General features: G+C 40.8%; 46 protein-coding genes and 6 tRNA genes (1 of these 52 cut by a window edge). 29 read left to right on the forward strand and 23 right to left on the reverse strand.

Features of this window, described 5'->3' with window-relative positions:
- Positions 1-409 carry the beginning of a sodium:solute symporter family transporter gene (locus PSH54_RS06875; protein WP_273605764.1) on the reverse strand. 1202 nt of this gene lie to the left of the window's left edge, so only the first 409 of its 1611 coding nucleotides appear in the window; its start codon is at positions 407-409; its stop codon lies beyond the left edge, outside the window.
- Positions 410-647: 238 nt separating this feature from the next.
- Between PSH54_RS06875 and PSH54_RS06880 the strand changes: the two genes are divergently transcribed.
- Positions 648-1661 (forward strand): ester cyclase, encoded by a 1014-nt coding sequence (locus PSH54_RS06880; protein WP_055255210.1) that lies wholly within the window; start codon positions 648-650, stop codon positions 1659-1661.
- Positions 1662-1716: 55 nt separating this feature from the next.
- Here PSH54_RS06880 and PSH54_RS06885 read toward each other — a convergent pair whose 3' ends face one another.
- From PSH54_RS06885 to hisD, 5 genes are read right to left on the reverse strand one after another with little or no spacing between them, the layout of a single operon-like run.
- Positions 1717-2739: an ester cyclase gene (locus tag PSH54_RS06885; protein ID WP_273605765.1), complete on the reverse strand. Its 1023-nt coding sequence runs from the start codon at positions 2737-2739 to the stop codon at positions 1717-1719.
- A complete protein-coding gene (locus PSH54_RS06890; RefSeq protein WP_273605766.1) occupies positions 2726-3505 on the reverse strand; it encodes an HpcH/HpaI aldolase family protein in 780 nt (259 codons plus the stop codon). Before PSH54_RS06890 ends, PSH54_RS06885 begins: the two co-directional genes overlap by 14 nt.
- Positions 3502-4203 carry an alpha/beta fold hydrolase gene (locus PSH54_RS06895; RefSeq protein WP_273605767.1) on the reverse strand — a complete coding sequence of 234 codons (702 nt, stop codon included), beginning with the start codon at positions 4201-4203 and terminating at the stop codon, positions 3502-3504. The genes PSH54_RS06890 and PSH54_RS06895 overlap by 4 nt, the downstream gene beginning before the upstream one ends.
- 14 nt (positions 4204-4217) lie before the next feature.
- On the reverse strand, positions 4218-5225 hold the full coding sequence (locus PSH54_RS06900) for a LacI family DNA-binding transcriptional regulator (RefSeq protein ID WP_029772146.1): 1008 nt from the start codon (positions 5223-5225) through the stop codon (positions 4218-4220).
- The gene (gene hisD / locus PSH54_RS06905; RefSeq protein ID WP_024033719.1) at positions 5226-6500 is read right to left on the reverse strand and encodes a histidinol dehydrogenase; all 1275 of its coding nucleotides are present in this window, start codon (positions 6498-6500) and stop codon (positions 5226-5228) included.
- A 129-nt stretch (positions 6501-6629) separates the two neighbouring features.
- On the opposite strand from hisD, the gene PSH54_RS06910 reads away from it, so the two are divergent.
- Together PSH54_RS06910 and PSH54_RS06915 are read left to right on the forward strand one after the other, a co-directional pair.
- A complete protein-coding gene (locus PSH54_RS06910; RefSeq protein ID WP_024033718.1) occupies positions 6630-7370 on the forward strand; it encodes an SDR family NAD(P)-dependent oxidoreductase in 741 nt (246 codons plus the stop codon).
- An 18-nt stretch (positions 7371-7388) separates the two neighbouring features.
- Positions 7389-8387: a cupin domain-containing protein gene (locus PSH54_RS06915; RefSeq protein ID WP_273605768.1), complete on the forward strand. Its 999-nt coding sequence runs from the start codon at positions 7389-7391 to the stop codon at positions 8385-8387.
- Between the two features lie 20 nt (positions 8388-8407).
- Here PSH54_RS06915 and PSH54_RS06920 read toward each other — a convergent pair whose 3' ends face one another.
- Complete coding sequence (locus tag PSH54_RS06920; RefSeq protein ID WP_273605769.1) at positions 8408-9301, reverse strand: DMT family transporter; 894 nt, start codon at positions 9299-9301, stop codon at positions 8408-8410.
- Between the two features lie 105 nt (positions 9302-9406).
- Here PSH54_RS06920 and PSH54_RS06925 point away from each other — a divergent pair, with 105 nt between their 5' ends.
- On the forward strand, positions 9407-9931 hold the full coding sequence (locus PSH54_RS06925; RefSeq protein WP_121637237.1) for a sel1 repeat family protein: 525 nt from the start codon (positions 9407-9409) through the stop codon (positions 9929-9931).
- Between the two features lie 2 nt (positions 9932-9933).
- Here PSH54_RS06925 and rsmS read toward each other — a convergent pair whose 3' ends face one another.
- Genes rsmS through dinG form a run of 6 tightly spaced genes read right to left on the reverse strand, consistent with a single transcriptional unit; the run spans position 9934 to position 14757 of the window.
- Positions 9934-10086, reverse strand: coding sequence for a pleiotropic regulatory protein RsmS (gene rsmS, locus PSH54_RS06930; RefSeq protein WP_024033713.1), 153 nt, complete (start codon positions 10084-10086; stop codon positions 9934-9936).
- Positions 10070-10351 carry a late competence development ComFB family protein gene (locus PSH54_RS06935; protein ID WP_004585951.1) on the reverse strand — a complete coding sequence of 94 codons (282 nt, stop codon included), beginning with the start codon at positions 10349-10351 and terminating at the stop codon, positions 10070-10072. Before PSH54_RS06935 ends, rsmS begins: the two co-directional genes overlap by 17 nt.
- A gap of 49 nt (positions 10352-10400) precedes the next feature.
- Complete coding sequence (locus tag PSH54_RS06940; RefSeq protein ID WP_273605770.1) at positions 10401-11297, reverse strand: histone deacetylase family protein; 897 nt, start codon at positions 11295-11297, stop codon at positions 10401-10403.
- A complete protein-coding gene (locus PSH54_RS06945) occupies positions 11297-11905 on the reverse strand; it encodes a primosomal replication protein (protein ID WP_004585953.1) in 609 nt (202 codons plus the stop codon). Before PSH54_RS06945 ends, PSH54_RS06940 begins: the two co-directional genes overlap by 1 nt.
- The gene (locus PSH54_RS06950; protein ID WP_024033710.1) at positions 11906-12682 is read right to left on the reverse strand and encodes a TSUP family transporter; all 777 of its coding nucleotides are present in this window, start codon (positions 12680-12682) and stop codon (positions 11906-11908) included.
- Complete coding sequence (gene dinG / locus PSH54_RS06955) at positions 12682-14757, reverse strand: ATP-dependent DNA helicase DinG (RefSeq protein ID WP_248531080.1); 2076 nt, start codon at positions 14755-14757, stop codon at positions 12682-12684. The genes PSH54_RS06950 and dinG overlap by 1 nt, the downstream gene beginning before the upstream one ends.
- A gap of 232 nt (positions 14758-14989) precedes the next feature.
- Between dinG and PSH54_RS06960 the strand changes: the two genes are divergently transcribed.
- The 8 genes from PSH54_RS06960 to PSH54_RS06995 all read left to right on the forward strand — a co-directional run bounded on the left by PSH54_RS06960 (position 14990) and on the right by PSH54_RS06995 (position 29024).
- A complete protein-coding gene (locus tag PSH54_RS06960) occupies positions 14990-17332 on the forward strand; it encodes a DNA polymerase II (protein WP_273605771.1) in 2343 nt (780 codons plus the stop codon).
- 245 nt (positions 17333-17577) lie between these two features.
- Entirely contained in the window at positions 17578-20199 is a 2622-nt protein-coding gene (locus PSH54_RS06965; RefSeq protein WP_064386740.1) for a TonB-dependent receptor domain-containing protein, read from the forward strand.
- A 67-nt stretch (positions 20200-20266) separates the two neighbouring features.
- Complete coding sequence (locus tag PSH54_RS06970) at positions 20267-21136, forward strand: class I SAM-dependent methyltransferase (RefSeq protein WP_273605772.1); 870 nt, start codon at positions 20267-20269, stop codon at positions 21134-21136.
- A 455-nt stretch (positions 21137-21591) separates the two neighbouring features.
- Entirely contained in the window at positions 21592-24429 is a 2838-nt protein-coding gene (locus PSH54_RS06975) for a TonB-dependent receptor (RefSeq protein WP_273605773.1), read from the forward strand.
- A gap of 60 nt (positions 24430-24489) precedes the next feature.
- Positions 24490-26313 (forward strand): putative 2OG-Fe(II) oxygenase, encoded by a 1824-nt coding sequence (locus PSH54_RS06980; RefSeq protein ID WP_273605774.1) that lies wholly within the window; start codon positions 24490-24492, stop codon positions 26311-26313.
- Between the two features lie 14 nt (positions 26314-26327).
- Positions 26328-26558 carry a hypothetical protein gene (locus PSH54_RS06985; protein ID WP_138684595.1) on the forward strand — a complete coding sequence of 77 codons (231 nt, stop codon included), beginning with the start codon at positions 26328-26330 and terminating at the stop codon, positions 26556-26558.
- A 233-nt stretch (positions 26559-26791) separates the two neighbouring features.
- Positions 26792-27094 carry an H-NS histone family protein gene (locus PSH54_RS06990; protein WP_004585960.1) on the forward strand — a complete coding sequence of 101 codons (303 nt, stop codon included), beginning with the start codon at positions 26792-26794 and terminating at the stop codon, positions 27092-27094.
- A 178-nt stretch (positions 27095-27272) separates the two neighbouring features.
- The gene (locus tag PSH54_RS06995; protein WP_273605775.1) at positions 27273-29024 is read left to right on the forward strand and encodes a DEAD/DEAH box helicase; all 1752 of its coding nucleotides are present in this window, start codon (positions 27273-27275) and stop codon (positions 29022-29024) included.
- Between the two features lie 16 nt (positions 29025-29040).
- On the opposite strand, the gene PSH54_RS07000 is transcribed toward PSH54_RS06995, so the two are convergent.
- A complete protein-coding gene (locus tag PSH54_RS07000; protein ID WP_024033700.1) occupies positions 29041-29376 on the reverse strand; it encodes a ribonuclease E inhibitor RraB in 336 nt (111 codons plus the stop codon).
- Between the two features lie 237 nt (positions 29377-29613).
- Here PSH54_RS07000 and PSH54_RS07005 point away from each other — a divergent pair, with 237 nt between their 5' ends.
- Genes PSH54_RS07005 through PSH54_RS07015 form a run of 3 tightly spaced genes read left to right on the forward strand, consistent with a single transcriptional unit; the run spans position 29614 to position 35902 of the window.
- On the forward strand, positions 29614-31317 hold the full coding sequence (locus PSH54_RS07005; RefSeq protein ID WP_443197768.1) for an autotransporter assembly complex protein TamA: 1704 nt from the start codon (positions 29614-29616) through the stop codon (positions 31315-31317).
- Positions 31317-35000, forward strand: a complete 3684-nt coding sequence (gene tamB, locus PSH54_RS07010; protein ID WP_273605777.1) for an autotransporter assembly complex protein TamB — start codon at positions 31317-31319, stop codon at positions 34998-35000. Before PSH54_RS07005 ends, tamB begins: the two co-directional genes overlap by 1 nt.
- A 20-nt stretch (positions 35001-35020) precedes the next feature.
- Positions 35021-35902 carry a peptidylprolyl isomerase gene (locus tag PSH54_RS07015; RefSeq protein WP_273605778.1) on the forward strand — a complete coding sequence of 294 codons (882 nt, stop codon included), beginning with the start codon at positions 35021-35023 and terminating at the stop codon, positions 35900-35902.
- Positions 35903-35967: 65 nt separating this feature from the next.
- Here the strand turns inward: PSH54_RS07015 and queF are convergent, their stop codons facing one another.
- The gene (gene queF / locus PSH54_RS07020; protein ID WP_055255227.1) at positions 35968-36813 is read right to left on the reverse strand and encodes an NADPH-dependent 7-cyano-7-deazaguanine reductase QueF; all 846 of its coding nucleotides are present in this window, start codon (positions 36811-36813) and stop codon (positions 35968-35970) included.
- Positions 36814-36872: 59 nt separating this feature from the next.
- On the opposite strand from queF, the gene syd reads away from it, so the two are divergent.
- On the forward strand, positions 36873-37412 hold the full coding sequence (gene syd / locus PSH54_RS07025) for a SecY-interacting protein (RefSeq protein ID WP_138579822.1): 540 nt from the start codon (positions 36873-36875) through the stop codon (positions 37410-37412).
- Between the two features lie 226 nt (positions 37413-37638).
- On the opposite strand, the gene PSH54_RS07030 is transcribed toward syd, so the two are convergent.
- The 3 genes from PSH54_RS07030 to PSH54_RS07040 all read right to left on the reverse strand — a co-directional run bounded on the left by PSH54_RS07030 (position 37639) and on the right by PSH54_RS07040 (position 39199).
- Positions 37639-38412, reverse strand: coding sequence for a Zn-ribbon-containing protein (locus PSH54_RS07030; protein ID WP_004585968.1), 774 nt, complete (start codon positions 38410-38412; stop codon positions 37639-37641).
- A 13-nt stretch (positions 38413-38425) separates the two neighbouring features.
- Positions 38426-38689 (reverse strand): hypothetical protein, encoded by a 264-nt coding sequence (locus tag PSH54_RS07035; RefSeq protein WP_004585969.1) that lies wholly within the window; start codon positions 38687-38689, stop codon positions 38426-38428.
- 270 nt (positions 38690-38959) lie between these two features.
- Positions 38960-39199 (reverse strand): DUF2789 domain-containing protein, encoded by a 240-nt coding sequence (locus PSH54_RS07040; protein WP_004585970.1) that lies wholly within the window; start codon positions 39197-39199, stop codon positions 38960-38962.
- A gap of 211 nt (positions 39200-39410) precedes the next feature.
- On the opposite strand from PSH54_RS07040, the gene PSH54_RS07045 reads away from it, so the two are divergent.
- The gene (locus PSH54_RS07045; RefSeq protein ID WP_273605782.1) at positions 39411-40055 is read left to right on the forward strand and encodes a GNAT family N-acetyltransferase; all 645 of its coding nucleotides are present in this window, start codon (positions 39411-39413) and stop codon (positions 40053-40055) included.
- A gap of 741 nt (positions 40056-40796) precedes the next feature.
- On the opposite strand, the gene PSH54_RS07050 is transcribed toward PSH54_RS07045, so the two are convergent.
- Together PSH54_RS07050 and PSH54_RS07055 are read right to left on the reverse strand one after the other, a co-directional pair.
- Positions 40797-41096, reverse strand: coding sequence for a DUF3301 domain-containing protein (locus PSH54_RS07050; protein WP_004585972.1), 300 nt, complete (start codon positions 41094-41096; stop codon positions 40797-40799).
- Positions 41096-42124, reverse strand: coding sequence for a DUF3549 family protein (locus tag PSH54_RS07055; RefSeq protein ID WP_004585973.1), 1029 nt, complete (start codon positions 42122-42124; stop codon positions 41096-41098). The genes PSH54_RS07050 and PSH54_RS07055 overlap by 1 nt, the downstream gene beginning before the upstream one ends.
- 105 nt (positions 42125-42229) lie before the next feature.
- Here PSH54_RS07055 and PSH54_RS07060 point away from each other — a divergent pair, with 105 nt between their 5' ends.
- Genes PSH54_RS07060 through PSH54_RS07070 form a run of 3 tightly spaced genes read left to right on the forward strand, consistent with a single transcriptional unit; the run spans position 42230 to position 43756 of the window.
- The gene (locus PSH54_RS07060; protein ID WP_273605784.1) at positions 42230-42550 is read left to right on the forward strand and encodes a YqcC family protein; all 321 of its coding nucleotides are present in this window, start codon (positions 42230-42232) and stop codon (positions 42548-42550) included.
- Positions 42543-43307, forward strand: a complete 765-nt coding sequence (gene truC, locus PSH54_RS07065) for a tRNA pseudouridine(65) synthase TruC (RefSeq protein WP_273605786.1) — start codon at positions 42543-42545, stop codon at positions 43305-43307. The genes PSH54_RS07060 and truC overlap by 8 nt, the downstream gene beginning before the upstream one ends.
- Positions 43307-43756, forward strand: a complete 450-nt coding sequence (locus tag PSH54_RS07070; protein ID WP_024033689.1) for a flavodoxin — start codon at positions 43307-43309, stop codon at positions 43754-43756. The genes truC and PSH54_RS07070 overlap by 1 nt, the downstream gene beginning before the upstream one ends.
- A 273-nt stretch (positions 43757-44029) precedes the next feature.
- Here the strand turns inward: PSH54_RS07070 and PSH54_RS07075 are convergent, their stop codons facing one another.
- On the reverse strand, positions 44030-45607 hold the full coding sequence (locus PSH54_RS07075; RefSeq protein ID WP_096041966.1) for a lytic transglycosylase: 1578 nt from the start codon (positions 45605-45607) through the stop codon (positions 44030-44032).
- A 184-nt stretch (positions 45608-45791) separates the two neighbouring features.
- Positions 45792-46565 carry a hydroxyacylglutathione hydrolase gene (gloB, locus tag PSH54_RS07080; protein ID WP_273605788.1) on the reverse strand — a complete coding sequence of 258 codons (774 nt, stop codon included), beginning with the start codon at positions 46563-46565 and terminating at the stop codon, positions 45792-45794.
- A gap of 53 nt (positions 46566-46618) precedes the next feature.
- On the opposite strand from gloB, the gene PSH54_RS07085 reads away from it, so the two are divergent.
- On the forward strand, positions 46619-47395 hold the full coding sequence (locus PSH54_RS07085; RefSeq protein ID WP_004585979.1) for a class I SAM-dependent methyltransferase: 777 nt from the start codon (positions 46619-46621) through the stop codon (positions 47393-47395).
- A gap of 78 nt (positions 47396-47473) precedes the next feature.
- On the opposite strand, the gene rnhA is transcribed toward PSH54_RS07085, so the two are convergent.
- Positions 47474-47938 carry a ribonuclease HI gene (gene rnhA / locus PSH54_RS07090; protein WP_004585980.1) on the reverse strand — a complete coding sequence of 155 codons (465 nt, stop codon included), beginning with the start codon at positions 47936-47938 and terminating at the stop codon, positions 47474-47476.
- 68 nt (positions 47939-48006) lie between these two features.
- Here rnhA and dnaQ point away from each other — a divergent pair, with 68 nt between their 5' ends.
- From dnaQ to PSH54_RS07130, 8 genes are all read left to right on the forward strand, one after another.
- Positions 48007-48720, forward strand: a complete 714-nt coding sequence (gene dnaQ, locus PSH54_RS07095) for a DNA polymerase III subunit epsilon (protein WP_138579816.1) — start codon at positions 48007-48009, stop codon at positions 48718-48720.
- Between the two features lie 8 nt (positions 48721-48728).
- Positions 48729-50099, forward strand: a complete 1371-nt coding sequence (locus PSH54_RS07100; RefSeq protein WP_273605790.1) for a TIGR03503 family protein — start codon at positions 48729-48731, stop codon at positions 50097-50099.
- A 98-nt stretch (positions 50100-50197) separates the two neighbouring features.
- Positions 50198-50274: transfer RNA gene (locus PSH54_RS07105), tRNA-Asp, on the forward strand.
- Positions 50275-50301: 27 nt separating this feature from the next.
- A tRNA-Asp gene (locus PSH54_RS07110) sits at positions 50302-50378 on the forward strand.
- 41 nt (positions 50379-50419) lie between these two features.
- A tRNA-Asp gene (locus PSH54_RS07115) sits at positions 50420-50496 on the forward strand.
- Between the two features lie 31 nt (positions 50497-50527).
- A tRNA-Asp gene (locus PSH54_RS07120) sits at positions 50528-50604 on the forward strand.
- Positions 50605-50641: 37 nt separating this feature from the next.
- A tRNA-Asp gene (locus tag PSH54_RS07125) sits at positions 50642-50718 on the forward strand.
- A 37-nt stretch (positions 50719-50755) separates the two neighbouring features.
- Positions 50756-50832: transfer RNA gene (locus tag PSH54_RS07130), tRNA-Asp, on the forward strand.
- Positions 50833-50930 lie beyond the last annotated feature (98 nt).

Genomic DNA, 50930 nt, shown 5'->3' on the forward strand with positions numbered 1-50930 from the left:
CTGCGGCTGAACCCATAGTTTGCGATATTAACCAAATAGTAGAGATAAGTAAGCGGGCCTTTTTACCAAAGCGGCGCTCTTGGTATTCGTAAATAGAGGCCACACCCGCGTTGTAAAAAAACGGAAAAAACAAACACACCACCGCCACAATAACCAGTGGGTAGTTAAGGTGTATGGCAATAACCGAGAGCCCCTCTTTGTAAGACCACGCTGGCGCACCTAAAAAGGTGAGTGCACTTACATAAGTAGCAACAACCGATATACCAATAGCCCACCAAGGTGTTGTTTTTCGACCTATGTAAAAGTCGTTAGCACTACTGATCTTTTTACTAATTACAAACCCAAGTATTAGGTTGGCAATTATGTACCCGATGAGAATGCTCCAATTCAACAATCCAAAATCATTCATAATTAATCCTGTTAGATTAGGTTTTACGGGCTTGAGAGCCTATTTGTATTTTTTATTTTGAATCATCATGAATCACTTTGACTTCGAAGTCAATTCTCATTAGTATTATTTTAAAGCAATTTATAACTTACTATTCACAGGCTTTTAATTACTCTTTAAATGCAATACATTTTGTTAAAGTGTGTTTAACGGCGGTTTGAAGACATTAATTTGACTGCGCAAACAATGAGGAATAATCATGGCAGATATACTTAAAGATAAACAACTAGTTCGTCAATTTCATACTGCACTAGAAAAAGCACAAGGCAATGATTTACAAGCCGTATTTAATGAGTTTATGGCCAGTGAATACAGCTTTAAAGGGGTGCACCCGTTTAATGAGCTTGAGTGTGCGAATGATGTAATTGCCCAAGTTTGGCAGCCATTATTTAGCTCGTTTAGTGCGCTGCAGCGCCGTGAGGATATTTTTATTGCAGGGCAAAGCGAAGCCGACGGTGGCCAGTGGGTGATGAGCATGGGCCATTTTATGGGCTTATTTGATAAAGATTGGCTAGGTATTGCGCCAACCCATAAGCTTGCCACTTTGCGCTATGCCGAATTTAACTGTGTTAAAGACGGAAAAATAATTCAGACCGGTTTTTTTGTCGATATTATTGGCCTTATGATGCAAGTAGGTTTAAACCCGCTGCCGCTCTCTACTGGGCAATATTTTACGTATCCTGGGCCGCGTACGCACGATGGTATTCGTTTGGGTAAAAGTAGCGATGAGCAAAGCGAAAAAACAATGGCGCTGGTAAATCAAATGATTGATAACCTAACCGCGCTTAATAAAAGTGGCGTTGATACGTGCCCGCCCGAAGTGCTTGGTAAAACCTGGGATGAAAACATGGTGTGGTATGGCCCAGCAGGCATTGGCGCAACTTACACAATTAAGCGTTATCAGCAGCAGCACATGTATCCGTTTAGAGAAGGGTTAACGGGTAAAGTATTTAACGGCCATATTTGCCGTTTTGCTGAAGATGAGTTTGCCTGCTTTTTTGGCTGGCCTAATTTAACTAACACGGCCATTGGGGGCTTTTTAGGCCTACCGGGTGCTAATACCCCAGCAGATATGCGCGTGGTGGATGTGTATCATCGCGAGGGCGATAAACTGGTAGAAAACTGGGTCATTATTGATATTCCTTATTGGTTAAAACAACAAGGCCTAGATATTTTAAAGCGCACGCAAAGTATTGCGAACCCTGGCGCATAGTCTATTTAAGTAATAAAAAAGCTCTGTTTAACAGAGCTTTTTTTGTTTATACGCCCTAGGGCGCAAAGTTTAAATAGCGCGCTTTGGTAAGCTCTTTCATGCGTGCGAATACATCTACTCCAATTTGATGGTAGACATCAAGAATATCTATTAATACCCAGTTTTCGCGAATTAAGTTATTCTCGGCGCGCCAAAAGTCGAGACTACGCATGGTTATTTGCTGATTTGCGGGCGCAATACCTAACCAACCATCATTACTAATAGTCATGCTCATACCCGGCCATGCGGTAAAGCCAACATAGTTTTCATCGGCAAATAAATAGCCTTTACTTGCATCACCTACTCGGTTTGGCAGGGCATTTAAAAACGGAATTTGATGCCAGTTTCTAAACCCTTTTATACCTCGTGCAGTGCCTATGGTACTTGGCCCATACCAGCTACAGTGCGGGTGCCAAAATTGCTCAAGCTTCATGGCCTCTATACCGCCTTTGGCATAAAAACCAAGGTGCTCACACATGTCGCCCACAAGTTTTAAGCTTTGTGCTGCGTGCTCTTCATTGTATTCGTTTGTGATTAATCCATCTTGCGTTGCAGGGCCTGGTACATGCCACTCTTTACCTAAGCTCACCGAAAGCGGCCATACTTTAGCTTGCATCATTACTTCGGGAATATCCCAAATAGCTTGTACTTCTACCACTTTGTTATTTTTAATGCGGTAAAATTCATGAAAACGCATGCTAACTTGGTGCCCAGTAGGGGGGATATCAAGCCATGGCTTTTCAAACGAACCGGTATAATAACCGCAACAACCTACCCAGTCTGAGCCGTTAATTGAGCTACCTGCCATAACGATTGTATCGCGGCGCTCTAATCCTACAAATGCCTCGCTAAGCGGTAAATAAACTTGCTCAATAAGTGCATTAGGGTTGGTAAGAGTTTCAAACGGGTAACACAGCTGAATGAGTGCGTCATCGCTAAACACGGTATTAATTTGTGTATGCAAGGCGTTTATATCAAAGTTATACAGGGCCTGTCTAAAGTCGTGTATTAACGCTTTATTTTTATTATGAATGTTCATTGTTTTGGGCTCCTGTTGCTGTTTCAAATTGCTCTCGCAATTGCTTAGCGCCACTTAATAAAAAGCTGTGATCTGAGCCTAATAAATAAAAGCTCACGCCTAATGATTGCCAATGGCTCAGCTCGCTCAAATTACCTACAAACATGCCACAGCATTTATTATATTTAGCCGCTGCCTTGGCTATTTTAGTAACTGCCTCAAGTACAATAGGGGCACTTGGGTTGGTTTCGCCAAGGGAAATAGTTAAATCCATACGGCCTATAAAAATGCAGTCTATTTCATCTATTTGGCACAGTTGCTCGATATTATCCAGTGCATCGGTATCTTCTATTTGCGCAATAATACAGGTTGATGACTTATTGCTTGCTAGGTTATCGGTTAAGGCATGGGTTGTGTAACCAGCAAAGCGGCTTGAACCGGCATAGCCTCGGCCGTTATTACCATAAAAGCAGTTTTTAATAATTGCTTTTGCTTGTTCGGGGGTTTTTATATGCGGCAGCACAAGGCCATCTGCGCCTATATCTAAGCTACTTAATAAAGTGGCGTGGTCTGTATTACTAACACGTATAAGCGTGGGCATATTTTTAGTACGTGCTGCCATTATGCAGCTATCTAAATCGCCTCTATCAAAGGGCGCATGCTCTGCATCAAGGCACAGAACATCAAGGTTAGTGTGAGCCAATACTTCTGTATTATGATAATGCGTGCTTTTAATAAAGGTACCTAGCAGTAGCTGTTTTGCATTTAACTTTTGCTTTAAATTCATGATAAAGACTCCAACCAGTCTAATAAAATTGCGTTTACCGTATTACTTCGCTCAAGCGGGGCAAAGTGAGCGCAATGACCAAGCAGTACAAGGTCACTATTAGGCGCTGCTTCATGCATACTTTGCTGAACACTTGCAGGGCATAATGGGTCATGCTCGCCCCCAATAATGAGTAGTTTTTTTGTACTTTGCTTTATTACGCTTAACGTATCTTCGCGGGTGGCAAGTGCACTCAGCTGGGCGCTAAAGGCGTTAATACCCAGATCGTTTGCCATGCTAAGTACGATCTCTTCATGGGCTTTACTTGGTTGGTAAAAGTAGTGCGGCAAAAAGTCACGTTTAAGTAGCGCTTCTAAACTGCTGCTTTTGGCGTGTTCAATTTGTTTGAGTCTAATTGCAGGGCGCTCAAGTTTATCGGCTAAATAATTGCTCGACATTAAACACAAGGAGGTAACTAGCTCAGGGTTTGATTTTAACAGGGCAAGCGCAACAATTCCGCCCATGGAAAAACCTATAAATGGGCCCGGCTCTTGTGCAATTTTTTTGCAAAGTTCTACCATTTGCAAAATGCTAGATTGCTCGGTTAAGGGTATTACACACGGTGTATAACCTGCATTTTGCAGTGCGTTAATTTGCGCTGCAAACATGCGGTCATTACACAGTGTACCAGGTAAAATATAAACAGGATTTTTGGCCACAAAAATTCCTTAATTTAACGTTTTTTAATAGAGTTCCCTTCAATTAATGAACCAGTAAATACCCGAACTTCTGCAGCCGCTTGAGGGTTTTCAATGCGCTCCATTAAAATATCAACAGCGGCTTTAGTAAGCTGTTTCATTGGCTGTTGTACTGTGGTTATTTGATAGTTGTACCACGAGGAGGCATTAATACCATCAAATCCTACAACCGACATGTCGTCGGGCACTTTAATGCAAAAGTTTTCTTTTAGTTCATCAATTACGCCAATTGCCATAGCGTCATTACTGCATATTATGGCATCGGGCTTGGGGTGTTTTTTTAACCATTTTTTAAGTGCGTCGCGTGCCGATTTATACCCATAATCACCATAAATAACCGGCGTGTCTTTAACGCCTAGGGTTTGTAAATAATTTTCGGCTATTTCTCTGCGCTCGTTTGCAACATCTGAGTCGGTAGGGCCGGAGATAATTAAATACGATTTATGGTTAGCTTCGTGTAATAAATCAATTAACTGTTTAATGCCTTTGTCGTGATTACAGCAAACGGTGTTTGCATTCGACTCAGGCACATGGCGGTTATAAAGCACAATAGGCGTACTGTGTTTAGCAAATAAGTTTAAGCTTTTACTATCAAAGTGAGCAGCTAGGGCAATTACACCATCAACCTGAAAGGTCCATATGTTTTCGAGTAATTCATCTAGCTCTTCTGCGTTATCAAGTGTAAAGAGCAGCACACGTTTATTGTGCAGTGCCAGCTCTCTGTTTAGCTCAGAAAGCACCTCTGGGTAATTCAGGTTTGCTTGCGATGACAATATAACCGCAACCATACCCGATTGTTTGGTGATCAACATACGGGCAATAGCATTCGGGCGATAGCCCATTTCATTGGCCGTTGCGATTACTTTTTCACGGGTTTTTTTAGACACACTAAAACCAGGTCTAAAAACACGCGATACCGCCGATTGCGATACGCCCGCTACACGGGCAACATCGTATGAGGTGACTCTTTTTTGCTTCAAGATTTACTTCCTATATCGTCTTACACGAATGTCTGCTTGTTCTTTGTGGCCTGCGAACCCTTCTGCAGCACATAATCGTGAACAATACTCACCAACAACCACCGAGGCTTGCTCTGTTACTTGCTGAAAAGTACATGTTTTTATGAATTTACCTACCCATAGTCCGCCAGTATAGCGCGCAGCTTTACCTGTGGGTAGTGTATGATTTGTACCAATACATTTATCACCATACGAAACATTAGTTTGCGGACCTAAAAATAAAGCGCCAAAGTTTTGCATGTTCTCTTTAAAGTAATCGGTATTGCTGGTCATCACTTGCACGTGTTCAAACGCTAAGTCGTTGGCAACTTGCAGCATTTCTTCGTAGGTGTCACATACAATTACTTCACCGTGATCTTCCCATGCTACGCCTGCAATATCGGCGGTAGGTAAAATAGTAAGCTGCCTTTGCACCTCTGCTATTGTATCTTTAGCTAGTTGCTCTGAGTTGGTGAGTAAAATAGCCGGTGAAGTCGGGCCGTGCTCTGCTTGGCCGAGTAAATCTGCCGCACATAGCTCGCCATCTACACTGTCATCGGCAATAACGAGGGTTTCGGTAGGCCCTGCAAATAAATCAATACCAACACGGCCAAATAGCTGACGTTTTGCTTCGGCTACAAACGCGTTACCTGGGCCAACTATCATATCTACCGGCGCAATAGTTTGTGTACCAATTGCCATTGCAGCTACCGCTTGCACGCCGCCTAAACAATAAATTTCATCGGCTCCGGCCATATCCATCGCGACTACAATTTCAGGTGATGGCTTGCCATTAAACGGTGGAGCCATGGCTATTACGCGTTTAACACCCGCTACTTTAGCGGTTAATACGCTCATGTGCGCAGAGGCTAATAGCGGGTATTTACCACCTGGCACATAACAGCCTACGCTATCCATAGCGATATGTTTATGACCAAGGGTTACGCCCGGAAGAGTTTCTACCTCTACGTCTTTCATTGAGTCACGTTGTATTTGTGCAAAATTACGTACTTGGCTTTGCGCCCACTTAATATCGTTAATTAATTGCTCATCAAGTTGTGTATAGCAGGCTTTAATTTCGTCTTCTGAAAGTTTGAAAGACTCCGGAGTCCAGTTGTCGAACTTTTCAGAGTACTCACGAATGGCTGCGTCACCTTCGGTTTCAACATGCGCTAAAATATTCTCTACAATATCTCTTACTGATTGATTTTGTTTTTGTTTTGAGTCAATTGGTTGACCCTTTTTTAAATGCTTTATCATTGCTAGTGTCCTTAGTGAGTCGTTGTTATATACACATTTGATGAGACGTATTGGTTAAATAATGTCTTGCATCTAAATGCACTCTAATTAATAATGACTTCGAATGCAATATAGAATTTAGGTGAACAAATGGGATTTGATAAAACGCTTTTAGTGGGTAAAACCATTTTAGTGACAGGTGCAGGCAAAGGTATTGGTAAAGCATGCGTAGAAAAATGCGTAGATGCAGGGGCTCAAGTTATTGCAGTAGCACGTACCCTCAGTGATTTACAAACATTACAGAAATACGCGCCTGAGCAAATAGAAATTTGGCCGCTAGATATAAATAGCGATGCTTTTTTTGAGCGTTTAAAGGCGCTAAAAACACTTGATGGGCTGTTAAATAACGCTGGTATAAATCGGGTTGCGCCAATGCTTGAGCAAACAGATGAAAATATTGATGACGTAATTGCGATGAATATTCGCAGCGTTTACAAAATTAGCCAAGCGGCACTGCCAGCGCTAATAAATTCTGGCGCTGGGGCGGTGGTTAATATGTCGTCGCAAATGGGGTTTGTTGGTTCACCTAAACGTACTTTGTATTGCATGAGCAAACATGCGGTAGAGGGGTTGAGCAAAGCAATGGCGGTTGAACTTGCCGATAAAAATGTGCGTGTGAACACCGTAGCCCCCACCTTTGTAGAAACCCCAATGACCAAACCCATGCTAGAAGATGCGACGTTTAAGCAGTTTGTTTACGACATGATCCCACTGAAAAAAATTGCCCAAACCGATGATATTGCCAATGCTTGTGTGTTTTTACTAAGCGGCCTTTCAGCAATGATCACCGGAACAAGTATTAAAATTGATGGCGGTTGGACCGCACAGTAACCAATTTAGGAGAGAGTAATGAGTGTATTTTCAGATAGGTTAGTACGATACGATGATTTAATTGCGTGTAAAAATGCCTTTATTGATACACGCTCGCCGGGGAGCGATCAAAAAGAAAACTTTACAATTATTGGCCCAGGCGTTGCCGAAAACCCAAATCAACATGTACATATTTCTATTCCTCATGGGTTTAATATTGGTGGTGCGCGCCAACCTGCAGGGTGTTTAAATTCGCAGCATAGCCATTTAACTGAAGAAATTTTTGTAGTACACAGTGGTACGTGGGCTTTTTACACTGGTGTTGACGGTAAAGATGCCAAGGTAATTTTAAATGAAGGCGATATTATTTCGATCCCGATGGATATATTTAGAGGGTTTGAAAATGTTGGCGACGGCGTAGGCTATTTATATGCGGTACTTGGAAGTGATAACCCCGGTAGAGTACTTTGGGCTCCGCAAGTATTCGACATGGCAAAAGAATACGGACTAATTTTGCTAGAAAATGGCAGCTTAGTAGATACCACGTTAAATGAAACCATTCCCGATGGCGTAAAGCCAATGGCCGTGACCAGCCAAGAGCAAATAGCGCAGCACAGAGTAATAACCGATGAAGAGCTGGCACAAACTGTGGTTAAAGCCAGCAACTTTAATTGGAATAAACGCTCGTACCTTAGCCAGTTTGATGGCGTATATGAAGCGCCATTAGTCGGTAATTTAAACGCCAAAACATGTATTCAAACACAGCTAAATTGGCCTCATGGCTTTAATATTTCTGCGTTAAAGTTACAACCTGATGCACAGGTTGCGCCTCATATTCGCTTTGAAGAAGAGGTTATATTTGTTCATCAAGGAAGCGTAACAATCGACTTAGGTGATGAAGTATTAACGCTTAACCAAGGTGATACTTTTTCAGTGCCTATTGAGCACGTAAGAGCCTATAGCAATAATAGCCAAACCGACTGTGTGCTTTATATAACGCGCCGCCACGACGCGCCAAAAGACCCACAATTTATTTAAACTATAATGCTATATAAAATTTAAGGCACTTTGCTTGTTTTAGCTAAGTGCTTTTTTCGTGGTAAAAAACCAGTAACCAGCATAGTACCCACAATAACAAATAATGCGCCGAGTAACGTATTTGGTCCTATTTGCTCATCTAAAATTAAATGCCCCCAAAAAATGCCAAATAGCGGAATTAAGAACGTGACCGTTAAAGCTGAGGTTGGGCCTATATCGTCAATAAGTTTAAAAAATAAAATATAAGCAAGTGCGGTACACACCACGCCAAGTGCTAATACGCCAAGCATAACGTTGGTACTAGGTACTTCGCGCATTGGCATAAAAAGTATAAGGGGCAGTACTATAAAACTGGCTGCCCACATAGAGCCGTGTGCGTTATCGAACGGGGCAAGCTTAGGGGCATTTTTTGTATAATGGGATGCAATGGCATAACACAGGGAGGCGCTTAGCGCTGCTGCAATCGCAATAAGTGACTGACTATTTAATACAAAATGATTTTGCCCAACTAAAATTGCCACGCCTATTAAACCCAACAGCAAACCTAACACCATGCTTTTAGTCGGTTTGGTTTTGCTCCAAATAATGCCCACCACCGCGCCCCATATGGGCGTTGTAGAATTTAAAATAGATAAAGTAGAGGCGCTAATCGTTTGCGCGGCATAAGCAAACAGTAAAAAGGGTAGGGCGGAGTTAAGTGCGCCAATTATAAAAAAGTGCTTTGTGTGCGCAGTAAACGCCAAGCGGCGTTTTAAGTACAGCGCCACAATAAAGAGGGTGAGTGCGGCAAAGCCAACTCTAAACTCTATTAACACCGCTGGGCCTAAGCTGTTTGCTGCCATTCGCATAAATAAAAATGACGCGCCCCAAATTGCAGCCAGAAAAAATAACCGAAGTAAACTTGCTAAGCTCATGATAGTATTTTAATTATACAAATTAATTTACAGAGTAACAGGCTTTGCATTAACTGTAAGCCAGATTCGGTACTCGCATATAAAAATAATAAAAAAGGAATAGTCATGAGCCGATATTTACTGATCACAGCAATTATGGGAGTGGGTTTATTAAGTGGTTGTGGGTCTACGCCTATTAATTTATACGATGACATAACCATGAAAAAACATGAGTACAATGGCATAAAAGCGTATAAAAAAGGAGATTATAAACAAGCCTTTATGTACCTAAAAGACCCTGCAGCACTTGGGTATAAAAGCGCGCAATACACATTATCGTTTATGTTTTTAAAAGGGCAGTACTTAACACAATCCACTAACATGGGTATGGGGTGGCTAGGCGTTGCAAAAGAGGCTGGAGTTGAAAGTTGGCAGGCGCAATACAATACCTTTTATAACGCAGCCACTTCGGCGCAACAGCTTAAAATAGACGAAACCGTTGCGTTGTACATAAGCCAATATGGCAGTAAAGCACAAAAAATGACGTGCCGCCGCTCAACAACCCCAAGACGCACGTTTGGCGAGATTAAAATTGATTGTAACAAACACGAGGGCACTGTGACTAAATACGAAGTGCAAACAAAAGAGTAATGCTAAGCGGTGGCTTGTTTTTGTTCAAAGTCACTTTTTACAATTTCGAGCGCTTTTAATACATCCTCTGGAGCAACCTCGTGCTGCTCCAAAAGCATAATTAAATCTACTGCCAGTTTTACATGTGTAGGGGCGTTATCAAGTGGGCTGGTCATCTAAATCTTTCTTTTTTGAAATTTGGCTAATAGCAACGTCTATAGCGGTTTGTACGCGCTCTTCCATGTGAATACGTTCACTTTGTGGTAAATAAAAGGCCATATCTACATCGTATCTAATATAACGTGGCGGCAATTGATTAAGTACCGTGCAACAAAAATCGGCCATTACATCTTCACTGTAAACTTTATCTAGTTTACGTTTAATGATTTCTTCAACCACAATTTTTTCGTAAAAGTTATGTATGTCGTCGTGCAGTCGCATCGTGCTAGCGCCTTTTATAGAGTCCGTTTATTTGAGTGTATACTAAGCACTAAAATAAATCGATAGCAGCTTTAAATAGTTGTTTATGAACATTAATTAACGCATTTAAATTACGCTGATAACCGCCACCTAAAGCGCACATAAGTGGGATGTTATGGGCTTTGCAATAGTCAACCATAAAATGATCGCGCGCATAAACCCCTTCAAGCGATACGTTAAATAACCCTAGCTCGTCTTTTTCGTAAATATCAGCCCCTGCGTTATATAAAATAATATCGGGGTTATGAATACGCACGCAAAATTCGAGGGCTTGTTTTAGCGTTGTTAAGTACTCGGTATCTGATGTGTTGGCAGGTAGGGCGAAGTCGTAATCGGAGTATTGCTTTAAGCGCGGAAAATTTTGCTCGCAATGAATAGAGCAAGTAACTATAGCGTTATTATGTTGCGTAATTTGTGCCGTGCCATCGCCTTGGTGTACATCACAATCAAATATTAATACGGTATCGGCTTGGTTTGTATTGATTAAATGCGCGCCAGCCACAGCCAAATCGTTAAAAATACAAAAGCCACTGCCGTAATCGCTATATGCATGATGATAGCCACCACTTAAATTAGCGCAAAAACCATGTTTTAGTGCGTATTCGCTGCCTTGAATACTGGCCCCGACTGAAAGTAGCGTACGCTCTACTAATTCGCATGAATACGGGAAACCCATTTTTTTAATTGCTTTATTACTGAGCGTGGCGTTTAAAAAATCATTTATGTAGCCTTGGCTATGGCACAGTGCAAGCTGCTCGGGCGTTGCTTTGGTTGGTGTATTAAACTGTGTAGTCCCAAAGCCTAAGCGTTCTATTTCTGCTTTTAGCATTTGGTATTTTTGGATAGGAAAACGGTGGCGCTCAGGAAGCGTTAAAGCACTGTAAAGCGGGTGGTAAAAAAGCTGCATTAGCGTAATTGTTGTTTTTCGACTTGTTGAATTTTATCTTCGGTGGCCGAAATAGCTTTACGGCAGCGGCCTAAACGCGCATGCGTGGTTAAAATTTCCATATTAAGTTTTTGTGCTTGCGCTGGGCTGGCTTTTTCCATTTGTAGTTTACGCTCTTCAATCATTAACACTAAGCGTCGTTCAAACTCATGGTTTTGTTTAAGCTCGTCGTATAGCTCGTGCGACGATTGCATTATTTTTTTTACGGCTTGCTTATAAACCGTATTTTTTGGCCTAGGTTTGTACTGGCTTTTGTTTTCTTTTGCCCAGATGGGGGTCGATTTAATAACACTAAATACAGCTTGTACTTGATTACCTATGCGCTCGAGTGCATAAGCATAAGCATGGCGATGATCACTGGGTGGTAAGCTGGTAATTTCGTCTTCAATTTCTGTTACGTAGTCAGTTAGGTTCATGCTTTTAGTACTAAATACGCCGCGGTCAAATAAACTAGGCTGCGCCTGCATATAGCGGTTTTTAGAAAACAATTTAGCTTTATCAAATTGCTCAGCTTGTTGTTTAAGCGTAGCAACTTGTTGGCGTAATTTATCTAACGCGTGGGTTTGCATTTACAAATAAGCCTCGTAAATCAGTTTTAATGCTAGCAGTATAACCATAGTGTTAAAAACAGGGCGAATAAACTTACCGCCAAAGCGAATGGCTGAGTGAGCACCAATCCAAGCACCTAACATAATAAAAAAGCCCATGATAAGGCCTAATAAAAAGTTTACATGACCAAGTGCCACAAAGGTAATAAGCGATATAAAGTTAGATACAAAGTTCATTGAACGGGCTAAACCACAGTTAAGCAGTAAGCTCATTTTATAAAATAAACTATTAGATGCGGTCCAAAAAGTACCGGCGCCTGGGCCTGCTACGCCATCAAAAAAACCTAACGCTAAGCCCTGTAACCACTGCTTTAGTTTAAGTATTGGTGTTACTTTTGGTAAATCATCGCCCTGTGTGGTGCTTAAACTACCAAACAAGCTATAACAGGCCACCATAATAATAATGATAGGCAAAAGCTTATTTAAAAATTCAATACTTAAGTGATCGACTATTAACGTACCAATCACAGCGCCTATGGCTGTAGCAAAAATGGAATTTGCCCAAAATTTAGGACTAAATAGATTTTTTTTATAATACGTGTAGCTGGCCGTTAATGAGCCAAAGCTTGCCGCAAGCTTGTTGGTGCCAAGCGTTACATGCGGTGGCAAGCCAGCGGTGAGTAGTGCAGGGACTGTTAATAAGCCACCGCCGCCGGCAATTGCATCAATAAAGCCAGCAGCAAGGGCCGCGGCACATAAAACTGCCAGTGTTGTGGGATCTAAAGCAAGTTCAAACATTAATAATCTATTTGTCTTTTAAAAGGTGGTAAGGTGTCGAGCATGGCTTTGCCGTAGCGCTTGGTAACTAAGCGTCTATCGAGAATGGTTATACGGCCTTCATCGCTCTCTTTTCGCAGCAGTCTACCACAGCTTTGTACCAATTTCTTTGCTGCATCGGGCACCGTTATAGACAAAAATGGATTACCGCCTTTACTTTGTACAAATTCGGCTTGGGCTTCTTCTATTGGTGATGTAGGTACTGCAAACGGTATTTTTGTAATTATTAAGTTTTCTAAATATTTACCTGGTAAATCAAGCCCTTCTGAGAGGCTTTGCGTACCAAATAAAATACTACCTTTACCGCTATCAATATTTTGGGTGTGTTTTTTTAATAATGCCTCGCGCGACATTTCGCCTTGTACTAATAAGTTAAAACCTTTTGTTCTAAGAAACTTAGCCACATGGTCCATTTGCCAGTACGAGGCAAACAATACCAAATTAGCTTTTTTTGTATTTAAGTACTCAGGCAAAGTTTGCGCTATATGGTCACTAAATGCTTTGTCGGTTGGCTCAATTTTACTTACCGGGATACGCAAGGTTGCTTGTTTAGGGTAATCAAAAGGTGAGGGCACTTTAATAAACTTAACGCCTTCTTCTTTTGCTAATCCGCTTTCATAGGCAAAGTGGTCAAACGAACCGAGAGCACTTAAAGTCGCCGAGCATAGTACCGCCCCTGCGCATTCATTCCATAGCTTGTCTTTTAAGTAGTAGCCAACTTCGATAGGGCAATCACTTAATAGGTGATCGTGATGGTTTTTATATTCTAAACGCTTGATCCACCTTGCGTGAGGTGTGCCTTCGCCTTTATTTGCATAGCTATACCACAGCTTATTTAATTGCTCTAAGCGGTTTATATAGTGTCCGCTTTCGGCCAAAACAGGGTCGGCAACGTAGGGTTTTATATCGCCATCGCTTACATCTTGAGTGAGGGTATCGTGCATTTTATTTAAACAACGTAGTGCATCTAGAGTGGCGTCACTTATATCTTTAGCTTTGTTGTGCAATGATTTTGGTATTTCGCCATGCTCAAAACGATATGTATCGTCTTTTGAGTATTCAAAGTCGGCATTATCAAGAATATCACGCACCACTTTTAAGTCTTTATTTGCATCGTTAATGCTATCGCACAATTTGAAATTTTGACCAATGGCCTTTTGACCCACTAATACCTTAGACATTTTGCCACTAAATTTGGTGAGCTTATCGAGCCAATCAATGGTGCCTTTAATAGTGGCCGCTGCCGATGAAAAGTCGCGGGTAATATGCGCAAGGTGGTGCGCTTCATCTATTACATAAATGGTGTTATCGGGTTCGGGTAAAATTTTACCGCCCCCTAAATCCAGATCTGCCAGTAGCAGTGAATGGTTAATAACAAGCACATCCATTTGCATAAGCTGATTACGAGCAAGCTGAAACGGGCAGGTTTGATGGGCTTTCATTTGGCGTTGGCAAGCGTGTTTATCGCATGCGATTAAGTTCCACACTCTATCGGGTATGGTGTCGGCCCAACTATCTCTGTCGCCTTGCCATTTTTTATTTACATAGGCATCGTAAAGGCCTTTTAAACATTTAGTTTCCATATCACTTAGCGGCGAGGTAAGTGTGGGCATAAACTCCATTTGCGTTTGGCTATCGCCATTAACAGCGTTATGTAATTTATGGGCACATATATAGCGTTGCCTACCTTTTACTAGGTCAAACTTAAAGTCGAGCCCAGAGTGTTTTTTAAAAAAAGGCAGCTCTTTTGCTATTAATTGCTCTTGTAGGGCCACGGTAGCAGTAGATATAACCAGCTTCTTTTTTTGAGCAAGGGCAAGCGGTAACGCGCCCAAACAATAAGCAAGTGATTTACCAGTCCCTGTGCCAGCCTCAATAACACATATTCGCTGTTTTTTATGGTATTCGCCAGCTAGCGTCTTTGCTATTTCGGCAACAAGGTAGTTTTGGCTACTGCGTGGGCGGTAATCAGTAAGGTTACTAGCCACATGCTGGTGTACTTGCCTAATTGTTTTTTTTAGTTGGTCAGAAAGCATGGGGAGATAAACCTAAAATATGTATATAATTACAGTGTATGGATTTTAGAGTTATAACCGTGTAACTACAAGCAAGGATGAAATTAATTTAGTAAATTAATGCGGCGATTTTTTAAGTTTATAAATTACTCCCTATTATGGCCTGTTTATATTTTGAGGTTGAACAATTTTCAATCCTTAACGTTCATGGCCCTAAAGTAGAAAAACAAAATATAAGTAAGGTTTATTGATAGTGTATTTAACATCTGGTTTTGTACTTTCTGCACAAGCGCACGATAGCGCTCAGGGTTTACAATATGAAATTTGGTTTGCTACCGATAATGGACCAATAAAGACAAATTCTGAGAATGAAACCGCACTATTTTTTATAAAAAACTCAGATGAAAAAGCAGCTCAAGCCATTTTATCTGCCGAATCACTAAACTTTTTAATTAAACCTCTTTCACTTAAAAACTTTCAGCAGCAAGATATGTGTGGCTGTTACTTTTACTCACTCAAACACTTTTATAGCGCGAGCAAAGCGTTAAAAAGTCGCGGTATTACACTCTATGAAGATGATATAAGGCCCATTGAGCGCTATTTAATGGAGCGCTTTATTAAAGGCGGGGCGTGGATCACGGGTAAACGAGTGGATCATGCACATTACACTGAAATTTTAGATGCTAAATTAAAAAACAACGCTGACTATACGCCTGTGCTTTCTAAGCTATCACTTGATATAGAGTGCAATGAAAGTGGGGTGTTGTTTTCTATTGGCTTGGTAGGCTGTGGTTTAGATTGCGTAATCATGATTGGAGAGCCTGAGCATCACGACCCAGTGATTGGTTATACTATTATATGGTGCGAAGACGAGGTTGCACTATTACAGCAACTTGTAACACTTATTAAGCAGTGCGACCCAGATATTATTATTGGGTGGAATGTTATTGAGTTTGATTTTGCAGTTATTTATGAGCGCTCTGTGGCACTGGGGGTAAAACTATTACTAGGAAGAGGAAACCTTCCTTTATATGTTCGAAAAGGCCATTTTACAAGGGTTTCTATTCCCGGGCGCTGTGTAATTGATGGCATTGATACTCTAAAAAATGCCACTTATAGTTTTGAAACTTTTTCACTTGCTAATGTAGCTAAAGAAATTTTAGGCGAGTCTAAATTAATTGAATCTAGTAACAGCTTACAAGAAATTATTCGTCAATTTAATGAAGATAAACTCGCGCTCGCTAACTACAATCGTCAAGACTGCATTCTCGTTAATAAAATATTCGATAAGCTAAAACTTCTCGATTTTGCTGTTATTCGGACACAATTAACAGGCCTTGAGCTAGAAAAGCGCGGCGGCTCAGTGGCGGCTTTTGTAAACATGTATTTGCCTTTATTACATCGCAGCGGTTATGTAGCACCTAATATGGGCGACCATGGGCTAACGTTTGAAAGCCCAGGTGGTTATGTTATGGAGTCGGTACCGGGGCTGTATAAAAATGTCATCGTGCTTGATTTTAAAAGCCTGTACCCCAGTATTATGCAAACCTTTTATATAGACCCGCTTGGACTAATAGAAGGAATTGAAAACCCTGAAAACAGTATTGAAGGGTTTAATAACGCATTATTTTCAAGAGAGCAGCACCATTTACCAGCGCTTATAAAAAGCCTAGCGCTACAGCGCCAGCGGGCAAAAGATAATCACGATTTAATGCTATCCCAAGCCATTAAAATAATAATGAACAGTTTATATGGTGTATTAGGCTCACAAGGCTGTCGTTTTTATGACCCTCGACTCTCAAGCTCTATTACTTTGCGTGGCCATGAGATAATGCTGCAAACTAAAAAGTGGATTGAAGAGCAAGGTTATAGTGTTATTTATGGAGATACCGATTCGACCTTTGTAAAATTAACGGATGATTTAAGTGTTGAGGCGTGTAATAAAATAGGTAAACAGTTAGCTAAACACATAAACACATTGTGGCAGCAAAACATACACGCTAAACATAATTTAACTAGCCATTTAGAAATAGAGTTTGAATCGCTTTACAGCCCCTTCTTTTTACCCACCATAAGAGGTAAAAGTGTGGGGTCTAAAAAACGCTATGTGGGGCAGTTAATAAAGCCGGATGAATCAAAATTGGTTTTTAAAGGCTTAGAAACCGTAAGAAGTGACTGGACTAAACTGGCTCAACAGTTCCAATTTGATTTATTTACCCTCCTTTTTGAGCAACCAGAGCAAATAAATGACCTTGTAAACGATTACATTAGTAAACTTTTACGCGGCGAATTTGATCATTTGCTGGTTTTTAAAAAACGTTTAGGTCAAAACTTAACCGACTATCAAAAAAATATCCCTCCACATGTGCAAGCAGTAAAAAAGTTTCAGAAACAAAATAGTGAATTTACGCTAAAAAGAGGTGAATTTGTTACATTTGTTTACACAACCCACGGTGTTGAGCTGTATCAAGGGCTGCATAGCTACGACTACCCATTGTATATAGACAAACAAATTGTACCTTTATTAGAAATGGTTACGCAATTTGTTAACGTTAACGTAAACAGTTTCGAGCTAAAACAGTTCGAACTATTCTAACTTGTACCTATTAATGCAATTTTTGATTGCATAATCTACGCTTTAGCTTTATTTTTGTACAGTTATTCCTCATCTAAGCTAAAAAACAATAAAAAACCCTTTTTTAATTAATATTTGGTTAACAGTAGTTGGCTTTTAGATATTTTTTGTTTAGTATTTAGTTTAGTCGCTGTTAACAAACTGTGACAACAAAAAATAATTAAATAATAGTCGCTTCTAACAAGTGGTGACCCAGGGAGAATCAAATGTTAAATAATAAAGTTTCAAAGGCAGTTCGCTTAGCGATTGCATTTGGTGCAGTATCAACAGCTGCATTTTCGTCAAGTTCATTTGCTGCAGAAGAAGAGTCTGCAGAGAAAGTAGAACGCATCCAAGTAACTGGTTCACGTATCAAACGTACAGATTTAGAGGGTGCTTCTCCGGTAGTATCTATTACTTCTGCTGATATCAAGCTAGAAGGTGACTACACAGTTGCAGATGCACTACGTTCTAGTTCATTAAACTCATTCGGTTCGTTCTCAGAGCGTTCTGGTAGCTCAGCACAATCTCAAGCAACTATCAATTTACGTGGTGCTGGCTCACGTCGTACTTTAGTACTTTTAAATGGCCGCCGTTTCCCAGGTTCACCAACATTAGGTGGTGCTTCTGCTAACCTTAATGCTATTCCAATGGCTGCTGTTGAACGTATCGATATCATGACTGAAGGTGCATCTTCTATTTATGGTTCTGATGCAATGGCAGGTGTTGTTAACGTAATTATGAAAGAGAACTTTGAAGGTTTAACTTTCAACATTGGCGCGGGTCACCGTGACCAAGATGAAGGTACTACTTCTACAGAGTTTTCTGTAGTTGGTGGTGTTTCAAACGATAAAGGTAACATTACATTCTCTTTCGATCACCAATCTCGTAAAGGTATTTCAGATGCTGACCGTGACTACACTAAAGCTCAGCTTGGTGATTTAGACGGTGATGGCGACATTGAAGCTTACACTGCAGATACTGTAGGTTGGTCATACTTTGGCGCTACTGTACTTTCACCTGATTTTTCTACAGCGTCAGCTTCACTTTTATGTGATGATTTAATCTCTGAATACGGTGAAGATACTTTCCGCCGCGTTGATGCAAACGAAGATTGGGGCCCAGGTTCTGAGTACTGTATGTATGCATTCGCTAATGTATCTTACAACACAGCATCAATTGACCGTAACACATTATATGTTAGTGCTAACTACGAGCTAACAGACGACATAGAGTTCTTTGCTCAAACAATGTTTGTACAAAACTCTTCATTTGGTCGTTACGCTCCACCGGCTGCAGCATGGGAAAACATGGCAGCTGATAACCCGCATAACCCATACGGTGAAGACGGTGCATATGGTTTATTCCGTTGGGTAGGTATTGGTACACGTGATGGTAACGTAGATGATTACAACCAAGATTTAACAGCTGGTTTACGTGGTGACTTAGATTGGAACAACGCTTCTTGGGAAGTTTACTACCACCACAATAAAGCAGATAACAAATCTGTAGGTGAGTACTACCTTTCTTACAGTGGTTTAGCATACAACGAAGCTAACGATATCGATTTAGGCTCTGATGAAGGCATTGCCAACATGAAGTCGACTACGTTACAAAACTCAGGCTCTACTTTTGACCAATACTTTGCTGGTTTAGGTTTTGACTTATTTGAACTACCAGGTGGTGCTGTTGCTCACTATGTAGGTGTTGAATATTTTGAACAAACTTACGAAGATATTTACGATGGTCAATCTGAAGCTGGCTTAATCGGTGGCTCTGCTGGTAACTCTTCAATGGGTGACCGTGATGTGACAGCTGTTTTCTTCGAATCAGTACTACCAGTTTCTGATACAGTAGAAGTGAACTTAAAAGCTCGTTACGATGATTACTCTGACTTTGGTGACAACGTTGCTCCAGCAGTATCTGCTCGCTGGCAGGTTGCTGATAACGTAGTGATTCGTGGTTCTTACTCTGAGTCGTTCCGTGCACCAGGCCTTGATTTACTTAATGCAGCACGTACATTCTCTGCTGAATCTGCAATCGATTATAATAACGGTTCTACTACATCACGTCAGTACAACACATACTATACTCAGAACTCAGAGCTTGAGGCAGAGACTTCAGATTACATCAACTTAGGTGTGGCATGGGATGTAAACGATAACTTAAGCTTTAAGTTAGATTACTTCCAACTTTCTATTGATAATGTTATTCAGTCTAAATCTCTACAAGGCTTATTATCTGATGAGGCTGCTGGCCTAATCACTGCAGTAGGTGTTGATACAGATACGTCTGATGAAACTTTCTACCTTAAGCGCTCTGCTTCAGGTACGCTAATCGAAGCAGGTACTTCTTACTTTAACGGTGCTGGTTTTGAAATCGAAGGTTTTGATTTCACTATTAATGCAAACGTAGAGACTGATTTTGGTGACTTCCGCTTTAACAATGTTAACAGTGTAACACTTTCATACGATTCTGAAGTGGGTGGTGTTGTACAAGACACTGCTGGTTGGTCTGGCCAACCTGATCTTAAGTCAGTAGCAACAATTTCTTGGTCACTTGATGATCATACAGTATCTTGGAACTCTACTTACACAGCAAGCACGTCTGAAACTGAAGTTGATGAAGATGGCGATGGTTTCTACGAGCAATCAGGTGATTTAGACAGCTGGTTAATCCATAACTTAACTTACAGCTACAATGCAGGTCCTTACGGCGCTGTAACATTTACTGTAAGTAACTTAACTGACGAAGACCCAGTTCTTTCTTCAGCTGGTACATGGGATAACCAAGACCTTTACAACAACTTTGGTCGTGATTACCGTGTAAACTACTCAATTAGCTTCTAATATTAATTAGAAACAGGTTGATATATAGGGCTGAATTTATTCAGCCCTTTTTTTATGGGGATTTTTTATGGAAAATTATTGGAGTGAGTATTGGTCTCAAGGGTATTTAACTTCATTTGGGCAGGATATTAAGAAAAACTATACAGGCAAGCTCAAGCAGAGCTGGACAAGTTTTGCTACTGAGCTTAGTCCACAGTGTAAAATACTAGACATAGGCACAGGCAATGGTGCACTGATACAGCTTATACACGATAGTTGTAAAGATCAGCTGAGCTTTATTGGTATTGATAAAGCAACAGTGGCAAAGAGCGTTACAGGCGTGCCCGACTCTAGTATTTTATCAGATGTAAGTGCAGAGTCCTTACCTTTTGAAAATAATGAATTTGATGCGATAGTGGCTCAATTTGCAATTGAATACAGTGAGCTTTCGAAGAGCATTTCTGAATTATTTAGGGTATTAAAACCGGGTGGGTTATATCAAATTGTTTGCCACGAAATAGATTCAGATATAGTTAAACCAAATGTGCTTATATTGGAGTCTGCAGTACGTGTACGTAGTGACTTGTTAACTCCTTTAAAGCAACTAATTGATGAGCTGAAAAAAGATGATAATGCTCAGGTCAATAGCTTGATAAAAACAATAAATAACCTTATCCAACTTGAAAGGCAAGTACACTCTCACGCAGTTAATGGAACACGGTATCCCGACTTTTTTCAGTTTATTTTGAATAATAGGAAAATTGATTTAGAACGCGCTTATCAATTATTTACTCAAGAGCTCGAAGGGCTGATCTTTAGGTTAAGTGACTTAAAGCAAGCGGCGTTAAACTCTCAGGATATTAGCCAGTTGTTATTGTTAGGCGATAAAACATTTAAAGAGGCTTTAGTTGACTCTAATAATGAATATATCGGAACGCTTTACAAAGGACGCAAATAGCTAGCCCCATTACTAAAATTTGTTCTGTTCTGCACATTAATAATCTAGCAGCTTTGATGGTATTCCAAAGGCCATACGAGCTGCAGCTCCCGATTCCTTTACTTTTTGGCGACTTGTTAAACATTGTTCTTGGTCACCTTGTCATTTATAAATTTTAAATTACCTTGTTAACACCTTTAAAAATGTAAATAAGTAGAGGTATTTTACGTTTTATTTTCAAAAATGCATTGTTCCGGTTATTGGTATATTCATACTTTATTTTTTGTCCCCTTTATCGAAATAAACTAATATTAATTATATTTAAATTGATGTGAATTATTGGTTTTTAATGTGTTGACTATGTTTATATATTGATACTAACATTCACAAAAGAAGCGGTACTTTCACTTCTTAAGCTATTTATTTAATGGCTAAAATAATAAATATATAAATAAAATTATTTCAGGGAGAATCCAATGTTAAATAACCAAGTTTCAAAAGCGGTGCGCTTAGCGATTGCTTTTGGTACGGCATCTACAGCTGTATTTTCAGCAAATTCAATTGCTGCTGAAGAGGGAGTTGAAAAGGTAGAGCGTATAGAGGTTACCGGTTCACGAATTAAACGTGCAGATCTTGAAAGCGCTTCACCAGTGAGCATTATTACTACTGAAGATATGAAAGTTCAGGGTATTTCAAATATTTCCGATGCGTTACAAAACCTTACCGCTCAGTCGGGCGGATTAACTGCTGCTGTAAATAATGGCGGTAATGGTAATGCAACTGTTAACTTAAGAGGTATGGGTTCATCACGTACATTGGTACTTGTTAATGGACGTCGTATGATTGCCTCAGGTACTGGTGCATCTTCTACCGTGGATCTTAATGCCATTCCTTTTAGCGCTGTAAAACGCATAGAAGTTTTAAAAGACGGAGCATCAGCTGTTTACGGCTCTGATGCTCTTGCTGGTGTGGTTAATATTATCATGCGCGATGACTTTGAAGGCTTTGAGCTAGATGCCAGCTATGCAGAGACAGGTGAAGGTGACGGTGAAGAAGCTAGCTTAAGTAGCACCTTTGGTGTGAGCAGTGATAAAGGTAATATTGTTGTAAACGTTGGTTTTTACGACCGTGGTACTGTACGTGCTAGCGACCGAGATTATTCAGCATGTCCATACGCTGAAAGTGGCGGTGAGCGTTTTTGTGCCGGTTCTGGTAACTCTTTAGGTATGAATGCAATCTTAGATGATGGTAGAAGAGTTCAGTTTGAGCCTGGCGGTAACGGTTCATCAACTGATACTGGCTATCACACATATGTGGGTAGTGGCGAAGGCAACGATACCTATAACTACTCTTCTGCTTCATACTTATCTACGCCTGCAACTCGTTATAATGTGAGCGTGTTAGGTAATTATGAATTAGCAGATAACTTAAACTTTTTTGCAGAAGCGTACTATACAAACCGTACCTCAACGCAACAAATGGCACCAGCGCCTATCAACTACACATACAGTGTAGATGGTCGTAGTTGGGTATTAAGTCAAAATCCAGAAGTTTACCCATTCTCAGGCTTGTATGATTTTGCAACTCCTGGCGACAATGTAGACATGTTACCACTGCGTCGTATGTCAGAAATGGGTGGCCGTGTATTTGAGCAAGAAGTAAATACAGCACAATTTACAACTGGTTTAGAGGGCTTTATCGCTGATCAATACGCTTGGAATGTGTTCTATACATATGGTCGAAATAGCGCTATTGACCGTTCTAAAAACTACATCAACGTAGACAAAATGATAGCGTCAGTAAATGAAAACTGTGAAGGTGTCTCGGTTACAGGTTCGCCTAGTGACTACACGGTTACAGGCAACGATGCATCTGCTCCATGTATTAACTACTTCGGTGAAGGCGCGCTTTCACAGTCAGATGCCGATTACTTGCGTTACACCGATCAGGGTACTTCAGGTACAGAAATGCACCACTTAGGCGCTTCAATTTCGGGTGATTTATTTGAAATGCCTTCTGGTGTTGTTGGCTTTGCATTTGGTCTAGAGCACCGTGAAGAATCAGCATTTAATCAACCAGATGCATTCTCTTCATCAGGTATCGGTTCAGGTAATGCTGTACAGCCAACTTCTGGTGGCTATAAAGTTGACGAAGCATATGTAGAGCTTGTTGTTCCACTATTGAATGATTTACCACTGGTTCAGTCTTTAGATTTAGAAGCTGCGCTTCGCTACTTTGACTACGATACATTTGGATCAGATACTACTTATAAGTTAGGTCTAACTTGGCGTATGACAGACGAAGTTATGCTTCGCTCTGTATTATCAACAGCATTTCGCGCACCAAGTGTAAGTGAGCTTTACGGTGGTCAGTCAGATAGCTTCACCAATTATACAGACCCTTGTACTGGTTTTGGTGGTGCTGGCTTTGATTCTAGATACCAAACAGCCTGTGCTTCTGATGCAGCAGCCGGCCTAATTCCTTCAGATGGTACGTTTGCACAAAACAGTGGTCAACTTCGTGCGGTTGTTGGCGGTAACCCAGACCTAGGTCCTGAAACTGCTGATACATTTACAGTTGGTCTTGTTGTTGAGCCAATTGAAGGGCTAAGCTTTACTGTTGATTACTACGATATTGAAGTAGATAACGTAATAAGCTCTGTTGGTATTACGACTAAGCTAGATAAATGTTATAGCGCGGGTGAAGAAGGTGGACAAGGTGGTTCTTTTGCACTTTGTGAAGGTGTTGTACGTGATGCAACGGGTAACTTTGATGGTACTCCATCACTTGATCAAAACCTTTCTACTTGGAACCTATCGGGCGTAGATTTCAACGCTCAATATAGCTTTGACGCTGCTGGCTTAGCGTGGAGAGCTGATTGGGAAGCTTCTTACATCTCTAAATGGGAAGTACAAGAGTTTGCTGGTGAGCCTATTCAAGATTACGTAGGTGTTGCATCAAGTGGTTCTGGCTCAATTCCTGAGTGGAAACATAATGTAAGCTTACGTGCAGCCGGTGATGATTGGACTGTTTCATACAAAGTGATGTATGTAGATTCGCTTGTTACAGAATCAGTTGCATTATTTGATGGAGACCCTGCGGATTACTATTCACCAGAAGCTGACTCGTTTGTATCACATACACTAAGTGGTACTTACCAACTTAACGAGCATGTTTCGTTACGTGGTGGTATAGATAACCTAACAGATGAAGAGCCTCCATATTACAGCGATTATGATGATGCCAATACAGATACTACGTTGTATAAGTACATCGGTCGTAACTTCTTTGTAGGTACAACTATTTCATTCTAAGCATAAGCTTTAATGCTAAGGCCGGTATATTATCGGCCTTTTTATTATTTAAGAGAACATATGCAAAGCCAAGGCATGTCATTTCAAGATGTAAGCAACTTAATCCTTAAGGAAATTAATAATAATAATCTCCTTAAGGCATTAAAAATTGCTAATTCGATTAAAAGTAATGAATCGAGTATTGTAGCGCACCTTCATCACTTAAAATCTATAGCATACCAAAAGAAAAAAGATTATATATTATGTTTAGCCGAGATTGAAAAAGGTATTAAACTAAGTCCACGTCATTTTCATTTAAATGTAAATAAAGCAAAATTATATAACTTGTTGGGTGAACCTGATAAGTCAATAAAACAATATTTAAATGTATTGGCTATATATAGTGACGATATAGAAACACTTTATAATACCTCTGTTTTGTACTTTAAAAAGAATGAATTTACTAAGGCAAAAGAATACATTGATAAAGCATTTACACTATCCCCTCAAAATGCAGTTATTCTCAGTGCAAAAATAAAAACAGACTTAAAGCTTGAGAAGTTTACTGAGGTCGATAGGCTCACAGATGATTATATTCGCAATTTTGGTGCTGATGCTAGTATTCTCAATAGTAAAGGGTTGGCTTTAAAAGCTTTATGCTTTTGGGATAAAGCAATTATAACTTTTGAGCAAAGCTTAAAATTAAGCCCTGGTTTAGTTGAAGCTAAAAAAAATATGGCCAGCTGCTATCACTTAGCCGGTAAGTTTAAAAAAGCCAAAGCAATATATACAGAACTAACAACTATCAACCCGCTAGATTTAGACAGTCATCATTGGCTAAACCAAATGCTATGGGAAACTGCAGACTCTGGTTTTTTATCCTCATATAACCATGCTTTAAAAATAACTGGAAAAAATACTGCACTGGAAGCTGAGCTTGCACAAAAGCTTTATACATCGGGTAAGCAAACTGAGGCTTACAAAATAGCAAAGCAAATACTCTCTCAAAGCAATTGCCCACAAAAAGCGTTTTCTATAGTGGGTGATTACGAACGTGAAAACAGCTTATTTGATGAATCTTTAGAGACCCATTTAGCTGCCAGTAATAGGTTTAAGAATAATCACGCGTACATAGAATTAGCCAAAAGCTATATTGCGATAGATAAACCAGATCACGCATTGAACATTATAAATAAGTTATTAAATCAAGACGAATATAACCAAGAGTACTTGTGTATTAAAAATACAGCATTGAGATTACTAAAAAGCGAGCTGTACTCATATTACTGCAATTATGATTTATTTGTTATGCAGGAGAAAATAGCAACACCTTCTGGCTTTGCTTCTATAGATGATTTTTTAACTGAGCTTAAAGGTTCGTTAAAACAGTATCATTATTATCAAAACCATCCTTTAGAGCAATCTTTAGTGAATGGTTCTCAAACCGCAGAAAAGTTATTTGATTATCAACTGCCGATACTAAAAATGCTTAAGCAGGAGCTATACGAGTTAACGTCATGCTTTTTATCAAGGCTTCCAAAAGATAATCAACACCCTTTTTTAAAAAGAAATGTTGGTGATTTTAAAGTAACTGATTCATGGTCGGTAATTCTGAAAGGTAAAGGTTTTCATAAAAATCATTATCACAGCCAAGGTTGGATGAGTTCACCATTTTATGTATCTATACCCACGCTGATATCTGAATCAACCAACCAAGAAGGGTGGTTAAAGCTAGGTGAGCCAGGATTTAATATGCACACTAAGCTTTTACCTGAGACAACATTAAAACCAGAGGAAGGCAAACTTATTCAATTTCCATCCTATTTTTGGCATGGGACTAATACCCTAAATAGTGAAATGGAACGAGTAACAATTGCTTATGACATACTCCCTCAACACACTTAAATTAAGGATAAACAATGAAACATCTTTGTACCGTATTATTAGTAATTTTAGCTTCAGGTTGCACTAGTGCAGCAGCACTTAACGCCAGTGAAAGCGATGGCAAAATATGTAAACTCGAAAAAACCACAGGTAGCAACATTGCAACAAGAGTGTGTAGAACACCTGAACAAATTGCTTACCAAGAAAAATTAAGCCAGGAGGCAATGAGAGAGATGACCCGTGGTAGTGTAAAAATTGATAAATAGACTTTAACTTTATAAGTTTATTAACCTCTATTAAAAAATTAATAGAGGTTAAATATTTTTTATTTGATATTAAAGTCCATTACTATACTTATTCTATGCTGATTTCTCATGCTAAAGTATTTGCTTTTATACCTTTTGCTATGGAGTAAAATTGCTCATGGTAAAAATATATTGTTGGGTTTATACTTGCTTTGAAACTAAAAAGTTAACTCCAACAAGCAAGAGAGATATAAATGAAAGAAGTTCGATCTTTTATTAAAACAGCATCATTAACTGAGCTAGAAAAAGCACAACAATTAATCACTGATGCGATTGCAAAATATACTGAGCAGCTACAAGCTAAACAGGAAGTGTTGGATCTTTTAAAAGAAAAAGGACTTACGTTAGAAGATTTACAAGACGGTACTGCAGATAAACGTACTAAAGTAAAAGCTAAGTATCGTATTGAAGTAGATGGCGAAGTGATTGAATGGACCGGTCGTGGTCGTCGCCCTAAAGCGTTTGAAGGTGTTGATTTACAAAAGCACCTAGCTTAATAAAGTAACAGAGAAGCCACGGCTTCTCTTTTTAATGGCGTATAACTTAATAACTAAACCTTAGGCTAAGGCTTACGCTTTGTACGCTAGATTTAATTGGCCAAAACTTACCTTAAACTCCCCGCAGTCGCTTAGTATTTGTTAAACTGCAGTTCTGGTTATTCTATTTACTATTTTCATGAGCTATAAATTAAGGCCGTATCAGCAAGAGGCCGTAGAGCGCACCGTTTTACATTTTCGAAAAACAAATGATCCTGCCGTGATTGTACTGCCTACCGGTGCGGGTAAAAGCCTTGTTATTGCAGAGCTTGCGCGAATTGCTAAGCAAAAAATTTTGGTGCTTGCACATGTTAAAGAGTTGGTAGAACAAAACGCACAAAAATATAAAAGTTTTGGTTTAGAAGCGAGTATATTTTCAGCAGGGTTAAAAGAAAAATCACTCAGCCACCAAGTTACCTTTGCCAGTGTTCAGTCTTTATCGCGTAATTTAAATAAATTAAATGAGCATTATTCTTTGCTTATTATTGATGAGTGCCACAGAGTAAATGGTGATAAAAAAAGCCAATATGGAAAGGTTATAAATACGCTCAAAGAATATAATCCTCAGTTAAAAGTATTGGGTTTAACGGCCACACCTTATAGATTAGGAATGGGGTGGATATACCATCATCATTACCATGGTTTTGTAAAAGGTAATAAAGAAAGTCCATTTAAAAACTGTATATTTGAATTACCGCTCAGGTATATGATCAAACATAATTACTTAACGCCGCCAAATGAAGTGGACGCGGCAATTAGTCATTATGATTTTTCGTCCCTGGCTACTAATGCGTTTGGTCAATATACGACTGATGACATGAATGCGCTTTTAAAAAATAGCGAGCGCGCAACGCAAGCTATACTGAAGCAGGTAATACAATACAGTGAAACCCGCCAAGGCGTGATGATATTTGCGGCAACGGTGATGCACGCGCAAGAAATTTTAACTTATTTACCCGCAGAGCAAAGTGCCCTTATAACTGGCGATACCCCAAATGCAGAACGCGATAAATTAATAAATCAATTTAAACAAAAAAACATAAAATACCTCGTTAATATTTCTGTTTTAACTACCGGATTTGATGCGCCGCATGTCGATTTTATCGCTATTTTACGCCCCACCGAATCGGTTAGCTTATACCAGCAAATTGTTGGCCGTGGGCTTAGGCTAAATGAAGGAAAAACAGACTGCTTAGTTATAGATTACGCAGGCAACGGCTTTGATTTATTTCACCCTGAGGTGGGCGATAAAAAAGGTGATAGCGATAATGAGCCCGTTCAAGTGCTTTGCCCTGGGTGTGGGTTTGCAAATATTTTTTGGGGAAAAACCGATTCTGATGGCAAAGTAGTTGAGCATTTTGGCAGGCGCTGCCAAGGTTTATTAGAAGATGACGAAGGCCATAAAGAGCAATGCGATTATCGGTTTAGGTTTAAAGAGTGCGAACAATGCGGCGCTCAAAACGATATAGCAGCTCGTAAATGCCATGATTGCGGCGCAGTAATGGCCGACCCCGACGACAAGCTACGTAACGCCCTTAATTTAAAAGATGCTTTAGTACTGCGCTGTAGTGGGTTATCAGTGGTAAAACTTAAAGATGATTTAATTAAAATAACCTACTTTGATGAAGATGGTGCAAGTTGCGATGAGGTATATAACCTTGCCAGTAAAGGCGGGCAGTATATTTTTAATAAACAGTTTGGTAAACGCTTAGGACAGGGGCAAGCGCCTGTCGAATTTAAAAGTGCTGAGCAGGTAATTAAGGCACAGTATGATTTAGTGCACCCCGATTTTGTTATCGCGCGTAAAAGTAAAAAGTATGGCTGGAAGGTATCTGATAAATTATTTGATTACACTGGCAGCTTTAGAAAAGCTAATCAGTTAAGCGGCTAAGCTTAACTGATTTTTGTTAAGCGGCGTCTTCGTCCATTAAACCCCAGCCATCGCCATAGCCATTGTAACTATTAGCAATACTTTCAAGGTATTGCTCTGCTTGGCCAAGCAATGTGTGCTCTGGCACCATTTGTACATGAGTAATCACTTCCCACACGCCAGTGTCTTTACACTTTTCAACGTTTGCGCTTTGTACTAATGCATCAGAGATTATTTCTTTGGCAAATTTTTCAGCATCAGCTTGTTGTTCAAATAAAATGAAAAAATCGATTTGGTGCATTTTGCTTAAATCAACGCCAGCAGCGGCTATTTCGGCTAAAAGTTGGCCGTTATCATCATCAGGGAATTGCATTAAAAACTCATTTAAAATTAATTTTGTATTCGTAGCCACTATTGTAACCAAAATATTGCTTTAAAGCGTATTAATTTTAACTTTATAGGCTTTAAAAGGGAGTGAAATTTGGTGCAAGATTACCATTAAGTTAATGTGTTGCTCATTATGGCTATGGTAGTATGCAACTCATTGGTGGTTAAATTTTAAAGAATAAAAAGTAAGGATATTTACTTGTTCAAACAGTTATTACGTTTTGTGTTTTTTTTAGCTTTTTTTATAAGCACTCAAGCCAGCGCTGAGCAAAGGGTAATTGAAGATTACGAAATTAAAGGGATTAGTGGCGAGTTAGAAAGTAACGTTGAGCTCTATTTAAAACAACTGGTTGGCGAAAAACCCACTAGAACCTTGCGCCGCTATGCCAAAAAGCAAGTGCAAAGCAGTATTAAAGCGCTGGGGTATTACAACCCAACGGTAGACATTGAGTTTGATAAAGACGACAAAGAGCTTATCGTTAAAGTAGAGCGCGGCCCTGCAACGCGCATAGAAGCTATTAATATAACGCTTAATGGTGAGGGTAAAAACGACTCGCAATTACAAAACGTTATTAAAAACTTAAATTTAACCCAGGGCGATATTCTTAATCATGGCAGGTACGACTCAGCTCATAAAAAAATAGAGTCAATGCTATTAGAGCTAGGCTATTTTGATGCTAAATGGCCAGCACGAAAGCTTGCGGTATCAGTGCAAAAAAACAGTGCCGTTATTACATTTAATATAGATACCGGCGTGCGCTACACGTATGGCAATATAATCATTGCCAGCGAAACCCCCGCAGAAAAATACATTCGTTCACTTGCACCTTTTACCCAAGGGCAAGCTTATAAAGCCACACAAATTGCCGATTATAACCTTGAGCTCTCAAGCACACCGTATTTTGCAAGCGTGCGTATTTATGCCGATATACCAGCAAGAGCCAACGGACAAGTGCCTATAAATATTGATGTGCTACACAAACCTGCTAATAGCTACGAAGTAGGCGGTGGCTTTAATACCGAGCTGGGCCCGAAAGTGCGTTTTAAATGGAGTAAACCCTGGATCACAGAAGACGGGCATTACCTCGAAAGTAATTTAAATGTAGCTGAGAAACAGCAAGATATTTCTATGGCGTACACCATTCCGGTAGATGACCCTAACGACGATTTATGGCGTTTATCAGTGGGTTACAAGTTAGAAGATGAACTTGCCGATGACATATACAGTGAAATACTGACCGGCCAACTGCAGCGCCAATGGTTAACTGAAGATAAATGGGTACGCACGGCCTTTTTACGTCGTGACCAAGAAACATATCGCATCGGTGATGAACCAGAAGAAAACACCGAAATGCTTATGCCCGGTATTAGCTATGCCCGTAAAAAGTCAAAAGGAGGCACAACGCCTTATTGGGGTGAGCAGTGGCTAATTTCGGCTGAGTTTGGTTTAGATGATGTACTTTCAACCACAAACTTAGTGCGGGTGCAGCTGCAGCATGCGTGGCTGCGAACCTATTTAGATAAACATTTAGTTTTTTTAAAAGCAAACGTGGGCGCCATGCTGGTCGATAATATTGAAAACGTCCCTTACTCGCTGCGCTTTTATGCCGGTGGTGATCAAAGTGTACGTGGTTTTGCTTATCAGTCTATTTCTCCACAAGATGAAGACGGTGATTTAATCGGTGGTAAATACTTACTAACCAGTACTATTGAATACAATTACCAATTTGCACAAAATTGGCGTGCCGCTTTATTTGTTGATGGCGGTACCGCCACAAATGACTTTTCGGACGACTTTGAAGTGGGCGCAGGCTTTGGTTTTCGTTATTTAACACCCATTGGCCCCGTAAAAGTAGACCATGCATGGGGGCTTACTAAAGAAAGTAAAAGCACACGTTTAAGCATTACCATAGGGCCAGAAATTTAATGTCAGTATTTAAAAAAATATCCGCCGCAATCATCGGCGTTTTAATCACGCTTGCCGTTATTATATTTTGTTTGTTATTTACTGCGCCCGGTAATCAATTTATTGCTTATAGTGCCAATAAAATGGTGGACGGCTTACATATCGAGATTAAAAAAGGGCGTTTTTTATATAACAACCCGTTTAATGTGAGCTTTAAAAACCAAAGTACAGATTTTAAAGCGCAGCAGCTTAAAATAGATTTATTTTGGTGGCAGTGCGATGGCCTATGTATTGAAAATGTAAGTGCGCGGTCAATCAAACTTGCCCTTGGCAATGCACCCGAAGCCACACAACAGAGCACCTCAGAGCCATTAACTAAAATTACGTTTCCCTTTAATATTGCCGTTAAAAATGTAGCAATAAACAAATTTGTATTAAATCATTCCAGTGCTGATGTAACCGTAAATAACTTTACCCTTGCAGCGAAAGCTGAAGATGCAACCTTAGCATTAAAAAGCCTAACTATTAGTGATGTATTGGTAAAGCTTAAAGAGCAAGCCTCCTCATCTAATCAAGCAACGGCTAATCCAGGCCAGGCGCTAACAGCGCTACCTGCGTTACCAGATATAGAATTTACATCGCCCCTTAATTTACGGGTAGAGCAGTTTGACGTTAAAAAGGTGGATATTGAGCAAGGTGAGCAAACTCACACAATCGAAAATATAGCGCTTGTATTAAATGTGGAAGATGAAAAAGTTAACTTACAAACGCTTAGCGCGCAGTACCAACAATGGCAATTAAATACAGAGTTAACTAGTGAGCTTGCAGGTAATTTACCATTAAACGCTAAAGTAGCGTTAAACAGCGACTTGCACCAAGCGAATTTAGCGTTAAGTGGTGACCTATCTGATTTAAATATAAATTTACATACGATTGGTCAGTACCCATTAAATCTAACGGCAACGGCTAATCTAAAACAAAAAAATTATCCGTTTGAACTTACTGGTAAAGTTGAGCAATGGTTGATTGACGCTCAAAGTAACGAGCTAAAAGTAAATAATGTTGATTTATCAGCCTCGGGTAATGCGGATGATTACACGCTAAGTTTAAAAGCGCATAGCCAATTAGGTGCCTATCCAGCGGTAGTATTAAACACGCAATTAAACGGCTCGCTTAGCCAAGCGCAGTTAAGTACCTTAAGCCTAAAAGCAAACGGCAGTAGTGCAATATTTAAAGGTAATGTTAATTGGCAAAAGGGCATACAAGCCGACTTTATCGGTTCGTTAAATAGCTTAAAAGCACAATACTTAACAGATGCGCTTACAAGTAATATTTCTGGCCAGCTAGAAGGGCGCTTTAACAGCGAAGGGCAAAACTGGCACTTGCAAATGGATAATACACAACTTGCAGGTACATTGAACCAAACACCGCTTGAATTTGCCTCAAACTTTACACTTAACAATACGCTAAAAGCCAACATAGACAGCCTGTATTTAAGTAGCGGTGCCAATAAATTAACCTTGAGCGGGCAAGTTGACGACACCTGGCAGGTTGACGGAAAAGTAACACTTACCGGAAATGAGCAAACTAATCTGCCATTCGTTGCAAACGGTAAGGCCGATTTAAAAGTTAAAGGACCCCGTTTAACCCCCGCCGTTGATTTATCGTTATTACTCGATAACTTTATGTATAACGACATAAACGTTAATAAACTCACCCTTAAAGGTCAGCTCGATACAGCCGCAGATTGGCAAACCGATGTGAGCTTAAACGTAGGCTCAGCAATGGTTGCTGATCAGGTAATTAATAGTATTGAGCTAACTGCCACTGGCGATAAAACCGACCATCAGCTGGTGGCCGCCATAGATGCAGAGCAAGGCGCTGCTGAACTTGAAGTAACCGGTAAGCTCAATAATGACGTATGGAATAGCTCGCTCAGTAACATAACGCTAAGTGATAAGAAACTCAGCTTTAGTAATAGTAAAAAAATTGCGGTGATGTTTAATACCCAAACCAGCGATTTTGATGTGAGTGCGCATTGCTGGCGCTCAAACAAAAGTGAGCTATGTATTAACACCCTTGCGCAAACTAAAAACTTGGGCCAATTTAATGCCACGTTGAGCAATTTAGCGCTTGAAGAGCTTAAACACTTTTTACCAGATAACATGCGTACGCGTGGCGATATAAGCGGCGACTTTGCTGCAAATTGGAACGAGGGCGCATTAAAAACACTTCGCGCTAATTTAAATGCGCACGACCTTGTTGCTGTTCTTACCTCAGAGGAAGACCGGTTTAGATTACCCATCGAGACGCTAAAAGTCAGTGCCTACACTGATTCTCAAACGGGTAAGCTAGAGGCCGATTTACGCTCAAGTGTGCTAGGTAAAATAGCCACCGAAATTAATATTGATGATATTCAAAATCAGCAAACATTAAACGGTCACCTTAATATAGATAAAATATTGCTATCAGACTTACATCCCTTTCTCGAAACCCTTGAGCAATTAAAAGGCGATATAACAGGAAACGTGGCAGTTGCCGGCACTTTGCAAGACCCTCTATTAAATGGTGAACTAAATGTCAGTGATATTAATTTAGAAGGTGAGCAATTGCCGGTGGTATTGCAAAAATCTAACGTAAACATTTTATTTGATAAAACCACCGCCACAATTAAAGGTAATTTAAACGACACCCAAGGCGGTAAAATCAACCTAACCGGCGACGTAGATTGGCAAGGCGCCCAGCCTGAGGTAAATGTAAGCGTTAACGGCGAGCAGTTTTTTGTACGTGCGCAGCAAGGCGTTACGTTTAAAGTATCGCCTGATTTAACCATTGGACTTGCAAATAATGCATTAAAGCTGTCTGGCGAAGTGATTGTGCCTTATGGCAGGGTAATGATTGAAGAGCTGCCAGAGGGCGCCGTTCAAGTGAGCGACGATGAGATTATTGTTGATCAACAAACTGAAACGGCAGAAAACGTGCCGTTTGATTACGATGTAAATTTAAAAGTGATTGTTAAAAACGATGTAAAAATAGAATCGTTTGGTCTTGAGTCGAAAATAGCGGGCGATTTAGCCATCAAAATGAGCCAGGGCGCCCCTATAATTGCCACCGGCGAGCTAAATTTAATCGATGGTACGTATTTAGCTTTTGGCCAAGATTTAATTATTAGTACTGGGCAAATAGGGTTTAGTGGCTCGATTGAGCAACCGTTTTTAAATATTAAAGCCATACGTAATCCAGACACCACAGCAAACGATGTTGTGGCAGGTGTTACACTTACTGGTAACGTTGAGCAACCTACCTTAAAAGTATTTTCTGAGCCGGCAATGGATCAAGCACAAGCGCTGGCCTATTTACTCAATGGGCAGCCGCTAGGCGAGGGCGACAGTTCAAGCGATGCTATGCTTACTCAGTTATTGCTCTCACAAGGGGTGAGCCGCAGTGAAGGCGTTGTATCTAAAGTTGGCGAAACCATTGGTTTATCTGATGTAAGCTTAAGTTCAACGGGCTCTGGCGATAACACTAAGCTTGAAATATCGGGCTATGTAGCGCCTAGCTTACAAGTTAAATACAGCGTAGGGGTATTTGACTCGCTCAGCGAGGTTGCTATTCGCTATCAGCTGCTTTCGCAATTTTATGTAGAGATCACCAGTGGTTTAAATCAAAATGTTGATTTACTCTACAAGTTTGATTGGGACTAAATAGGCAGTATAAGGATTATATGAAAGGATTATATTTAGCAGCACTAATAACAGGATTAACTGGCTGCGCCCAATACACAGAGCAACACGCGGGCACTCAACAAACCCCAATCCGTAGCGCAAGCGAGGTAATAAAGCATGCTAAAGCGCACGAATGGCGAAATGTAGACAGGCAAAATGTTTTAAAAATTACGCTGCCTACAGGGGCGGCTTATGTTGAGCTTAACCCACAGCTTGCAGCTAAACATACTGCGCACATAAAACAACTTGCACGAGAAGGCTTTTATAAAAATACCCGTGTTTATCGTTTTGTTGAAGGGTTTGTGGCACAAGGAGGCGACAGCTCAGGCAATAAAGCAATTAAAACGGCTAATAAAACTGTGCCTGCAGAGTTTTACCATAGCACCGCACAGCCGCTTAAAATTACAGAGCTACAAGGCGATGGTTACGCGCCTGTAACGGGGTTTTTAAACGGTTTTGCTGTCGCACAAAACGCCTCTAATACACAAACTTGGCAGGTACATTGCCACGGTGTGTTTGCCATGGCGCGTGGCAATGAGATAAATAGTGCAAGCACTGAATTTTTTGTCACCATTGGCCAAGGTCCGCGCTACCTTGATAAAAATATTACCGTATTTGGAAGAGTGCTTGAAGGTATGCAGCACTTTAATCGTTTACAGCGTAAGCCTGTTGCTAATACGCCATTTAACCCAATTACAAACATTGAGGTATTAGCCGATATTAAGCGTGATAAAAGCACCTTTAATGTTATGAAAACAGACTCGCAATCATTTAGAGAATTGATTGAGGCGCGAAAAAATCGTACCGAACCTTGGTTTGTATACGCCCATAATTATATTGATGTGTGCGCAATGCCTATTCCGACTAAGCGCATTGACTAGCTTATAACGGGTATAAAAAAGGAGCTTAAGCTCCTTTTTTATGGTGATATTTAAGTCGATTGGTATTACTGGCGATTAATTTTTACCGCAAAAGGCGTATCGTTATAGTGCGTTGAACGATACGGATTTATATCCAGCCCACCGCGGCGTGTATAACGCGCATAGACTTCAAGCTCTTTAATGTTTAGCTGCGTGGTTAAATCACTATAAATACGCTCTACACATTGCTCATGAAACTCATTGTGGGTTCTAAATGAAATTAAATAACGCAAGAGTGCCTCATGGCATATTTGCTCACCAGTGTAACGAATAATTATACTGGCCCAATCTGGCTGCGAGGTAATTAAGCAGTTAGATTTAAGCAAATGGCTATGCAGGGTCTCAGTAACCAGGGTGTCACTTTTTGATTTAAGTGAGTAGGCGTCAATATCGTAGTTATCTATTTCAATATCTAAATCGTCAATACATTGCCCTGGTAATGGCGTGCAAGGTAAGCAGTTATAGTCATCAGGTGCGTATAACGTTACCGCTACATCGCTATTTACCGCATTTGATAAGTCTTCAATTAAATGCTGTTTTACCACCTCAATACTTTCAAAGCGGGTTTGATTAAAGCTATTCAAGTAAAGTTTAAACGACTTAGACTCAATAATATGGCTGCTTTGGCACGCAAAAGTAAACAGCGCCACGGCAACCTGCGGTTTACCTTTAGCGTTTAACCACGAAAGCTCATAACCTGTCCAAATATCTTGGCCTTTAAAGGGTAACTCGGCTTCGTCAATATTTAAAGCATCACGATTTAACTTGCGGGCAATAGGAAAAAGCAAGCTAGGCGAATATACATCTACGTATTCAGTAGATTGTCCTAACACACTACCTTTAAGGTCTGGAGAATTGCTGTAATCTGTCATGTTTGCTCTTAAATAGTTACAATAGGGACATTATATCTAATTTAAATGAGTTTCGCAGTATGTCTGTTGCAATGCAAATGGCCCAACTTCACACGCAATTTTGTGAAAAAACCGTTAAAAACACCGCTAAATATCCGCTTATGGCACACGATGAACAATGGCCTAGCCCTTGCGAGTTTGGCGAGGTAGACGCACAAGGCAATATTCAATGGAAAAGTGCTTTGCAAACCCCCGCAGGTTCGTTATCAGATTTAGCTAACGCGCTTGAGCTGAGCTTCCCAGCAGGGGTTGATGAGTTTTATGGGCACATGTATGGCGGTAGCATTTTAGCTAGTATAGATGGTCACCGTGTGGAGTTATTACAAGCTTGGAATAAAGATGATTTTGACCTGCTGCAACAAAATATTACCGGTCATGTATTAATGAAACGAAAATTAAAACAGCCAGAAACCCTATTCATTGGTTTAACTGAGCAAGATGACTTACTGGTTACCGTGCAGGTAAATACCGGTGAGGTATGTTTAGAGTACGTAGGTAAAAAGCCGCATCATGTACTTGCACCCAATATAGAATCTTTTTTAAAAGCGCTTGAGGTTTAGATTAATTAAACCAATGTGCAGTAATCGTTAATTATTGTGCAGGATAAGCCCTTTGCAAGACGCGTTAAAGGTTGCTTAGTTATTACAGAAAAAAGTAACGATATTGTAGCTTTACTCGCCGCTTTTACTTAATTTAATTGAGCATTAAAAAATCAGCTTAGTGCAATGCATTAAGCTGATTTTGTATAAGGTGTGTAACTTTATTTTACAAAGTGCAGGCTTTTAGTTACTGAAAATCCCACGAAACATTAGATACCAACCCACACGGCTCACACCTAAAATCAAATAACCCAAACCACGGCTCTGGCAATTTCCACTCACTATTGCAGCTAGGGCATTTACGCTCAAGTTCTGAGGCTTTATCTACACCGCCTACACGGTATAAATAATAATAAACCGGTTTTTGAGTTAAAAAGCGAATACGTTTAGCAATGTCTTTACCGCGGCGATATAAGTCGCTTTGTGTGCTTGATATTTCTTCAAGCGCTGGAAATTCGCACCGAGTAGCGCCGTTAATTTGTATTTGATCGCAGGCTTGCCAATCTTCTTGCCATTTTATGAGTGTTTTATAATCCCCATTAGCAATGGCCGGAATAGTAAACAATGGCACAGGTAAAAAGTCATCACCACAATACAGTGGGCTACAGGTATGCACATAGGTTGTGTATAAAATATAGCTTGAAGGCGATTTACAGGTATCGGCACCGTTTGAGTGAATGTCTTGGCCAATAACTTTTATTTTAGGAGCAAGTAAACCTGCACTGTGCAGCTTCTCAATACTGTGTTTTACAAAAGGGCTATTATTTAATGGGTGCATGGCGTCTTCGGTTGGGCACATTACACGGGTAATAAAATAGCCATCTTTTAGTACAGTTGGGAATTCTTCCCCCATAATTTGGCCATTAAAACGCAGTGCATTAACTAATCGGTTAATGGCTTGCTCGGCGTGCTCTAGGGTGGTGTCTTGGTAGCAGTCAAACGTTAAATCAACAACGAACATTTATAGTCTCAAATTATTTTTGCTCTAACAGGGCTAGCAACCTATCGAGTTTTTTCTCAATGCGATCGAGTTGAGATGTTTTAGGCTCAACGATGCTCTGCTCAGGGTTTTTCATTAAATTATGAATTGAATCAGGATTATTTTTATATTGGCTTACTGCGGCAATAATAACCGGCATAGGCACAGGTTGTGCTAAACGGCTTTTAGTTAGGGCAACAGTAGGGGTTTTGCCTTCATCAAGAAGGACTTTAATTGCATCAAATACAACTGCATTCATTAGATTTGTAACTCTTTAATATATAAGCGCAGCAAGTGTTTGCTGCGCGGGTGCTATAGTAGCAACAATACCAAGGCGCATAAAGCCTTGGTATAAGCAGAGGGGGGATTATACCAATTCGCAATAATACTTAATCATTTTGCGGGGCTAAACGGGTCGCTACCTGTGTTAAAAACTTTTCATCTAGAACAAGCAAATAGTTAATTTTTGCTTAGCTATAAACACGTTTATCGAGCCTCAAAATAGGTCGCATAATTAAGCAAATTAGTATTACTTACCTTCTTGGCGAAGCCTCACATCAAGTTCATCAATTACTTCGCTCCACGCGCCATCTTCTGCTAGCGATTCTGCTAAAAAATGCTGCTGTGATTCATCCCAAAAAGGAGCTTGTTGTAAAAGCGTTGTGTCTTCTAGTGAGTGAGAAGCAATAAAATCGTCAATCTGTTGTTCTGAGCTAGGTAAACCCAATTGTGCAAACAACGTTTTCATATCGTGTTTTGTCGTATCCATATTATTACTCCATCTGATTAAATTAAACCAAGCTTAGAGCCAGACTATAGGCTTTGCTAGTTAAACTCTCGCTGAATTGACGGTATTTTTGCTTTAGGTATATAGTTAACTTGCAGTATAGATAAACATTTTCGCCATACAATTGCTAATTACTTTATATACGGTAAATAGTTTGGCAACGTTGAGGGTAGTAAAGCAAAAAGGATACACAATGACAGTCACCTCTAATGAGCACACATTAAGCGTACAATACCTTGCCCCTGAAGATATAAGCACTGCAGGGAGTTTAATCTATCAGGCCTATCATGATGATCCGCTACTTCAAAATTTATTAGGTTATGATCAACATAATATAGCTGCCTACGAGAAAAAATTACGCTCAGTGATACGCGAAGAGCTCAGTGCTTTTTGGCAAGAAAAACTGCCATTAATAGGCTTGTACCGCGATGATAAATTAAAAGCAGTGGCGTGTGTATTTGAGTCAAGCAGCCAATTACAACCAGAGCGTTATTGGCATTGGCGCTTAAAGTTAATGCTGAGCGCTGGGTATTTGCAAACCAACCAACTAATAGAAAAAGAGCAAACAATACGCACTGCGCTTAATGAGATTGGCGATTACTACTATTTAGCGTTTATTGCGGTAGACCCGCACGTGCAAGGCCACGGGCTTGGGCGCTACCTGTTACGAGGCTTAGATGATTTAGCAACTAAAAACACAGGGGCTAAAGGGCTTGCCGTTTTTGTTACACGCCAAGAGCATAATATATTTTTTAAATCAGAAGGATTTAGCACTTTTAAAGCACTTGCCTTTAATAAAGTATCCGGAGAGCTTCTTTTTAAACCATATACAAAGTAAGTCTGTAAGCGATAAGCGCCATTACGGACATATACCCGTGAGATATATCTTACATTGACGTGCGCATTATCAGTTATGGTCGTTCATAAATGCAGCTTTAATATGGGAAGATGCTGTTTAGTATAGGATTTTATATTTTTTCATATATATTACGAAAAATTAATTTTGTTTACCTAGTGGGATGAAACCCAAACTCGCGTAGTATTTAACTTGTCAAGACGACATAGCTTAATGACTAAGCTACTGCCAAGGATACGGAATAGGCAACATAGCAGATGCTAGCAGGAAGCATAAAGGACAAGTTAAAAAGGACGCAAGGACGAACTAGGAAGTGCATGAAGCGCTTAGTAGTTGGAACTACTTAAGGATATTTACGGATGAGGCTACAGGAAGTAGCAGGAGCGTTAGTTTACGCAGGATGGCCAAGGCGGCAAGTGGAAAATGCAGGATGCATTTAAAGTGGCAGGAGCTACTTAAAAGGATGACCAAGGATGATGCTACAGTAAGTAGCCAAGCGTTAGTTTACGTGGGTTAGCCAGGATGGTTATGGATTTTGCAGGATGCAATTTTGAGGGTAAATAGGGTTGTTTACTCGTTCAGGGGATGATAATACGGATTTTGGGTCAAGGATAACAAGCAGGATGCTGTAAGAGTGGGGCGTAACTTTTGTTACGCCTTAGTTTTATGTATTAACTTATTTTAGTGGTTTCATTTTAACCCCACCGGTTTTAACGATTAGAGTTAAATTTTGTGTGGCGGCACAACAACGCTTTTTAGCATTTCATTTTCCATAATTAAAATACCTTGATAGGCATTTTCGCCATCACTTGAAAACTCAAACATAAATTCGCTTTTGATCCCCGGTTTGCCATTTTTTAAAATGCCAAAGCGGCGTTTTGTGCACGCTACGCTCATTAACTGAACCTGTAATTGCTCAGCTTGGCGCGCGGCATGACTGTTAGCAGCTTCTGCTACTTTTCGGTTTAGCCAAAATAAGTAAATTACAGCGCCAATGGCGATAAACGTCCACAAAGTAGCCATTAAGAGAACAACCTTCCAATTGCGCGAGCGAGCGTTTCGCTGCGGTTTTCTTTACGTAATAAGCCTAGTAAGTGTGGGCGTATAGTGGGTATTGCAACTAAATCAGCAAAGATACTGGGAAATAGCTCGGCAATTTGCTGGTGGTGTGCACAATTATCCATAAAAATATGTAAGCGCTCAGGCTCTTCTAGTTGAGAAAAGCATCGCCCTGCAATCGTTAAAAGTACATCTGAATCAGTGCCAACAGATGAGCTTAATGCAGCATCTACTAGTTGTGTACAGAGCCCTTGCGCTTGGCCTTTTGAAAGTGAGCGCAGTGCGGCAGTTAGTGCAATTGTATCGTTATTTTCAATGGCAGTGTGGCCATAGGCGACTAAAAGCTCACTGAGTGATGGCGGTATTTCAACATGCTCAAGCATGGCGCTCAAAGGCTGCAATACCTCTAGTGGTAAATGCGGCCAAGCTTTTTGCAAGTTTGCTAAGTTGTTGTCGTTATTTAAGCGCAGTGCAAAATCGGCAATACCTTGTAGCGCAACGCTTTGCCAATCATCAAAACCTAAAGTGCCACTAAAGTACAGCTGCGTGTGCTCGTAATATTTAGAGGCTGGTTGCTTTAACAATACTTTAAGTTGGGCGTTAAAAGCCGCTAATTTATTTGCATTAGGGGTAAACACATAAGGGTTATTATCTAGCTTACCATCGGCTTGCTCGCCGGTTATTTCGCTGCCTAGGGCTTCAATTACCATATTAGCGAAATGATCACGGCTCGCGCTCACTAATTTACTTTGCTCATCAAGTGGAAACTTTAAAAACCATACATAAGGTTCTTTACTTGCTTTGCTATCCCAAAATTGAATAGCCAGCCATGCATGCCCCGCAAGCGGATAAGGATAAGGAACTTGCGCTTGCTCAATAGCTAAAAACTGTTTTTTATCAAGCTTAGTAATATGCCTGCCAATATCAAAAGCACGCCATTGTGTACCGGCGCCATCTAAAAGTTGGCCAAGTGTCGCTATGTGTTCGCTCATCGTTATCTCAATTGTTTTTACTGCAAAATTGCCTCAATTATACGCCATAGCAGGCATTGAGGGAACAGGGTATAATTGCCCTATAACGTAAAAAGAAGAGTGGTTATGTATCAGCAAACGCAGGCTTATTTAAACCAATTAAGCATACTTTTAAAAAAACATAAGTTGTGGCAAAGCACGCCAATAGAGGCGCATAATTTACAATCTCAAGTGCCTTTTTGTCACGATACTATGGCATTTGAGCAATGGTTACAGTTTGTATTTATTGAAAAAATGCAGCAATTAATAACGCTCAGCCAACCATTGCCGCAAAATTTTGCCATTGCGCCTATGGCAGAAATGGCGTTAGTGGGTAAAACCGGCAGCGGCGAAATTATAACGCTACTTAGTGAACTTGATGCTTTTTTAGGTAAACCCCATGACTGAAAAGGGTGAACCTATAGAGTACGGCGAGCTTAATATTCTTTACCAAGACGAATACTTTGTTGCCATAGATAAGCCCGCAGGCTTATTGGTTCATCGCTCTTTTTTAGATAAACACGAAACCCAGTTTGCAATGCAAATGCTGCGCGACCAATTAGGGCAACATGTATTTCCGGTGCACAGGCTAGATAGACCAACATCAGGTGTGCTGCTATTTGCTTTAAGTTCAGAATCTGCCCGAGACATGAACAAACTATTTATTGAAGGCACTATAACAAAACGTTATTTAGCGCTTGTACGTGGTTTTGCGCCTGAATCGGTGTTTTTAGATAAACCGTTAAAAGAAGAGCTTGATAAAATAGCTGACAAATTTGCCACGCAAGATAAAGCGCCACAAGCGGCGCAAACACAATTTAATTGTCTGCATCAAGCCACGCTACCAATTCCTATTGGTAAATACCCCACGGTGCGTTACTCGCTCGTAGAGTGTTTTCCAAAAACAGGGCGAAAGCATCAAATTAGGCGCCACCTTAATCATTTATCAATACCTATTATTGGTGATGTAAATCATGGTGATAACCAGCATAATCAATTTTTTAGGGAGCATTTTGCACTGCGGCGGTTAATGCTATTTGCAACGCAGCTTAGTTTTGTGCACCCTTACACGCATAAACCCATCGTAATTAAAGCGCCACTAGGTGAAGACATGCTTAGTATATGTAAGCAACTAGGTTGGCCACAGCAAGAAAAGGATTATTAATGGCACATATTAGTATTTTTGTAGGCAGCGTTAACGGCGGCGCAGAACGTTTAAGCTACGACGTTGCAAATACAATTGAAAAAGCGGGGCACACTGCGAGCGTTATTAGTGAGGCCTCACTTGATGATATAAAAAACGCCTCACATATATTAGTTGTTACCTCTACCACAGGGCAAGGCGATGTACCTAGCAATTTAGCTGGGCTCTACTTTGCTATGAACAGCACATTTCCGATGCTAACTGATAAGCCATTTGGTGTTATAGCCATGGGCGATAGATGCTACGGCGATACGTTTTGCGGTGCAGGGCGCAGCTTTGATGAGCTACTACGTGACTTGCAAGCTAAGCCGGTAGGAAACCGTTTAGAAATAGATGCCTGCGAAGACTTTGAGCCATGGCCTGTAGCAGAGCCGTGGTTAAAAGCATGGCTTGAAAAATTACCAGCTTAGTAACACCAATGCGCAATAATACTTAATCATTTTGCGGGGTTAAACGTGTCGCTAGCTGCGTTAAAAAATGCTCATTTACGACTGATGGATGCAGAAGGTAGAGCCATGCAGGAGCAATTGCCGAGAACAACTAAATAGCGAATTTATTGCCTAGCTATTAACACGTTTTTCCGGCCTCAAAATAGAGCATTTAATTAAGCGAATTGGTATTAACTGCTTATATGTACAAAAAAAGGAGCGCATGCGCTCCTTTTTTAATTATTAAACCGTTGGTTAACTACTTCTTACATCAACCTTAAGCTTTAACTTTTGGCCTGGCTGTAAATACTTTTGGCCGGCTAAGTTATTCCACTTAATAATTTCGTTTACGGTTAAATTAAATTTAGACGCAATACGTGCAAGCGAGTCACCACGGCGTACTTTGTACGTAATGGTGCGATTAGTACTTGCAGTTGCTTGTGGTTTACTCGCTGATTTATAAACAGTGAGCTTTTGATTTAAGCGCAATACTGAGTTTTTCTTCAGTTTATTCCACGAGGCCAACTCATCCATGGTGACATCGTATTCGCGACTAATGTCCCACAGGGTGTCGCCACTTTTAACCGTGTGCGACAGCTTAGTACGGGTGGCTTTATTAGCAGCTAAACGCATTTGCTTAGGTAAATGTTCGCTATTAATTGCGCCATCGGTTAAGGGTACTAATAACTGTTGGCCAATACGTATGGTGTTTGACTTTAATTTATTAAGCGAGCGAATAGCACTGGTACTGGTGGTAAACTTTTTAGCAATAACCGATAGGCTATCTCCGCTTGCCACAGTGTACTGCTGCCAGCGTAAGCGGTCTTTAACATCGGTTTGCGCCAGCTTTTGGCTGAATTGTTCCGCTTTATCGGTGGGTAATAGTAAAAAGTGCGGACCGTTAGGGTCGGTCGCCCAGCGGTTAAAGCCTGGGTTTAACCTGTATAGCTCAGTAAGAGTCATATCGGCCATATCTGCGGCCAGTGCTAAGTCAATCTGCGTGCCTACATCAACTACTTCTACAACTTGCGCGTTGATAACCGGTTTCCACTTTACATTAAACTCATCAGCGCGTTTTAATAAATCGGCAAGGGCTAAAAGCTTTGGTACATACGCGGTGGTTTCGCTTGGTAAGTCGAGAGACCAAAAGTCTGTTGGTAAATGCTTTTTACGATTTTTCTTAATCGCACGCATTAAACGCCCTTCGCCTGAATTATAAGCCGCAATGGCGTTTAACCAATCGCCTTCAAGGGTTTTGTGTAAATACGATAAGTAATCAAGGGCAGCACGCGTAGATTGCACTATGTCGCGTCGTCCGTCGTACCACCAGTTTTGTTTTAAATCAAAACGCTCGCCAGTGGCTGGCATAAATTGCCAAATACCCGAAGCACTGCGATTAGAGTAGCCAAATGGGTCAAACGCGCTTTCTACAATAGGTAAAAGGGCGATTTCGATAGGCATTTCGCGCTTTTCTACTTCTTCAACAATAAAGTGTAAGTAAGGTTCTGCGCGTTTTGAAATGCGGTCTAAATAAGCTTGATGACGCGCATAGTAATTACGCTCGGTAACAACAGGGCGGTTTTGCGGTACATCAATAGACAGTTGGTAGCGAATGCGCTCCCACACATCGTCAAAAACGGGGGCGTCTTCGCTCTGCTCAACGTGTTGATATTGGGCGTTTACCATCAATGCATTGTTAATATCGTTAGGGCTTGCGCCTTCTAAGCGCTTATTTGCTTGGGTAGCAGCTTGTGCGTCTGAATCTACGGTTGTTAATGTTTGACAACCACTTAGCGCAAGCGCCAAGGCAATTAATAGAGGAGATTTATTCATATATACCAATACATCAGGTAAAAAAACTCGGCGAATACTACCCGTTATGAGTCAACATTGCCACTTAACGACCAACTTTAACATGTTGATAAAACCATTCGCTATTTTTAAACCAATGGTTTTACCTAGGATATACCTAACCACGATGCTGCAAAATTAATTACAACAGGTCAACATATCTTAACTAAAAGTTGTCTTTGAATCGTCTCAGACTTGCAAAGTTTTCCCATGGTTCATTGTTTTTTGTAACCAACACAAATTCTTTTGGAATTAATTCTGTAATAGTAGGTAGGTCGCTGCGCATAAACGGATTAACTTTAAGCTCTTGGCCTATTGTACTTGGCAGTGTAATTTCGCCCTTAGCACGCTGTGCATCTACTTTATCGCTGTATTGGAGTAGCTCAGGGTTACGCGGCTCAACGGCTTTTGCAAATGCTAAATTGGCTTGCGTATATTCATGCGTGCAATACACTTTGCAGGCTTTAGGTAGCTCACGCAGCTTATTAAACGACTCCCACATTTGCTCAGGCGTCCCTTCAAATAATCGCCCACAGCCCCCACTAAAAAGCGTATCGCCTGTAAAAGCCAACTCTTCATGAATATAACAAATGTGATCAAGCGTATGGCCAGGGGTGGTAAAAATGTTAAAACGCGTACCCAATACCTCAACGCTATCGCCATCAAACAGTGTATTGGTGATCCCCGCAAACGGACTGTTTATAGGACCGTACACTGCAATGTTAGAAAACTGTTTTACAAGCTCGGCTACGCCACCGGTATGATCGCTGTGATGATGGGTAATTAAAATGCCACCAAGCTGTAAGTTATGCTCTGCTAAATGCGCCATAACGGGCTGGGCGTCGCCCGGGTCAACCACCCACGCTAGGTCGCTATTATGGGTAGTTAAACACCAAATATAATTGTCAGAAAATGCTTTAATTGCTTTAACTTGCACCATATTAATTTGCTCTATAAAGTGACGGGTAACACCTAGTATAACGAGCTATAAAAATGAAACCAGCCCTTAGTTTTCAAGAAGGACCCAAACCGCTGTCATGGCAGCAGTTCCCTCATGGGGATTATTTACGTGCTGACATTGAACAAAAAATGGATCAATGGCTGCCGCGTATGTTTGGTTACCATATGCTTAAATTAGGGAATTTAAGTGGCGAGCTTAATACCAGCGTAAGCACTATAAAACACCAAGTATGTGTTGCCGAAGAGGGGCCTTACACAGGTGTAATAGCCGATATAGACGAACTGCCTTTTTATGAGCACAGTGTTGATGCGTGTATTTTAAGCCACTGCTTAGAGTATCACTCAGACCCACATCACATATTACGCGAGGCGCATCGCACACTTATACCCGGTGGTTACATTGTTATAACCGGATTTAATCCGTTTAGTTTATGTGGATTGGCGCAAATGTTGCCCTTTAGCGGCCAAAAGCTGCCGTGGACGGGGCGTTTTTTTACGCCTGCGCGGGTAAAAGATTGGCTTAATTTATTGGGGTTTGAAATTATTAGCGATGAGCGCTTTATTTACTCATCTCTTGCGCGGGGTAACAGGCTTTCGCGGTTTGCATTTTGGCGCAGCTTTGCCAAACAGTATTTAAAACCTATGGGGAGTGTGTATATGCTGGTGGCGCGAAAACGCGTGGCTCCGCTTACGCCTATAAAACCTAAGTGGCATGCAAGGCCGCAGTTTTCACCTGTAAAAGGGGCAGGGCTTAGGCAAACCTCAAAGCAGCACTTTAAACAGTGTGAGCAAAAAAATAATAATAGTTAAAAAATGTAAGTAGGCACTTTTTAACCCAGCCATGAGCCTTACACTCATGGCATTAAAAAGTGCGAAAGCTTTAACGGGTTAAGGCTGATACCCTACATCATCAAGTAGGTTGCTACTGCCTGCAGCGTCACGTGCTAAATCGTCAACTATTTCGTTATATTTATGCCCGCTATGTCCCTTTACCCATTTCCATGTAACCGTGTGCTCGCTACAAGCGCTATCAAGTCGCTTCCATAAATCAACATTTTTAACCGGCTTTTTTGCCGAAGTTTGCCAGCCCCGTTTTTTCCAATTTGCAATCCACGACTCAATACCCTGCTTAACATACTGGCTATCTGTGGTGAGGTTAACGGTGCAAGGGCGGGTGAGTGATTCAAGGGCAACAATGGCAGCGAGCATTTCCATACGGTTGTTTGTGGTGAGCTTATACCCTTGGCTTAATTTTTTTTCGTGGCCGTTATAAATCATAAAAATACCATAACCACCAGGGCCCGGATTACCTAAACATGAGCCATCGGTGTAAATCTCTACGGTTTTTTGCACTGTTTTACCTTGATATTATGTACAATAAAGTGATTATAGAAAGATACCAGAGTCAGGCTAAATTCGATATGGCACGTAGACAAATAGTTTTAGATACAGAAACCACCGGCATCGACCCCAAACAGGGGCACCGCATTATAGAAATTGGGTGTGTAGAATTAATAAACCGACGTTTAACCGGTAATAATTTTCATGTTTACATTAACCCACAACGCAGCATTGAAGAAGAAGCAATAGATGTTCACGGTATTACCAACGAGTTTTTACGTGATAAACCACTTTATCGCGATATAGCGCAAGAGTTTTTTGACTACATTAAAGGTGCAGAGCTTGTAATACATAACGCCCCGTTCGATGTGGGCCATATGGATAACGAGTTTGCGCTGCTTAACCAAGGCTACCCAAATACGCACGAGTACTGCCAAGTTCTCGACACCCTTAAAATGGCGCGTGACTTGCATCCTGGTCAAAAGAACAACCTAGATGCTTTGTGCCGCCGTTACGATATAGACAACGCAAAACGAACATTACACGGCGCATTACTGGATTCTGAAATTTTAGCCGATGTTTACTTAGCCATGACGGGCGGGCAAACCAAGCTAAACTTAAACCAAAATAAAGATGACGGCAGCGAGCAACAGACTGGTGGCATAAGACGCTTAAGTAGTGACCGAGCACCTTTAGTTGTATTGCGCGCAAACGACGCTGAGCAAAGCGCACACGAAGCACGACTCGATCTTATAGACAAAGAAGGCGGCCACTGTTTATGGCGCGCTGAATAAGGCCAACTATGAAAACGATGTATTTTATAACTGTACTGTGCGCCACCTCACTGTTTAGCGCCAGTGCGTTTGCCGTTAAGCAAGTAGAGCTGCTTAAACGCGACGACGAACAAAATGAAATACCGCTGCTAGATAACCGTTTTCGTATAGACAGCCAATTAGACGAAATAACCTTACTATTTTTTAGAAAGCCAGGTTCGCCCGCGGTTATTTTAGTCAGGCCCGATGGCAGCAAGTACTTTGCCACTAACGCCGTTAAAGATCCCAACCTCGATTGGTTTGATGAGCTTAGTTACGACTTAATCACCATAAAAAAACCGATGGCTGGCCCATGGCAAGTTATTGGCCGCATTTTGCCCGACAGCCGCATTGTGGTGTTAGGGGAAGTGTCTTTAAAAGCACAGCCATTACCTCCTATGTTATTTAGAGGCGAGACAATAAAAATAACAGGCGAAATTTTAAATGATGATGAGCCTATCGATGCTAACTTATTCACAGATGTAGTTAGCCTAAACGTTGACTTTGTAAGTACCAACGATGAAAGCTATGCAAACTTTGGTGCAGGCACTCAAGAAGTTGCCGAATTTAAAGACGATGGCCGCGGCTTTGATGAACGCCCTAACGATGGAGTGTTTACTGGCGAATTTAAATTAGACTTTCCTGCAGGGCAGTGGACACCAGAACTCTATATAGCGACCCCCTTATTACAGCGACGCATTGTGCAAAACCCTATCATTGTGCATGAACCGCCATTTAAATCTGAGGTCGCACTGGCAGAGCTTGATACTGACGATCACCAGCTAACTATTAATATAGATAGCAACATAGTTAAACCCGAAACCGTTATTGTGCAGGGAAAAATTTATTACCCTAACAATGAAGAGCAAATGTTTACAATTGACGCGCAAGCGGGTGATACACGCCAACTAGCAATTAAAAACTATGATTGGGGAAGATACAGCGTTGAACTGTCTGTTTTTGGCACTAATATAAACGGTCGTGAGTTCATGGCCACAATACCAACATACAAATTTGAGATAGAAAGGCCAATAGAAGCAGTGCCCGAAATAGACCCTGCTACGCTTATTGATCAAAATCTGGCCTTGGAAGCTGAACCCGTTGAAGAAAAAATGGCCACTTCTACATTAGTGACTTTAATCGTGGGCTGTAATTTGCTCATTTTATTGTTAGGGTGGTTAGCAATTCGTATTTTTGTACAGAAAAAGCCAATCAAATTTAACTTTAAACTGCCTTTTTTAAACAAAAAGAAAGTAAACGATGAGAGCAACGCCGATGCAGAAAAAAATCAAGTCGGCAAAAATGGCTCAAAAAGTGACAAATCAGGTGAAATTTTAAACCTTTCGATGTCAGATGACTAAAAAACCTGTAAAAAAACAAAAAAGCCCTTGACGAAGTAGGGGCTGATTCGTATTATTCACGCCGCTGCAAAGGGAGACCTAAGCAGAAACGAAAATGCGGAGTGGTAGTTCAGTTGGTTAGAATACCGGCCTGTCACGCCGGGGGTCGCGGGTTCGAGTCCCGTCCACTCCGCCAATTTTCGACAATTTGTAAGTAGACGCTGGAGTGGTAGTTCAGTTGGTTAGAATACCGGCCTGTCACGCCGGGGGTCGCGGGTTCGAGTCCCGTCCACTCCGCCAACACTTACACAACATATGGTTGTAAAACATATTCTTATTATGGAGTGGTAGTTCAGTTGGTTAGAATACCGGCCTGTCACGCCGGGGGTCGCGGGTTCGAGTCCCGTCCACTCCGCCAATAAGAAAAAATAACAGTTTAAATACGCGCTGGAGTGGTAGTTCAGTTGGTTAGAATACCGGCCTGTCACGCCGGGGGTCGCGGGTTCGAGTCCCGTCCACTCCGCCACTATTTAAACACTGTTATGTTACAAAATTTGTATGCTGGAGTGGTAGTTCAGTTGGTTAGAATACCGGCCTGTCACGCCGGGGGTCGCGGGTTCGAGTCCCGTCCACTCCGCCAACAAATTTAGTAATGACAAGTAATATGATATCTCTGCGGAGTGGTAGTTCAGTTGGTTAGAATACCGGCCTGTCACGCCGGGGGTCGCGGGTTCGAGTCCCGTCCACTCCGCCATTTGATATCGTAAAAAAATTAGTAAGTGCATCACCCCATGCACCTACCAATACGGAGTGGTAGTTCAGTTGGTTAGAATACCGGCCTGTCACGACGGG

It is taken from the genome of Pseudoalteromonas sp. Angola-30 (genome assembly GCF_028599215.1).
In the GTDB taxonomy this organism is placed as follows: domain Bacteria; phylum Pseudomonadota; class Gammaproteobacteria; order Enterobacterales; family Alteromonadaceae; genus Pseudoalteromonas; species Pseudoalteromonas atlantica.

Excerpts from the sequence above, each read along its gene's own strand:
- PSH54_RS06880 (WP_055255210.1), top strand. The coding sequence starts at position 648 with ATGGCAGATATACTTAAAGATAAACAACTAGTTCGTCAATTTCATACT.
- PSH54_RS06885 (WP_273605765.1), bottom strand. The coding sequence starts at position 2,739 with ATGAACATTCATAATAAAAATAAAGCGTTAATACACGACTTTAGACAG.
- PSH54_RS06890 (WP_273605766.1), bottom strand. The coding sequence starts at position 3,505 with ATGAATTTAAAGCAAAAGTTAAATGCAAAACAGCTACTGCTAGGTACC.
- hisD (WP_024033719.1), bottom strand. The coding sequence starts at position 6,500 with ATGATAAAGCATTTAAAAAAGGGTCAACCAATTGACTCAAAACAAAAA.
- PSH54_RS06910 (WP_024033718.1), top strand. The coding sequence starts at position 6,630 with ATGGGATTTGATAAAACGCTTTTAGTGGGTAAAACCATTTTAGTGACA.
- PSH54_RS06915 (WP_273605768.1), top strand. The coding sequence starts at position 7,389 with ATGAGTGTATTTTCAGATAGGTTAGTACGATACGATGATTTAATTGCG.
- PSH54_RS06920 (WP_273605769.1), bottom strand. The coding sequence starts at position 9,301 with ATGAGCTTAGCAAGTTTACTTCGGTTATTTTTTCTGGCTGCAATTTGG.
- PSH54_RS06925 (WP_121637237.1), top strand. The coding sequence starts at position 9,407 with ATGAGCCGATATTTACTGATCACAGCAATTATGGGAGTGGGTTTATTA.
- rsmS (WP_024033713.1), bottom strand. The coding sequence starts at position 10,086 with ATGACCAGCCCACTTGATAACGCCCCTACACATGTAAAACTGGCAGTA.
- PSH54_RS06935 (WP_004585951.1), bottom strand. The coding sequence starts at position 10,351 with ATGCGACTGCACGACGACATACATAACTTTTACGAAAAAATTGTGGTT.
- PSH54_RS06940 (WP_273605770.1), bottom strand. The coding sequence starts at position 11,297 with ATGCAGCTTTTTTACCACCCGCTTTACAGTGCTTTAACGCTTCCTGAG.
- PSH54_RS06945 (WP_004585953.1), bottom strand. The coding sequence starts at position 11,905 with ATGCAAACCCACGCGTTAGATAAATTACGCCAACAAGTTGCTACGCTT.
- PSH54_RS06950 (WP_024033710.1), bottom strand. The coding sequence starts at position 12,682 with ATGTTTGAACTTGCTTTAGATCCCACAACACTGGCAGTTTTATGTGCC.
- dinG (WP_248531080.1), bottom strand. The coding sequence starts at position 14,757 with ATGCTTTCTGACCAACTAAAAAAAACAATTAGGCAAGTACACCAGCAT.
- PSH54_RS06965 (WP_064386740.1), top strand. The coding sequence starts at position 17,578 with ATGTTAAATAATAAAGTTTCAAAGGCAGTTCGCTTAGCGATTGCATTT.
- PSH54_RS06970 (WP_273605772.1), top strand. The coding sequence starts at position 20,267 with ATGGAAAATTATTGGAGTGAGTATTGGTCTCAAGGGTATTTAACTTCA.
- PSH54_RS06975 (WP_273605773.1), top strand. The coding sequence starts at position 21,592 with ATGTTAAATAACCAAGTTTCAAAAGCGGTGCGCTTAGCGATTGCTTTT.
- PSH54_RS06980 (WP_273605774.1), top strand. The coding sequence starts at position 24,490 with ATGCAAAGCCAAGGCATGTCATTTCAAGATGTAAGCAACTTAATCCTT.
- PSH54_RS06985 (WP_138684595.1), top strand. The coding sequence starts at position 26,328 with ATGAAACATCTTTGTACCGTATTATTAGTAATTTTAGCTTCAGGTTGC.
- PSH54_RS06990 (WP_004585960.1), top strand. The coding sequence starts at position 26,792 with ATGAAAGAAGTTCGATCTTTTATTAAAACAGCATCATTAACTGAGCTA.
- PSH54_RS06995 (WP_273605775.1), top strand. The coding sequence starts at position 27,273 with ATGAGCTATAAATTAAGGCCGTATCAGCAAGAGGCCGTAGAGCGCACC.
- PSH54_RS07000 (WP_024033700.1), bottom strand. The coding sequence starts at position 29,376 with ATGCAATTCCCTGATGATGATAACGGCCAACTTTTAGCCGAAATAGCC.
- tamB (WP_273605777.1), top strand. The coding sequence starts at position 31,317 with ATGTCAGTATTTAAAAAAATATCCGCCGCAATCATCGGCGTTTTAATC.
- PSH54_RS07015 (WP_273605778.1), top strand. The coding sequence starts at position 35,021 with ATGAAAGGATTATATTTAGCAGCACTAATAACAGGATTAACTGGCTGC.
- queF (WP_055255227.1), bottom strand. The coding sequence starts at position 36,813 with ATGACAGATTACAGCAATTCTCCAGACCTTAAAGGTAGTGTGTTAGGA.
- syd (WP_138579822.1), top strand. The coding sequence starts at position 36,873 with ATGTCTGTTGCAATGCAAATGGCCCAACTTCACACGCAATTTTGTGAA.
- PSH54_RS07030 (WP_004585968.1), bottom strand. The coding sequence starts at position 38,412 with ATGTTCGTTGTTGATTTAACGTTTGACTGCTACCAAGACACCACCCTA.
- PSH54_RS07035 (WP_004585969.1), bottom strand. The coding sequence starts at position 38,689 with ATGAATGCAGTTGTATTTGATGCAATTAAAGTCCTTCTTGATGAAGGC.
- PSH54_RS07040 (WP_004585970.1), bottom strand. The coding sequence starts at position 39,199 with ATGGATACGACAAAACACGATATGAAAACGTTGTTTGCACAATTGGGT.
- PSH54_RS07045 (WP_273605782.1), top strand. The coding sequence starts at position 39,411 with ATGACAGTCACCTCTAATGAGCACACATTAAGCGTACAATACCTTGCC.
- PSH54_RS07050 (WP_004585972.1), bottom strand. The coding sequence starts at position 41,096 with ATGGCTACTTTGTGGACGTTTATCGCCATTGGCGCTGTAATTTACTTA.
- PSH54_RS07055 (WP_004585973.1), bottom strand. The coding sequence starts at position 42,124 with ATGAGCGAACACATAGCGACACTTGGCCAACTTTTAGATGGCGCCGGT.
- PSH54_RS07060 (WP_273605784.1), top strand. The coding sequence starts at position 42,230 with ATGTATCAGCAAACGCAGGCTTATTTAAACCAATTAAGCATACTTTTA.
- truC (WP_273605786.1), top strand. The coding sequence starts at position 42,543 with ATGACTGAAAAGGGTGAACCTATAGAGTACGGCGAGCTTAATATTCTT.
- PSH54_RS07070 (WP_024033689.1), top strand. The coding sequence starts at position 43,307 with ATGGCACATATTAGTATTTTTGTAGGCAGCGTTAACGGCGGCGCAGAA.
- PSH54_RS07075 (WP_096041966.1), bottom strand. The coding sequence starts at position 45,607 with ATGAATAAATCTCCTCTATTAATTGCCTTGGCGCTTGCGCTAAGTGGT.
- gloB (WP_273605788.1), bottom strand. The coding sequence starts at position 46,565 with ATGGTGCAAGTTAAAGCAATTAAAGCATTTTCTGACAATTATATTTGG.
- PSH54_RS07085 (WP_004585979.1), top strand. The coding sequence starts at position 46,619 with ATGAAACCAGCCCTTAGTTTTCAAGAAGGACCCAAACCGCTGTCATGG.
- dnaQ (WP_138579816.1), top strand. The coding sequence starts at position 48,007 with ATGGCACGTAGACAAATAGTTTTAGATACAGAAACCACCGGCATCGAC.
- PSH54_RS07100 (WP_273605790.1), top strand. The coding sequence starts at position 48,729 with ATGAAAACGATGTATTTTATAACTGTACTGTGCGCCACCTCACTGTTT.